Source organism: Pseudonocardia wallangbongensis (assembly GCF_054486945.1).
This window is the reverse complement of sequence record NZ_JBRERS010000001.1, coordinates 1,077,885-1,133,515: the sequence shown is the minus strand read 5'-3', so window position 1 is coordinate 1,133,515 and position 55,631 is coordinate 1,077,885. Positions and strand designations below refer to the sequence as shown.

Sequence of the window (55,631 nt, the reverse complement as noted above, 5' to 3'; positions counted from 1 at the left end):
CGCGAGCGAGGCGGCGACGCTCGCCGGGACGGCGTACCCCATCGCGCCCGAGATCGGCCCGACCTGGGTGCGGGGGTGGTTGAAACGCCAGTAGCGGTGGCCGAACACCGAGAAGTTGCCGGCGTCGTTCGCCACGATGGTGTCGCCGGGCAGGTGCGCGCGCAGCGTCGCCATGACCCTGGTCGGGTGCAGGCCGTCGCCGTCGACCGGGACGGCTTCCGGGTCCGGCGTGCTGAACCGCTCGTAGCCCGCGCGGGCGTGCTCCCACGGGAAGTGGGAACGGTGTCCGCGCTGGCGGGCCAGCCGCGTCAGCGCCGCGGCGAACAGGGCGGGGGAGGCGTGGACGGCGAGCCGCGGGGTGATGACCGCGCCCAGGTTCTCGGCGGCCGCGTCCACCTGGACGACCACGGAGCCGGCCCCGGGGAGCGTGTACGCCTGCGTGGTGACCTCGTCGAGCCTGTTCCCCAGGACGAGGACGACGTCGGCGTCGCGCAGCGGACCGGTGATGTCCGCCGGGCTGCCGAGCGCGAGGTGGCCCAGGTAGTGCCGGTGGTCGTTGGGGAAGGTGTCCTGGCGGCGGAAGGCCGCGTAGCCGCCGAGCCCGAAGGCCTCCGCCAGCTCGGTGAGCTCCCGGTGCGCGTCCTGCGCCCCCTCGCCGACGATCATGACGGGACGTTCGGCGGCGGCGAGCAGGTCGAAGGCCCGCTCCACGTCGGCGTCCGTGGCGGCCGGCCCGGCGGCCGGGACCGGCGGGGCGGCGGGAACGCCCGCACCGGCCAGCACGTCGGCGGGGAACGCGACGACGGCCGGGCCGGGGCGCGGTCCCGTGGACCGCAGCAAGGCCCTGGCGACGATCTCGGCCGCCCGGTCCGGGCGGTGGACGGTGGCCCCGAAGACGGTGATCTCGTCGTAGAAGCGGGGGAGGTCGACCTCCTGGAACGCCTCCTTGCCCAGGTGATCGGTCTCCACCTGGCCGAGCAGCGCGATCATGGGGGTCGAGTCCTGCCGAGCGGTGTGCACCCCGATGGCCAGGTTCGCCGCGCCCACGGCACGGGTGGCCATGGCGACGGCGGGGCGCCCGGTCACCTTGGCGTCGGCCTCGGCCATGAAGGCCGCGCCCGACTCGTGCCTGGTCGAGACGAGCGTCAGGCCGGGCCGCCGCCCGACCTCGTCCATGAGCTCCAGGAAGCTCTCGCCCGGGACCGTGTAGAAGCGCGTCACGCCGGCGCGTTCCAGCAGGTCGATGACGGTCGCCGCGGCGGTGCTCATGCCGTCGGCCCCTCGCCGGCGAGCCGGCGGCTCACCGTGTCGATGTGCTGGGACGCGGCGCCGACCAGGGCGTCCCGATCTCCGGCGGCGAGCGCGTCCAGGATCGCGTGGTGCTCGCTCTGGGCCTGCTGGGAGTCCGTGGCCGGGCGTCCCCGGTAGTACCGCGCGATCTGCAGGTGGACCCGGAGGTCGTCGTAGGAACCGACCAGGTAGGGGTTGCGGCACGGGGTGACCGTCATCCGGTGGAACTCCGCGTCGAGCTGGTTGAAGCTGACGATGTCGAACTCCGGCTCGGCCACGATCCCGTCGAGCTTCACCAGGACCTGCCGGAGCCCGTCGAGGTCCGAGCCCGTCGCGAGGACGACGCTGCGCTCCAGCGCACCGAGCTCGATGACCCGGCGGGCCTCGAGGAGCAGCCGCAGGCTCTCGATGTCGAGGAGCGGGGTGACGCTGAACCCCCTGTACGGGGCCAGGGTCACGAGCTTCTCGGAGGTGAGGCGGTTCAGGGCCTCGCGAACCGGCGTGTGGCTGACCCCGAGCTCCTTGCTGAGGCGGTCGATCCGGAGCCGCTCGGCGGGTGCGAGCCGGCCGTCGAGGATGCGGTCGCGAAGGGTCTCGTACGCGCGGTCGGTCAGACCGTCGCGAGGGATGCCCGAGCCTGTCATGGTTTATATATATTCCATAATCAGGGGTGAGACAAGCGGTCGCCGTGACGGCTACCGCAGCGCGGGGTTGTGCGGGGACGGCACGCTCCGGCCCGCGCGCAGCGGCACGGTGGCGCCGGGCGCCACCGCATGCGGATCGAACCGGACCCGGCGTCCGGTGTGCCCGTCGTCGCCCGGCGCTCCGACCTCGGTCCACTCGACGCGCGCGGTTCCGGAGAGCTGGACGGTGGCGCCGGTCCCGAAGTCGATGAACAGCAGCGCCGCCTCGGGGTTGGCGGCGATGTTCCCCATCGAGTTGAACAGGTTGTTGCCGGCGTAGTCCGGCCACCACAGGCCGTCGCCGTCGAGGCGGACGAAGCCGGGAGGGCCTCCTTTGTGGGACGCGTCAGCGCCGCGGGTGGGGTGTGCGGTGCCGAGGAAGAACGTGTTGCTGCTGCTGACGAGCGCCCGCTCCGCATCGCTCAACGCGCGCCGGCCGGGGCTCGGCGACGGCGGATCGCCGGGCCCCGCGACCGCGGAGGCCGGGGCCAGGTCGCGCTGCTGGATGTAGGACGGGCAGTTCCCGAACGCCTGCTCGGTGTCGATCGCGAACCCGCGTGGCGAGGTCCCGACGAGCCGGCCGTTGATCCGAAGGCGGCGACGGAGGGCGAACTCGATGGCGATGAGTCCCGCCGGTTGCCCGGGTGTGAGCAGGTGCAGCGGATCGGACGTCGCCGGCGTCGCGGCGACGTGGAGGACGTCGCCGTCGCCGCGGAGGAACCCGGCCGGTCCCACCAATGGGGAGATCCACAGCCGGCCGTCGTGGTCGCGCGCGGTGAGTGCGGCGAACCGCCGTGCGGCCAGGAACCGGCCCATCCCGCTGGACAGGTGGGCCGGGGCGAGCATGCCCTCCAGCCGGTCGGCCTCGGCGCGCACGCCGGCCCGTTGCTGCACTGCCAGCTCCCCGGCGTGGAAGCCGGTCTCGATGATCGGCTCGCTCATGGTTCTCGGCGTGCGCATCCAGGTCCTCCGGTGCTCGGTGGTGCCGCGGCCGCCTGGTCCGCCGACTGCTGTCGCGCGCTGCCGCAGGTAGAGCGAAGCACCCGCCGAACTAACCTGTCAAGACTATTTTGCCGGTTAGGAGGCTCTGGATCGTGCCGAGAACCGGCGCCGGCAGCCGGATCATGTACGCGGTGCGGAACGTCTTGCGGGAGGTGTGGGCATGGCCCTGCACCACAAGCTCTGCTCAGGACCTCGGTTCGTAGGTCAGCGGCGCGCCGCCCCAGTCCTCCCAGAGCTTGGCGATGGCGGCGTAGTCGGCCCGCCCGAGGCCGGCCGCGAGGGCCAGGTCGTAGACGGTCTGGGCGGCCTGGGTCGCGAACAGCGGCGTGCCCGACCGCTGCGCCATGGCGAGGGCCAGCGTGGAGTCCTTGCGCGCCGCCTCCAGCGGCATGCCGCCCTCGTAGTCGCCGCGCGCCATCCGCTCCATGACGCGGTGGGTCAGCGGGCGCACCAGGCCGCCGTCGGGCCGTTCGAGGACGGCGGCCACGTCCGCGAGGTCGATGCCCTCCGCCCGCGCCATGGCGAACGCCTCGACGAGGACGACCATGACGGCGTGGGCGACGCCGTTGTTGACGACCTTGGCCGCCATCCCGGCGCCGAGGTCGCCGAACCGGGACCAGCCGGCGCCGCCGAGGGCGTCGAGGACGCTGCGGGCGGCGTCGACGTCAGCCGCGTCCCCGCCGACGAGCAGCGTGGCGGTGCCGCTCGCCATCTGCCCGACGCCGGAGAGGATCGCCGCGTCGAGCACCCGCGCGCCGGCCGGGGCCAGCATCGTCGCCCACTCGCGCACGTCGTGCGGCAGGACGGTGCTCGTCTCGACGACGAGGGTGCCCCGGGCGATCGTGCCGGCCAGATCGCCGAGCACCGCCCGGGACACGGCCGGGTTGGGCAGGCACAGCACGACCGTGTCGCACGCGGCGAGGGCGTCGAGCCGGTCGGTGCCGGTGACCCGCTCGTGCGCGGCGGCCAGTGCGCGCCGCTCCTCGCTGATGTCGTACGCGAGGACCTCGTGCGCCGTGGCCAGGCGGGCCGCGACGGGCAGCCCCATCTGGCCGAGGCCGCAGAGGCCGATCCGGGCGCTGGTCATACCGGCCTCCGTCATGCCTTGATCGCGAACGGGTCCCGGACCTCGTCGGAGAGGTCGATGAGCACGTTCTTGGTCTGCAGGTACTCGTCGACGGCCTCGACGCCGCGCTCACGGCCGTACCCGGACCTCTTCACACCGCCGAAGGGGGCCTGCGCCGCGCTGTAGCGGTAGGTGTTCACCCACACCGTGCCCGCGGCGAGCTCGCGCGCCACCCGGTGCGCCCGGGAGACGTCCGAGGTCCAGATGCCGCTGGCGAGGCCGTACTCGGTCCCGTTCGCGATGGCGACGGCCTCCTCCTCGTCGGCGAACCGGTGGGTGGCGAGCACGGGCCCGAAGACCTCCTGCTGGGCGAGGTCCGACGCCGGGTCGACGTGCGCGAAGACCGTCGGCTCGACGAACGATCCGGACGCGAGAGCGGCGTCGTCGGGGACCCCGCCACCGGTCAGCAGCCGGGCCCCGTCGTTGCGGGCGCGGTCGATGCGGGCGAGGATCCTGCTCCGCTGCGCCTGGCTCGCCACCGGGCCCATCTGGGTGGCGGCGTCGGTGGGGTCGCCGAGCACGATGCGGCGGGCGGTCTCGGCGACCCGCTCGACGAGCCGGTCGTGGACGCGCTCGTGGACCAGCAGCCGGCTGCCGGCGATGCAGGTCTGGCCGCCGGCGCCGAAGATGCCGGCCACCGCGCCCGGCACCGCCCGCTCGAGGTCCGCGTCGTCGAACACGATGTTGGCGGACTTCCCGCCCAGCTCCAGCGTCACCGGGACGAGCGCCTCCGTCGCGGCGCGCTGGATCGCCCGGCCGGTCTCGACCGAGCCGGTGAAGCTGATCCGGCCCAGCCGCGCGTCGGTGGTGAGCGCGCCGCCGGCCTCCGCACCGCCCGTGACGACGTTGATCACGCCCTCCGGGAAGCCCGCCTCGGCCACCAGCCCGGGCAGCCGCAGCGTGGTCAGCGGGGCCAGCTCGCTCGGCTTGACCACGACGGTGCAGCCGGCGGCCAGTGCCGGCGCGAGCTTGTTGGCCAGCAGCTGCATCGGGGAGTTCCATGCGGTGATCAGCGCGGCGACGCCGACGGGCTCGCGGACCGTGTAGTCGAACGTGTCCCACGCGTCGAGCGGCACCGTGCGGCCGTGGATCTTGTCCGCGAGCCCGGCGAAGAAGCGGTAGTTGCGGGCCGCGAACCGGGCCTGCGTGCGGGTCTCCCGCAGGAGCTTGCCGTTGTCGGAGGTCTCCAGCCGTGCCAGGTCCTCGGCGTCGCGTTCGATGAGGTCGGCGAGGGCGTGCATGAGCCGGGCGCGCTCGGCGCCCGAGGTCCGGCGCCACGTCCGGAAGGCGTCCGCCGCCGCCGTGACGGCGTCGCGGACCTGGTCGGCCGTCGCGTCGGCGATGCGGCCGAGCTCCCGGCCGTCTACGGGGCTGGTCACCGTGATCGACCGCGCGGGGTCGACCTCGGGCTGGGTGCCGCCGATGAGCATCCGCGTCTCAGTCATGGGGTCCTCCGAGGTGCTGGAGCGCACGGTCGAGATGGGGTGCGAACGCCGCCGGGTTCTCGCAGATGGGGAAGTGCCCGAGCCCGGGCATCTCCCAGAACACCGCGCCGGGAATGCGCGCGGCGGTCTGCCCGGACATCTCCGGCGTGCACGAGTAGTCGTACTCCCCGGTCATCATGACCACCGGGCAGGTGCGGGTGTCGATGTGCGGAACCTTGGCGGTGCCGTCCCAGTCGCCGCTGTAGAAGTCGATGTCCCCGGCGAACGTGCCCGCGCCGCCCTGCGAGTAGGTCCAGAGGATGTCCTCCCGGCAGGACCTGGGGCTGCGCGGGCCGATCAGCCCGGCGATCCACTCGGGCACGAACGTCGCGGTGTCGACGCGCGGGTCCCGGGCCCACGGGGTGGTCCGGCCGGGCACCTTCTCGCTCGCCTCGCAGGCGATCACGCCGCGGAACACCTCCGGCGCCCGGTAGGCCAGCTCGAGGCAGACCTCGCCGGCCATCGAGGCGCCCAGCAGGATCGGGCGGTCGAGGCCGAGCGCCCGGACGACCGCGAGGACCGTGTCGCCGTACCGGCGCGTCGTCAGCGTCCACGACCCGATCGGGCCCGGGAGGCGGCCGGAGGAGCCGTGCCCGGGCAGGTCGAACGCGATCACCTCGTGCGCGGCGCGGGCGGCGTCCGACATCAGGGCGTGCGCCTGCCGCGAGTCGGCACCGGCGGTGTGCAGCACGAGCAGCGGGGTGCCGGTGCCGGCCCTGGCGACGTGGATGTCGACCTGCGTGCCCTCCACCTCGACCGTGACGTACCGCTCGCTGATCCCGGAGCGGTCGATCACCGGGTCGGGGTCGGGCGTGGGCGGGCCGTGCAGCTGCTCGCGGCCGAGCGCCAGCACCCGGTGGGCGATCCGGGCGTGCTGCGCATAGGCGCGCTCGTCCCCCTCGACGGCGGTGCCGGGGACGCGCATGCGCATCGCCAGGAAGTGGTGGTAGCAGGGCTCCGGTTCGGGTGCGAGGAACCGGGCCCACGCGTCGGGCGTCGCGACGAGCTCGAAGTCCGGCGCCGGCCCGCCGAGGGCGAACCGGCCACGGTCGCATGCGACCACGACCCGCGCCCCGCCGCACCGCACCGCGAACGTCACGGCGGCGTCGCGGCCGGCGACCCGGAGCTCGGGATCGGTGTCGCAGCGGCGGATCCAGGCGGGCGCGTCGTCGAAGGGCGCCGTCACGAGACGGCCTCGGTCGGGGCGGCGGCCCCGACCTCGTCGTCCTCGAAGCGGCGCCCCGGCCCGGTGGCGACCCAGACGGCGACGAAGGTGAGCAGCGACACGGCGATGATGTACGGCGGGATCGCGCGGGTCGCGCCGGCGCCGGTGGCGAGCAGCGCGGTGAGGATCAGGGGCGCGAACCCGCCGCCGAGGATGCCGCCGATCTGGTAGCCGAGCGACGCGCCGCTGTAGCGGACCTCGGGCGAGAAGAGCTCGGCGAACAGCGTGGCCAGCGGCCCGTACATGAGCGGGTGGATCAGCGAGAGACCCACGACGCAGGTGATGCCCAGGACGACGGGGGACCGGGCCGCCTCGTTGACCAGGAAGAACGGGTAGGCGTAGATCGCGAGGAGCACGGTGCCGGTGAGGAACACCGGGCGGCGACCGAACCGGTCGGACAGTGCCGCGGCGAGCGGGGTGGTGACGATCTCGACCGCGCCGGCGACCGCGACGATCGTCAGCGCGACGGCGCGCGCGATCCCCAGGTCGGTGGTGGCGTACGTGAGCATGAACGTCGCGAACAGGTAGAAGTTCACGAACGGCGCGAGACAGGTCGCGATGGCGAGCAGGATGTTGAGCGGGTGGCGGCGGAGCGCGTCGAGCAGCGGCATCGTGGACGTCCGTCCGGCCTTCTCCACGGCCGCGAAGGTGGGGCTCTCGACGACACGCAGCCGGATGAACAGGCCAACGACCACCAGGATCGCGCTGAACAGGAACGGCAGGCGCCAGCCCCACGACGTGAACTGGTCGTCCGGGAGGAGCGACACCAGACCGAACGCCACGGTGGACAGCACCAGGCCCGCCGGTGACCCCGTCTGCGTCCAGCTGCCGGCGAGGCCGCGCCGACCCTTCTCCGCGTGCTCGACCGACATGAGCACCGCGCCGCCCCACTCGCCACCGACGGCGAACCCCTGGAGCAGGCGCAGCACGACGAGCAGCGCCGGGGCGGCCATGCCGATCTGCCCGTAGGTGGGCAGGAGGCCGACGAGGAACGTCGCGACGCCCATGCCGACGAGGCTCCAGATGAGCATCCGCTTCCGGCCCAGGCGGTCGCCGAAGTGGCCGAAGACGACGCCGCCGATCGGGCGGGCGAGGAACCCGGCGGCGAAGGTGCCGAACGCGGCGATGGTGCCGACGGCGGGGTCGAAGGCGGGGAAGAACAGCCGGTTGAAGATCAGCGCCGAGGCGGTGCCGTAGAGGTAGAAGTCGTACCACTCGATCGCCGTGCCGATGAAGCTCGCGCGGACGACCCGCCGCCGCATCCGGGTCGCACCGTGCCCGTCCGTGTCGGCCGCCGAGTTCCGGGTCATCGCTGACCTTCCTGTGGTGAACGCAATGTGTACGACGGTATACATCGCGGTACACGACGACAACCCCGGTGGGGGCTCGCCGTGCGCGAGGAGTCAGCCGCGGCTTGCCCGCGACACCGACGGTGCGCCGACCCGGCGCTTGAGAAGAGCGAGAGCGATGTCCACCACGGCCAGGGCGGCGATGGGCGCGACGATCAGGGCGTCAGGCATGAGGTGGCCCTTTCGGCGGGGAGCGTATTGACCGCCGAGCACGCTACCCCCTGACGGGCCAATGGAGCCGTGGAGCGCGTTATGGAGCCATAACGCGATCTGCAGGCCGTTAAATCAGCACTACGGCTCCATAGTGCTGAGCCGGTCGGCCATCAGCTCGCCCGCCATGATCGCGGTCAGGTTCGTGTTGGCGCGGGGTACGGACGGGAAGATCGAGGCGTCGACGACGCGGAGACCCTCGACGCCGAGCACCCGGCAGTCCGGGTCGACGACCGTGGTGGGGTCGCCGGGGTTCCCCATCCGGCAGGTGCTGGTGGCGTGCTGGGTGTCGGCCGCGGTGGCGAGCAGGTGGTCGTCGAGCCGGGCGTCGTCGTCGAGCGCGGACAGCAGCGCGGTGTTGGCACGGTCGACCGGGCCGTCGGAGATCGCGGCGACGGCGTCGCCCCGGGCCATCTCGACGAGGGCCCGGATGCCCGCACGCAGCCGCGCCAGGTCGCGCTCGTCGGAGAGCATGGCCTCGCGCACCTCGGGCTGGGCTGCCGGGTCCGTCGAGGTCAGCGTGATCGATCCGCGTGACCAGGCCCGGTTGACCCACACCCCGAACGAGCCGGCGCCGAACCGGATGTCGGCGCTCCCCATGGCCAGCACGTTCTGGTTGAGCGACACGAGCATCATGTCGAGCGGACCCGCGTCGGCCTGCCCGCTGCTGTAGCGGACGCAGACGTTCGTGTGCCGATCGTCGGGGGTGCGGATGGCCGAGGCCTCGTCGAGCGGGATCGCCACGCCGGCCATCGGATGGTCCTGCAGCCCGTGCCCGACCGGCAGGTCCGCGACCACGTCGATGCCGAACGAGCGCAGATGGCCCGCCGGGCCGATCCCCGAGCGCATCAGCACCGCAGGGGAGTGCACGGCGCCGGCGCTGAGCACGACGAGATCCGCCCGCTCCTCGACCGGTGAGCCGCCCGACAGGTAGCGCACCCCCACGGCCCGGCCCCCGTCGATCAGGACCCGGTCGACCAGCGCGTCACCGCGGACCGTCAGGTTCGCGGACCCCCGCGCGGGCTCGAGGTAGCCGTCGTTGACGGTCACCCGCCGGCCGCCGCGGGAGTTGATCGGGTAGGGGGACACCCCCACCGCACCGGGTGCGTTGACGTCCTCCGCCCACCCGTGACCCGCCGAGAGGGCGGCGGCACGCAGCGCGGTGTCCACCGAACCCCACGCCTCCTGCGGCATCCGGTGGATCGGGGTCGGCCCGCCCCGGCCGTGGTACGGGGCGTCGCCGAACTGCTCGTCGTCCTCCGAGCGACGGAAGTGGGGCAGCACGTCGGCGGGCGACCAACCCGTGCATCCCCACCGGACCCAGTCCTCGAAGTCCTCCATCGGCGGCCGGATCGCGATCTGCCCGTTGATCGCGGAGCTGCCACCGGTGCCGCGACCCCGCCAGTACAGGGCCGCCTCCTGCTTGTCCGTCCTGGTCGAGAGCAGGCCGGACCAGACCAGGTCGCGGCCGGCATCCGGGTCGGTCAACGCCCGGATCGGGTTCGGCGAACGCCACACCTCGGGCATCTCGTCGGACCGGTAGTCCGGTCCCGCCTCCAGCAGCAGGACCCGTCGCCCCTCCGTCGCGAGCCGGACCGCCAGCGGAACACCGGACGATCCCGCGCCCACCACGATCACGTCCCAGGCATCACGGGTCATGCGGGCTACTGTCAGCCACCCGCCGACTCGCCGTCAATCACCGGCCGATCACGCCGCAGCGGGGTTCTCGTCCTCCGAAGCGAACCCGGCCTCCGGTGCCTCGTTCGGCATCAGGATCCACAGGATCGGGTAGAGCAGCAGCTGGCTCCCCGGCACGATCAGGAGGATCAGGACGAACAGCAGCCTCGCGGGCCACGGGTCGAGTCCGAGGCGGCGGCCCAACCCGGCGCACACCCCGGCCAGTACCCGGCCGTCCTCCGGCCGGACGAGGCCTGCCTGGCGGAAGGTCGAGTGGATGGAATCCATTGCTGATCGTTCCTCTCTGCGTTCTGCAGTGGGTCGTGAACCGGACACCACCAATCCTGCGATCAGCATCGCGCGAAACCATCAGGGACGCCCCTGGTCCGCCCCCGGAGGCCCGGACCCGACGGGTCAGGGGAGATCACCACCGGGCTCGGTGATGTCCAGGATGACCTTCGACAGCGGGCAGCCCACGCACGTCAGGACGTAGCCGTCGGCCCGCTGCTGCGGCGTCAGGCAGTTCGGCCCGTTCATCGCGACCTCCCCGCCGCGGAGCTTCACCATGCAGTCCCCGCAGTTGCCGACCGTGCACGAGTCCGGCATCGGCAGTCCCGCGGCGAGCCCGGCGTCGAGAAGCGTCCGGCCCGGCTCGACCACCACGGAGCCGAGGTCGTGCGCCCCGTCCTCGACGGTCATCAGCTGCGGCGCGGTGACCGTGGTGGTCGGGTCCGCCCCGCTGGTGTAGCGCTCGTGGTGCCCGCGGCCACCAGGACGACGTCGTGCGCCGCCGCCGGATCGGCGTGGAACGCCCCGGACGGACCGCGCAGGGACAGCCGGACCCCGGCGCGCAGGTTCCGGTGGACGTGGGTGGAGAACCGGCCGCCGTCGACGTGCTTGACCGTGACCTCCAACCGCGGTGCCCCGGGCGCCGGCGACGCGGAGTAGGCGCGCCGCACCGGTGTTTGCCACTCGCTTTGCCGCCCTCGAGGAGGACCGGGATGCCGTCGGCGGATCGCCGCTCGGAGCCACGTCGGAGCCTCGTCAGGTGCGCGCCGAGCTGACGCGTGAGCGCATCCTCACCGCTGCTGCTCACGTTCTCGCCGAGCGCGGCTACGCCGCCGGCACCACCAACCGCATCGCCGGGCGTGCCCCCATCTCCATCGGCTCCCTGTACCAGTACTTCCCGAACAAGGACGCGATCCTCGCCGAGCTCCTGATCCAGCAGATCGATCGCGGCACCTGGACCGATGTCGACGAGCTCGACCTCTCGCCCGGGACGCTGGAGGCGACGGTACGGGCGCTGGTCCGCGACACGATCGACCGCCACGGGAAGCCGCGTACGGCCCAGCTCCGCGACGTCATCGTCCGGCACCCCGACATCCGGGCCGGCGACCCCGACGTCGCCGCGGACATCATCCTGTTCACCGTGGAGGTGAACGTGCGCCCCGCGGGCCATCCCCGTCGAGAGGCTCGAGAACGAGCTGGTCGCCATGGTGACCAGCTGCCTGCGCGGGGATCGGTAGCCGCCCATCCGCCGCGTCAACGGCCGTGGAACACCGCGTCGCGCTTCTCCACGAAGCTCGCCACACCCTCCCGGGCGTCCTCGGTGGTGAACAGCCACGACAGCACCTGCTGCTCGCGGGTGAGCGCGGTGGTGAGACCGCTGTCCAAGCCGTCGTCGACCAGGCGCTTGCCCTCCCGGACGGCCAGCGGTGCCTGCCGGGCGATCTCGCCGGCCAGTTCGAGTGCCCGGGGGAGCAGCTCGTCCGGTTCGACGAGTGCGGTGAGCAAGCCGAGTTGCTGCGCCTCCGGCGGCTTCATCCGCCGCCCGGTCAGCACCAGCTCCTTGGTGACCCGCGCCCCGACGGCGCGGGCCAGCCGGACGGTGCCGCCGCCGCCGGGCAGCAGCCCGAGCGTGACCTCCGGCAGCCCGAACCGGGCGGCGCTGGAGGCGACGATGAAGTCGCAGCACAGGGCCACCTCGAACCCGCCGCCGAGGGCGTAGCCGTTGACGGCCGCGATCGTCGGTTGCGGCAGCTGCGCGAGCTGGTCGAACACCCCGCGGGACAGCTTCTGGTAGTCGTCGAACGCGGTGCGGCCGACGCCGTGGTACTCGCCGATGTCGGCGCCGGCGACGAACCCGCGGCCGGTTCCGGTGAGCACCAGGACCCGCACGGCCTCGTCCGAGCGCAGCGCCGCGAGGTAGTGGCCCAGGGCCTCCACCATGCCCCGGGACAGCGCGCCCAGCGCCTCGTCCCGGTCGACGCGCAGCACGGCGACGCCGTCGGCTCGCGTCTCGACGAGGTTCTGGTGGACACGGTGCTCGGCGGGGCCGGGAGCGGTCATCGGCCGAACCTCCATGTGGTAATTCGATTTAACGCGAGGTAGCGTGACAGCGTGCTCCATGCCTGTCAACCCGCGCCGGGGCGTTCCCCACGCGAACTTGACCGGGCGAGCGGCGGGCTGGTAATACGTTTGACCCGACCTGGCGCTAAATCGGTTCACCTGAGGAGTGTCCATGCCGCACCTGCGCGGAATGACCTGGAGCCACCCCCGTGGTGTCGCTTCGGTGCTCGCCGCGGCCGAGGAGTTCGGCCGCGCGCACCCCGAGGTGACGGTCGAGTGGGCGGCCCGGTCGTTGCAGGAGTTCGAGGACGTGCCGGTGGTCGAGCTGGCGGAGCGGTTCGACCTGATCGCGATCGACCACCCGTTCGTCGGCGAGGCCGCCGCGTCCGGGGCGTTGCTGCCCGTCGACGAGGTGCTGCCGCCCGAGGTGTTGCAGGCACAGGAGCAGAGCGTCGGTCCGAGCGCGGCGAGCTACCGGTGGGGCGGCCACCAGTGGGCGCTGGCCATGGACGCCGCGGCCCAGGTGAGCGCCTACCGCCCCGACCTGCTCCCCGGCCCGCCGCCGCGGACGTGGGAGGAGGTGTTCGCGCTGCTGGACGCGCTGCCGGCCGGAGTGGTGGCCGAGCTGCCGGCCAACCCCACGCACCTGTTCGCGAGCTTCGTCTCGCTGTGCCACCACCTGGCGCCCGCGGAGCTGACCGGTCCGGGCCCGCAGGGTCGGCCGGCCTGGTGGGCCGGCGGCGGCATCGACGTCGACGTCGCCACATCCGCGTTGGGCCTGCTCGCGACGTTGCTGGAGCGGGTCGACCCGATCTCGCTGAAGCGCGACCCGATCACCTCGCTCGATGCGATGGCCGCCGGGGCGCCGATCGCGTACGTGCCGCTGGTCTTCGGCTACTCCAACTACGCGCGCCCCGGCTACGCCCAGCAGCAGGTCCGGTTCGCCGACGCCCCGTCGCCGGGTCCCGAGCCGGCCGGGACGATGCTCGGCGGGGTCGGGCTGGCGCTCTCGGCGCGCTGCGCCGACGTCCCGGCCGCCGCCGCGCTCGCCGGCTGGATCGTCTCGCCGCGCTGCCAGACCGGGACCTTCCTGCGCTCGGGCGGCCAGCCGGCGCACCGCAGCGCCTGGACCGACCCCGGCGCCAACGAGCTCACCTCCGGGTTCTTCACCGACACCCTGCGCACCCTGGACGCCGCGTTCCTGCGCGGCCGCGCCCCCGGCTACCCGCTGTTCCAGCGCCGGGCGGGCGAGCTGCTGCACGAGCGGATGGTCCGCCGGGAGCCCGCCGCGGGGACGGCGACCGCGCTCGCCGAGCTGTGGCGAGAGCTGTGCGGACCGGCATCGTGAGCACGCTCGCGCACCTGGCCCGGCGTGCGCACGACCGGTACGCCGAGCACCCGGCGGTGTTCGACGGCGCCGCCTGGCAGACGTTCGCCCACCTGGGTGCGGCGGCGCGGCGGGTCGCCCACCGGCTGCTCGCGCTGGGCGCGCGTCCCGGTGACCGGGTCGTCGTCGCCCTGCGGAACCGGCCCGAGCTGCTCGCCGTGGAGCACGCGCTGTTCCTGACCGGCCTGGTGCGGGTGGCGGTGAGCAGCCGGCTGCACGGCCGCGAGATCGCCGGCATCGCCGCCGACTGCGCCGCGACCGTGGTGGTGTGCGAGCAGGCGCACCTCGGGCCGCTGGCCGCCGCGCGCTCCGGCCTGCCCCGCCTGCGCGCCGTGTGCGCCGCGGACGGCGCCGCGGGTCAGGCCGACCTCGCGCTGGCCGAGCTCGTCGCCCCCGGCGTCGCGGAGAGTGAACCGGATGTGCCCGCACCGGGTCCGGACGACGTGGCGGCGCTGATGTACACGTCCGGCACGACCGGCGAACCCAAGGGCGCGATCGTCACGCACCGGGCGTGGTCGGCCATGCTCGGCGCGATCTCGTCGGCCCTTCCCCGCGGCGGGCCGGGCGACGTCGTGCTGCACACCGCGCCGATGAGCCATTTCGGCGGGTCGATCGGCTCGGCCTACACGTTCGCCGGCGCCGCCGCCGTGCCGGTGGCGGCGTTCGCGCCGGAGCGGGTCCTCCGCCTGCTCGACGAGCACCGGGTCACCGTGCTGCCGCTGGTGCCCACGATGCTCAAGGACCTCACCGCAGCGGCGGAGGCGGATGGCACCCGGCCGACGGGTCTGTGCGCCGTCCCGTACGGCGGCGCGCCGATCTCGGTACCCGCGCTGGGCCGCGCGTACGAGGTCTTCGGCGACGTGCTGTACCAGTGCTACGGCCTCAGCGAGGCACTCGCCCCGCTGACGGTGCTACCGCCCTCGGACCACCGGCCCGTCGCCGGGGACCGGCGCGCGTCCGCCGGGCGCCCGGTCGCGGCCGCGGAGCTGGCGGTGCGCGACGGCGAGGTGTGGGTGCGTGGCGACGCCGTGATGCCCGGCTACTGGGGACGGCCGGAGCAGTCCGCAGAGGTACTGGTCGACGGCTGGTTCCGCACCGGCGACGTCGGGCACCTCGACGGCGACGGCTACCTGTACCTCGTCGACCGGCGCCGCGACGTGATCGTCAGCGGTGGGTTCAACGTGTACCCGGCGGAGGTGGAGCGCGCCATCGCGGAGCTGCCCGCCGTGCACGAGGTCGTGGTGTTCGCGGTGCCCCACGAACGCTGGGGCGAGGCCGTCGCGGCGGTCGTCGTGCCGCGGGCGGGCGCCGCGCTGACCGAGCAGGACGTCGTGAACGCCTGCCGGCAGCGGCTGGCGAGCTACAAGAAGCCGGTTCGGGTCGAGTTCGCCGACCGGCTGCCCGTCTCCAGCACCGGAAAGCTGTCCCGCCGCGAGATCCGGGATCGCCACCAGCAGGCCGTGACTTCCTGAGAGGACCCTGACATGTCCACCGAATCCCGCCCGGCCGCCACGGGGCGCGACCGTCGTGACGGCCTGCGCTACCGCTGGGGCGTCCTGAGCATGAACTTCCTGGTGCTCGGGTTGAACTACGCCGACCGTGCGGCGATCGGGGTGGCGGCGCCGCTCATCATCGCCGAGTACGGCTTCTCCAACAGCACCTGGGGCTGGATCTCGGCCGTCTTCTTCCTCGGCTACGCGCCGTTCTGCTTCGTCGGCGGCTGGACCTCCGACCGGTTCGGGCCGCGGAAGGTGATGGCCTGGGCGATCGGCTGGTGGTCGCTGTTCACCGCGCTGACGGCGACCGGGGTCGGTGTCGTCTCGTTCCTGGTGATCCGGTTCCTGTTCGGCTTCGGCGAGGGGCCGCAGGCCTCGGTCACCGCCAAGACGATGTCGAACTGGTTCCCGCAGCACCGGCTGGGCACCGCGCTGGGCCTGTCACAGGCGGCCACGCCCCTCGGAGGGGCCGTCGGCACGCCGATCGTCGTCGCGCTCATCGCCGCTTCCGGTGGCAACTGGCGCGCGCCGTTCATCATCCTCGGGCTGATCGGGGTGTTCTTCCTCGCCGGCTGGTGGTTCGTGGTGCGCGACAGCCCCGCGGTCCACCCCAGGGTCGGGCAGGCCGAGATCGCCGAGATGGCCGAGGAGGAGCGTCAGCACGCTGCGGCAACGGAGGCGGGGGAGTCGGAGCGCAGCCTGGGCAGCTACCTGCGGATCCCGCTGGTGCTCACCACCGCTGCCACGTACTTCGGGTACTCCTGGGTCCTCTACACGTTCCTGACCTGGTTCCCCGCGTTCCTGCACGACGTGTACGGCCTGGACCTCTCGGAGATCGCCTTCGCCGGGGCGGTGCCGTGGCTGTGCGGGTTCGTCGGGCTGGCGCTCGGCGGCGTCTTCACCGATGCGCTGGGCCGGCGCGTCGGCCTGTTCGCGGCGCGGAAGTGGACCACGGTCGTCGGGCTGCTGCTGGTGGCGCTCGCGTTCGGGCTGGTGGGTGCGGCGAGCTCGGCCGCAGCGGCCGTCACGTTGATGGCGGTGACGGTCTTCATCCTCTACGTCGTCGGCGCGCAGTTCTTCGCGCTCATCCGCCCGATCATCCCGTCGGCCCGGTTCGGGGCCGCCTCCGGGTTCGTGCACTTCATCGCGAACCTGGCCGGCATCTTCGCGCCCGTCGTGCTCGGCTACATCGTCGACGCCACCGGCTCGTGGGGCATGTCGTTCGTGATCTCCGCCGTCATCGTCGGCGGTACCGCGGTGCTGCTGGCGGTCTTCGGGCGCGCCTCCGGCAACCCGAAGAACGCCTGACGCCACCGCATCCCACGAAGGAGGAACCGTGCCGGCTGCACTGGAGGGTGTCCGCATCCTCGACTTCACCCAGATGATGCTCGGCCCGTACGGCACGCAGATGCTGGCCGACCTCGGCGCCGACGTCATCAAGATCGAGCGGCTGTCCGGTGAGTGGGAACGCGGCCTGGAGATGATGGGCGGCCTCGTCGCGGGCGACTCCGCGGCGTTCCTCGCGATGAACCGCAACAAGCGGTCCGTCGCGATCGATCTCAAGTCCGGGGCCGCCCGGGACGCGCTGCTCGAGCTCGGCGCCACGTGCGACGTCGTCGTCGAGAACTTCCGGCCCGGGGTGCTGGCGCGGATGGGCCTGGGCTACGACGACTTCGCGGCCGTCCGGCCCGACATCATCTACTGCTCCGGCTCCGGTTGGGGGCAGGACACCGCCTTCGCCCGCGAGAACCGGCCCGGCCAGGACCTGCTCATCCAGGCGATGTCCGGGCTCGCCGCGGCCGGCGGCCGCGCCGGCGACCCGCCCACTCCTGCGGGCACGGCCATCGTGGACGCGTCGACGGCGCTCACGCTGGCCAACGGGATCCTCGCCGCGCTGTTCGCCCGCGAACGCCACGGTGTGGGGCAGCGCGTCGAGGTCGACCTGTACTCCACGGCGATCGCCCTGCAGTGCCAGGAGATCTCCGCCATGGTCAACCAGCGCCAGGCGTGGCACCGCTCGGAGGAGGGGATCGGGCAGGCCTGGCTGTCGGCGCCGTTCGGCGTCTACCGCGCCGCCGACGGCTGGCTGGCGCTGGCGATGGCCCCGGTGGGCGAGGTGGCCGGGCTGCTCGACGTCCCCGACGTCGGTGCGCTCGACCCGTGGGCGGACCGTGACGAGATCAAGCGGCGGCTGGAGGAGGTGACCGCCACCCGCGCGGTCGACGACCTGCTGGCCCTGCTGCTGCCCGCAGGGGTGTGGTGCGCCAAGGTGCGCACCACCGTCGAGGCGGTCGACGAGCTGCGCGAGCAGGGTCACGACCTCGTCGTCGAGGTCGAGCACCCGACCGCCGGGCGGCTGGAACTGATCGGCTGCCCGATCCGGCTGTCGCGGACGCCGTGGCGGCTCCGGCACGCGCCGCCCCTCGTGGGCCAGCACACCCAGGAGGTGCTGGCCGAGGTGCTGGACGAGGAGCGGATCGCCGCGCTGCGTGCCGCCGGAGCCGTGAACGCGACGAGCCCGCAGCCGGAGTGATCGGTCGGTCCGAGACCACGGGATCCGCCCCGTTGCGGGCGATGAGCCGGATCTCGCGGCTATCCGGGTCGGGGGATGAAGTAGTGGCCCTCCTTCAGGTCGGCGATCAGCCCTGGTCGGGTGGGCTCCCACCCGACCAGGTCGCGGGTGATCCCGGCCGTGGCGGGGCCGTCGACGCTCCAGAAGTGGCCGAGCAGGCCGACGTACTCCCCGGCCTGCTCGGCGGTGACGGAGACGACCGGGGCGCGGAGGTGTTCGCCGAAGACCTCGGCGACCTCGCGAATCGGTACGCCCTCGTCGCCGACCGCGTGCAGTACCGACCCGGCCGGCGCGGATTCGAGCGCCAGGCGGAACAGGCGCGCGGCGTCGTCGCGGTGGACGGCGGGCCAGCGGTTGCCGCCGTCGCCGACGTGGGCGGCGGCGCCCTTCTCCCGGGCGAAGCGGATCGCGGTGGTCATGAACCCGTTGTCGCCATTGCCGTGGGTGGCCGGTGGGAGCCGCACGACGCAGGAGCGGACGCCGTGGTCCGCGAGCGCGAGCGCGTAGTGGGAGTTCGCGATCCGGCCGCCGCCGGCCGCCGCGAGACCGTCGCGTTCGGTGGCGACCTCTCCCGGCGCCAGGCCGAGCACGCCGAGGATGCCGGCGGCGATGACGAGCGGCTTGTCGCTGCCGCCGAGCGCGTCGCCGAGGGCCTCGATGACCGCGCGGTCGGCGGCGCTGGCGCCGGCGTAGTCGCCGGAGAACGCGATGTCGTGCTTGAACGCGAGGTGGATGACGCCGTCGGCGGAAGCGGCGGCGTCGCGCACGACGTCGAGGTCGTCGAGCGAACCGGCCCGGACCCCGGCGCCCGCGGCCCGCAGCGCATCGGCTGCGGCGTCGGAACGGGCGAGGCCGGTGACCCGGTGGCCGGCGGCGATCAGGTCGGGGACGAGCCCGCGCCCGACCCAGCCCGACGCCCCGGTGACGAAGACATGCATGGGGACCTCCATCGTCCTGCTATTCTTTGAACGTTCGTACCAGGAATTGTGCGTCGGTGCCAACAACCCGGAGGTGGCGATGGCGGGCCGGCCGGTCGACCACGAGCGGCGAGCCGAGCTGCTCGACGCGGTGGTCGACTACGCGGTGGAGCGGGGGTTCTCCGAGCTGTCGTGGCGGCCCGTCGCCGCGGCGCTCGGGGTGTCGACCAACACGTTGGTGCACCACTTCGGCACCAAGGAGCAGATGCTCGTGGCCATCCTCGGGCGGTTGCGGGAGCGCATCCTCGCGGCCACCAGGGACCTGCTCGGTGAGCAACACGACCTCGCGGCGGCGGCGCGAGTGGCCTGGGAGCGCACCTCGGACCCGCGACGTGCCCCCGAGTTCCGCCTGTTCTTCGCCGTCTACGGCCGGGCTCTCCAGGCGCCGGACCAGTTCAGCGGCTTCCTGGAGCGGGTCGTGTCCGACTGGATGGCCGCGCTGTGCGCGGCGCAGGGGCAGGGCGCCGACCTCGTGACGGCGAAGCGCAGGGCCACCCTGGTGATCGCGACGATCCGCGGGCTCCTGCTCGATCTCCTCACCACCGGCGAGCGGGACCGGGTCCAGGACGCGGCCGAGACCTTCCTCGCCGGTCTCGGCCCTCGCCCGTCAGGGTGAGCGCTGCCCGGCCGCGCGATCTAGCGTGCCTTGGCGTGAAGCTGTACGAGGCATTGGCGGAGGCCCTGTCCGAGCAGCCCGCGGCGCCGGTCTTCGGGCTGATGGGCGACGCGAACATGCTCTACATCACGGCGTTCCGGGACGGCGGCGGGCGCTTCGTCGCAGCCGCGCACGAGACGGGTGCGGTCGCGATGGCGGACGCGTGGTCGCGGGCCACCGGACGCGTCGGGCTGGCGACCGTCACCCACGGCCCGGGCGTCACGAACGCGCTCACCGGCCTGGTCGAGGCGTTGCGGAGCCGCAGCCACGTGCTGCTGCTCACCGGGGCCACTCCGGCGGAGCCGACGCACTTCCAGCGGCTCGACCTCGCCGCGGTGGCGGCGGCCGCGGGTGCCGGCTTCGAGCGCGTGTACCGACCGGAGTCCCTCCATCGGGACCTGAGCCGGGCGTTGCAGCGGATCGTCGCGGCGGACCGCCCGGTCCTGCTCGACGTGCCGCACGATTTCCTGCTCGCACCCGCCGCTCCGGACCCGGTGCGGTTGCGGGCACCGGCGCGGCGGGAGCGGTTCGCGGCCGGGGAGGCGCAGATCGACTCCGCACTGGGCCTGATCGCCTCGGCCGAGCGGCCGGTGATCCTGGCCGGACGGGGTGCGGTCCGGGCCGCCGCCGGGCGTTCGCTGACCGAGCTGGCCGAGCTCATCGGTGCCCCGCTCGCGACGTCGGTGCTGGCGAAGGACCTGTTCCTCGGGCATCCGGGCAACCTGGGCATCTGCGGGAACCTCGCGCACGGGCCGGCGTCGGCCGTGCTGGCCGAGGCCGACTGCGTCATCGCGTTCGGGGCGAGCCTGAACCTGCACACCACCCTGCGGGGTGAGATCACGGCCGGGAAGAAGATCGTCCAGATTGATCACGATCCGAGCCGGTTCGGCTGGTACGTGCCGCCCGACGAGGTCGTCGTGGGAGACGTCGACGACGTGGCGACGGACCTCGCCGCGCTGCTGCGCGAAGCCGGCCATCGGCCGAACCGCGGTTGGCTCGAACGGGCGCAGGGCCTGGTCGCCGGGTTCGACCCGCGCGCGGAGTTCCGGGACCGTTCCAACGGCGGGACGGTCGACATCCGCACCGCGGCGATCCGGCTCGACGAGGTCCTCCCGGTCCGTCGCAACCTCGTCACCGACATCGGGCGGTTCGTGAACGCCGCATGGCCGTACATCCACACCGCCGAGGCCTCCCGCTTCACGGCGATGGGCGGCTTCGGCGCGATCGGGCTGGGACTGGCCGGCTCGGTCGGGATGGCGGTGGCGCACCCGGACGTCCCGACGGTCTGCGCCATCGGCGACGGCGGTTTCATGATGAACCCGGCCGAGCTGGCCACCGCGGTCCGCGAGCGGCTCCCGCTCGTCGTGCTGGTGTTCGACGACGGCGCGTACGGCGCCGAGTACCGCAAGCTCGCGGGGCACGGGATCGATCCGAAGCACTCGTACATGTCCTGGCCGGACATCCGAGAGGTCGCCGAGGGCATGGGCGCCGATGCGATCTCGGTGACCAAGACCGCCGACATCGACGCCGCCGCGGGCCTTCTCGACGACCTCAGCCGTCCGCTGGTTCTCGACGTCCGGCTCGACCCGGCCGTCGAGATCGTGCACTGACCCACGTCAGATGAGTCAGCGCCAGCGCCACGGCCGACAGCGCGAGCAGGATCGCGGTCTCGATGAGCTGGAACGCCCAGTACCTGCTGTCCGGTTGGATGCGCACCTCGTAGCCGGTGACGCCGGCGTCGCGCAGGCACTCGCCGGCCGTCCGGCTCCCGTTGTCGCAGCCGGTGTAGGTGCGCGGGGCACCCTGCGCGTCGAGCCACCGGTGCCCGACCGCCCAGCCGGGGACGTCCCTGATGCCCACGTCGGGCCGGGAGAAGTCGACGGCCTGCCGCACGGTCTCCGCGGGCAGGTACTGCGGTCGCGCGAAGATCGCGAGCACGAACATGGCCGCGACGTAGCCGGCGACGGCGACCGGTGCGAGGTTGCCCCGCGCGACCAGCCCGGTGCCTGCGGCGAGCGTGAACGCCAGTATCGTCCCCCTCCGGAAGTGCGTGTCGCGGACGTCGGCGAACAGGGCGTCGACGTCCTCCCTGCCCAGCCCGGCCCGCGCGGCCCGTTCCACCCACTGCTCGAGCTCGACCCGCAGTCGCGCGTCGTCCTCGGACTCCGGCCGAGCCAGCGATCGCAGGACGAACGTGCCGAGCCCGGGCCGGGGCTCGACGAGGCCGGCTCGTTCGAGCTCGCGGTAGGCCTTGAGCACGGTGTTGACGTTGACCGCGGTCTGCGCGACCACCGCCTTCGCCGTCGGCAGGCGGTCCCCCGGCAGCAGCGCGCCGAGCCGCAGGGCCTGCTCGACCTGCCTGACGATCTGCAGGTACGTCGGCACACCGGCGTCGCGATCCGGAGGTCCGGACATTTCACCGGCCGTTCCCGCCATCTGGCCGCCGGGTTGTGGAGCCGGACCCCGGCCGACGACGATCGCTCCGTGATCTCGGCCAGGCCCACTCGATGAGTCGCATCCTGCTGAACGCCTTCGACATGGCCTGCGTCGGGCACCAGTCCGTCGGTCTGTGGCGCCACCCCGACGACCAGGGGCACCGCTACACCGACATCGACTACTGGACCGACCTCGCCCGGCTGCTCGAACGCGGCGGTTTCGACGCGCTCTTCCTCGCCGACGTCCTCGGTGTCTACGACGTGTACGGCGGCTCGCGGGACGTGGCGGTCCGCGAGGCGGTCCAGGTCCCGGTCAACGACCCGGTGCTGGCGGTCTCGGCGATGGCCGCGGTCACGGAGCGCCTCGGCTTCGGGGTCACGGTGTCGGTGGCCTACGAGCAGCCCTACGCGCTCGCCCGCCGGATGACGACCCTCGACCACCTGACGAAGGGGCGCGTCGCCTGGAACGTGGTGACGTCCTACCTGGACAGCGCCGCCCGCAACCTGGGCCGCGGCCAGCAGATCCCGCACGACGAGCGCTACGAGCTGGCCGAGGAGTACCTGGAGGTCTGCTACAAGCTCTGGGAGGGCAGCTGGGAACCGGGCGCCGTCGTCCGTGACGCCGAGCGCGGCGTGTTCGCCGACCCGGCCAAGGTGCACGACATCGCGCACAAGGGCCGCTACTTCGAGGTGCCGGGGCCGTTCCTGTGCGAGCCGTCACCGCAGCGCACCCCGGTGATCTTCCAGGCGGGCGCCTCGTCGCGGGGTAGCCGGTTCGCCGCCGCGCACGCGGAGGCGGTGTTCGTCAACGGTCCGACGCCCGCGGTCGTGCGGCGCTTCGTCGAGAGCATCCGCGAGCAGGCCGCCGCGGCGGGCCGGGACCCGCGGGCCATCAAGATCTTCGCGATGCTCACCGCGATCGCGGCCGAGACCGACGCGGCCGCGATCGCGAAGCGCGACTCCTACCTGGAGCACGCGAGCCACGAGGGTGCGCTCGCCCTGTTCGGGGGCTGGACCGGGGTCGACCTTGCCGACGCCGAGCCCGGGCAACGCCTGGAGTACGTCGAGACCGACGCGACCCGCACCGCGCTGGCCGCCTTCACGACGGCCGACCCCGACCGCGAGTGGACGGTCGCGGAGCTGGCCCGGTTCGTCGCGATCGGCGGGCGCGGGCCCGTCGTCGTGGGCTCGGGTGCGACCGTCGCCGACGAGCTCGAGCGCTGGGTGGACGAAGCGGGCGTCGACGGGTTCAACCTCGCCTACGCCGTCACGCCCGGCACGTTCGTCGACTTCGTCGAGCACGTGGTGCCGGAGCTGCGGCGCCGGGGCCGGGCACAGGACGGCTACGCCGCGGCGACACTGAGGGAGAACCTGGGCGCCGCGCCGGGACCGCACCTGGCGCCCGATCACCCCGGAGCGCGCTACCGGCGGGGTGCGCCGTGAGCGTGCGCGGCCTGAGCTTCTCCGGCGCGCGGCGGCGGCACATCGACCTGTGCCGCACCCACACCGCACTCTGTCGCTGAACCTTCCGTTCGCCCCAGTCCCGGTGCCCGGATGCACCGCGGAATCGATTGCATGAAACGGATGGGTCTGTCATGACCGCAGAAGCGGCACCGCTGCGCCCCGAGGGCCGGCGGGATGCGACGAGGGCGGTGGTCGCCGGCACGATCGGCACCGCGATCGAGTGGTACGACTTCTACATCTACGGCCTGGTGGCCGGGCTCGTCTTCAACAAGATCTTCTTTCCGGAGTTCGATCCGCTGGCGGGAACGTTGCTGGCCTTCTCGACGTTCTTCGTCGGGTTCCTGGCGCGCCCGTTGGGTGCCGTCATATTCGGGCACCTCGGAGACCGGATCGGGCGGAAGGCGACATTGGTCGCGACGCTCACCCTGATGGCGATCGGAACCGTTCTCGTCGGTGTCGTGCCCACCTACGAGACCGGCGGCATCTGGGGCGCGGTCATCCTGGTCGTCCTCCGGGTGATCCAGGGGATCGGCGTCGGCGGTGAATGGAGCGGCTCCGTCCTGCTGGCCACGGAGTGGACCTCGTTCCGCAATCGCCGGGGCTTCACCGGGAGCTGGGCGCAATGGGGATCGCCGGCCGGGTTGACCCTGGCCACCGCGACCCTGTCCCTGGTCAGCAGCCAGGGCGCGGACCAGCTCCTGGCCTGGGGATGGCGGGTTCCGTTCCTGGCGAGCATCGTGCTCTTCGGCGTGGGTCTGTGGATTCGCCTCGGAATCCTCGAGACGCCGTTCTTCGAGCGGATGGTGGCCGAAGAGAAGCGGTCGTCCCGGCCCGTTGTGGAGGCGATCCGCAACAACGGCCGCGAGATCGTGCTCACCTGCCTCGTCCGCATGGGGCAGCACGCGTCGTTCTACCTCTTCACGACGTTCGCACTGTCCTACGGCGTGGCGAGCCTCGGGTTGCCCCAGCAGTCGTTCCTCACCGTCATCCTGATCGCGGGAATCGTCTCGCTCTTCACGACGCCCCTGTTCGGTTGGCTCTCCGACGTCGTCGGCCGCCGGCGCATGTACCTCATCGGCGTGGTGACGATGCTCGTCTTCGCCGTCCCGTACTTCGCGGTACTGGAGTCCGGCAGCTTCGCGTGGATCGCCGTGTTCGTCGTCCTGTCCCTGGTGGTCCACGACATGCAGTACGGGCCGCAGGCCGCGCTCATCGCCGAGGCCTTCCCCGCACCGGTGCGCTACAGCGGTTCCGCGCTGGGCTACCAGCTGTCCTCGATCACCTCGGCCGGTCCGGCTCCGATCGTCGCCACGTTCCTCGCGGCCCGGTTCGGAAGCTCCCTCCCGGCGGGCTTCTACCTGGTCGCGCTCTGCCTGGTCGCCCTCGTCGCGACGCTGCTGCTGCGCCCACAGGGGCAGATGAGCGAGGAGTCGCCCGCGGCAGCCGCCAGCAGGGCGTAGCGATCGGCTAGACGGTTGATTCCCAGGTTCTCCGGGGTCGTAGGCGATCAAGGGGTGCTCGACGCAAGCGCCGGTGGCGCGGTTGTGCCGGTTCGCGGCCGCCGGGGCGTGGATATGCCGGGTGACTCGCGCCAGTACTCCGGCTGGGGTGGGCCCGCGGCGCCACCGGAGGCCGGTTTCGCTGGCATGATCGAGGCTTCGGCGCGAAAGCGGGCGAAATCGACACGCGAACGCGCCGAAACGCCGATCATGGGGAAATGGTCGCCGAATGATCTCTGGGAGCGACCATTCGCCCTTGACCGTCCCTGCCGGGCAGCCATTTGCCCTTGACCGCTGCGGCGGCCGGCCCGGCTCCGACCCCACCCCGGTGGGAGCGCCGCCGGGAGGCTCCGGGGAGGATCCCACGGTCTTGCGCGGTCATCCTCCTGTCCCTCACGCCACTCCCGGGGCCGGATCCAAGAGGGATAAACCGGCTAGTGGGCGAGCTGGGTCATCGCGTAGAGCGCGCGTCTGCGGGCTCGGCCGGCCGGCGCGTTGAGCCGCCCGATGGTGAGGTCGAGCTCGCGCACCTGGAAGTAGGGCGAGTCGCCGAGCTCCTCGATGAGTGCGCGCTGCTGTTCGTACAGGCGCTCGTCGCTGTGCGAGGTGATCGAGTTCCGGGCGATGCGGAAGGCGGCGAGTGTCTGGGGGAGCCCGAGGAAGTCGCCCACCTGCAGCAGCCGCAGCCACATGTCGAGGTCCATCACGTGGGACCGGTCGGCCCGCCAGCCGCCGACGGTGAAGAAGTCGGCGCGGCGGAAGAGCACGTTGTTGGCCTCGCCGATCGGGTTGGCGCCGTTGCGCACGACGCGGCGTGCCACCTCGACGCCGGTGTGGACGCCGATGAGGCCGCGCAGCCCGCGGCGGGGCGCGATCACGCGGCGGCGCTCGTCGATCATGTGGCGGCGCGAGGCGACGAGGGCGATGCCGGGGTCGGCGTCCAGCGGCGCGACCTGCAGCTCGACGCAGCGCGGGTGCAGCAGGTCGTCGGCGCAGACCACCTTCACGATCGGGCCGCGGGCGAGCTCGACGACGCGGTTCCAGTTCTCCCCCTGGGGCAGGGTGTCGAGGTTGCGCTCGATGCGGATGCGCGGGTCGTCGAACGAGGCGGCGATGTCGCCGCTCCGATCGGTGCTCGCGTTGTCGAGGATCACGAGCTCGAAGTCGCGGTAGGTCTGGTCGAGCACGCTACGGATGGTCTCGGCCAGGAACTGCTCGCCGTTGTAGACCGGAATGCACACGGACACGCTGGGATTCGGCAGCACGAGGCGGACGCTACCGCCCCGGTGATCGGCGATGGAGTCGGCCCGGATCGACACCGCATCCGGTAACCGCACGCGGTCGGATGTGCACGTCCTGTTAGTGCCGCAACGGAGCTCGTGACCGGTATGTAACGGTTGCGGCGGAACCCACGATCATGCCGACGTCAGCGGTGACCGGTCGATCGTGGTTGACGCTCCCGGGGGGGACGACGGAAATGATTGGCGATGCCACTTATCGAAGCTCGACGGGTAGCAGGTCTGCGGGAGAGGGAGCGCCGGCTCGGGGCCGGCTTCCGAGCGTGTCGGTGGTGATCTGCGCGTTCTCCGACGAACGGTGGGAGGACACGCTGGCGGCGGTCGCGTCGGCAAAGGCCCAGGAACCGGCCCCGCGCCAGGTGATACTGGTCGTCGACCACAATCCCGCATTGCAGGCGCGATTCGCCGCCACCCTCGACGTCACTGTTGTCGAGAACTCGGACGCCCGAGGCCTTTCCGGTGGGAAGAACACCGGGATCGCGCTCGCCGAAGGCGACGTCGTCGCTTTCCTGGACGACGACGCGGTCGCCGAGCCCGGATGGCTCGAAGCGCTCGCGCGTCGCTTCTCCGATCCCGACGTTCTCGGCGTGGGCGGCCTGACGCTCCCGGCGTGGGCAACCGGACGGCCGCGGTGGTGGCCGCCGGAGTTCGACTGGGTCATCGGCTGCACCCACGTCGGACGCAATCCCGGCATCGTCCGCAATCTGCATGGCGGCAATGCAGCCTTTCGGCGGGACCTGTTCGACGCCATCGGCGGGTTCCCGACCCACATCGGCCGGTCCTCGGCCGGCACCCGGCCGCTGGGTGGCGAGGAGACCGAGCTCTGCATCCGCGCGGGTCAGCGGTTCCCACGCGGGAAGTTCATCTTCACCCCGCAGGCGGTGATCCACCACCGCGTTCCGGCCACGCGCCAGCGGTTCGCCTACTACCGCACGCGCTGCTACGCCGAGGGACTGTCGAAGGCCCTCGTCACGGACAGCGTCGGCGTCGGAGACGGCCTCGCCGACGAGCGCGCCTACGCGACCCTCGCCCTGCGGCGTGGTGTCGCCAAGGGACTGGGCCAGAGCCTGGGCGGCGATGTCGGCGGGGTGCTGCGCGCCGGCGCCATCGTCGCCGGTTTCGCCTGGACGAGCGCGGGCTACGTCGTCGGACGGGCGCGCGGAGCCCGGACCCGCACGGGGGAGGTGCCGTGACGGATCGGGTGCCCATCCTCATGTACCACTCGGTCACCGACCACCCGCCGGCCGCGACCCGATCGCTCTCGGTGCGGCCGGCGGACCTCGAGTGGCAGCTGCGCCACCTGCGTGACAACGACTTCACCGGGCTCACGTTCACCGACCTGTGCGTGCGCACGCGGACCGGTGCGGCGCTGCCCGCGCGACCGGTCGTGCTGACCTTCGACGACGGCTACGCCGACACCCACGAGCAGGCGCTGCCGCTCCTGCGGGAGTACGGGTTCCCGGCGACGGTCTTCGTGACGACCGGGTGGCTGCAGGACGCCGGATCCTGGGCGGCGGGACATCCGCTCGACCGGACGATGGTCTGGAGCCAGGTGAAGGAGCTGCACGACTCGGGGATCGAGGTTGCCGCGCACAGCCACAGCCACGCCCAGCTCGACCAGCTCGAGGACCAGCCCTTGCACGACGAGCTGTCGCTGGGCAAGAAGCTCCTGGAGGAGCGGCTCGGCCGGGCCGTGCCCAGCATCGCCTACCCGTACGGCTACTGGAGCCGGCGCGTGTGCGACGCCGTGGAAGGAGCGGGCTACGACCAGGCCGCCGCGGTGGCCAACGCCGCGTCACGGCCGGGCCGCAACGTCTTCGCCATGCCACGGCTGACGGTGCGGCACTCGACCACGCCGAGCACCTTCGCCCGGATCGCCGCCTGCGAAGCCCTCCACCGGGTCTTCGCACTGGATCGGACGTTGACGAACGGATACTCGCTCGTGCGTCGGAGTCGCCGCGCACTTCGCAAAGCTTGATCTTGCGCCGCGCGATGCACAAGCGGGTGAATCGTTCGGTCGTCACCTCGAACCGGCCCTGGAGCGCGTGCTCCGTTGCTAAAGTTCCTCGCCTGCGGAACTGATGGCGGGAGGGTCGATGGATCCGACGTTCTGGGAAATCGTGATGGATCATTGGACGGTCACGATCTTCCTTCCGGCGGTTCTGCTGCTGATCGCCGCTCTTGCGATCATCACGCGGATGATGGATCTGGCGGACCAGCAGCGTCGGTCGGACGGCCGTGGCCGACCGCCGGGTCGCAGGTAGGTCGTCCGGTCCCGCCCCGGGCGTCGGCCGGTGCGCGGGGACGCCTATTTTGTCCCGGTGCGGGCGATTCCCAGGTGGCTCCTCCTCGCGGGGGTCGCGGCCTCCGCCTATCGCAGTCTCCGGTCCGTGCAACGCCTGCGCCGGGTCCTGGCGCTGAGCCCTCGCGGCCGGACCGGCGAGTCCGACGTACCGGTCGTCGCGGTCGTCCCGGCCCGGGATGAGGAAGCCGTTCTCGACGAGTGCGTACGAGGGCTGCGCAGCCAGGTCCACGCGGCGGGCGAGTTCGAGAACCTGCGGATCGTCGTCGTCGACGACGCGTCCGCCGACGCCACCGGCGAGATCGCGCGCCGCAATGCGGCCCGGGACCCGCGGGTCTCGGTGGTGCGCACGTGCGGGCCGCCTCGCGGGTGGAAGGGCAAGGTGCATGCGATGCATGCCGGGGTCGTGGCGGCGGGCGAGGTCCCCGCATCGGCCTGGTTGTTGTTCGTCGACGCGGACGTCGTGCTGGGCCCGCAGGCTCTCGACCGGCTGCTCGCAACGGCCCGCGGTGCGGGCGCCGACCTGGTGTCCAGTCCCGCCGGACCGCCGCCGAACCGCTCGCTGTCGTGGCCCGTGCTCATGCCGCCCGCCCTGCAGATGATCGGTGAGAACGCCGATCCGGACGGCCGCGGGCGCAAGGCCTTCGCGATCGGCCACTGCATCCTCGTCCGCCGCAGCACCTACGACGGCGTCGGCGGCTGGGCGGCGCTGCGGAACCTGCGCAACGAGGACATCGCACTCGCCACCGCGGTGCGCGACCAGGGCGGAACGACCCGGCTGGTCGACGGGCTCGACCACCTCACCACGAGCGGGATGGACCCGTTGGCCCAAGGCTGGATGTCGTTCCGCAAGAGCTTCGTGGCCGGGGCCCGCGGCTCCGTGCCGGTCCTGCTCGGTGGCGGGGTCGGCCAGATCCTCCTGTCGCTCGCGGCTCCGGCCGCCGTTCTCCTCGGCCGGCGGTACGTGCGGCTCGCCGGGGTCGGCGGCTGGGTCTCCCAAGCGGTCGCACACGCCTACGCCGCCCGGCTGGTGCGGGCCGGAACCTGGGCCACACCGCTCGCCCCGCTGACGAGCGCGCTGTTCGGCGGCGTGCTCCTCGACGGCGCGATCCGCGTCCTGCGCCGGACGTCGGGCTGGAAGGGCCGAGCAGACCGCTGGTCGTGATCACGTAGCCGCTACCGCAGCGGGTTGGCGGTGTTCCTCCAGCGGACGGTCGGGGCGAGCATGGCCCGGTCGACCCGGTCGCGGTGTCGTTCGACGACCGGGAACAACGAGGTGATCAGGGTGTCCGACAGCAGGTGGGGTCGGAGGCCGAGCGACTGCAGGCCGGTGAAGACCACGTTGTAGTGGTGCGAGTCCGCCTCGACGCGCGGGTTCTCCACGTTCTCCACCTGGGCGGCCCCGGGGAAGGCGGCCGCGACCGCCTTGGCCATCTCGTGCACCGACATCTGTTCCGTCAGCTGGTTGAACACCCGGAACTCGCCGGGCTCGGCCGGATGCGTGACGGCGAGCCGGATGCACTCCACGGTGTCGCGGATGTCGATGATCCCGCGCGTCTGTCCTCCGGAGCCGTAGACGGTGAGCGGCTCGCCCAGCACGGCCTGGATGACGAACCGGTTGAGGACCGTGCCGAAGACGCCGTCGTAGTCGAAGCGGGTGGCGAGCGCCGGATCGCGCTCCGTCAGCTCGGTCTGCTGGCCGTACACGACGCCCTGGTTGAGGTCGGTGGCGCGCAGCCCCCACACGCGGCAGGCGAACTCGATGTTGTGGCTGTCGTGCACCTTGCTCAGGTGGTAGAAGCTGCCCGGGCGCTTGGGGAACAGGACCCGGTCCGTGCGGCCCTTGTGCTCCACCTCCAGCCACCCCTCCTCGATGTCGAGGTTCGGGGTGCCGTACTCGCCCATCGTGCCCAGCTTGACCAGGTGGATGGCCGGGTCGACCTCGGCGATCGCGTAGAGCACGTTGAGCGTGCCCACGACGTTGTTGTGCTGCGTGTGCACCGCGTGCTCGCGGTCGATCATCGAGTACGGCGCGGAGCGCTGCTCGGCGAAGTGGACGATCGCGTCGGGCCGGAAGGTGCGGGTGACCTCGGTGACGAAGTCCCCGTCGCAGAGATCGCCGACGAACGTCTCGATCCGCTTCCCGGTCAGCGTGCGCCACACCTGCGTGCGGACGTCGAGCGGCTCGATCGGCACGAGGCTGCGAACGCCGAGCTCCTCGTCGTAGCGGCGTCGGAGGAAGTTGTCGACGACGGCGACGTCGTCGCCTGCCTCGGACAGATGCAGCGCCGTCGGCCACCCCAGGTAACCGTCCCCACCGAGAATCAGAACCCGCACGTCACGTCTCGCTTCCCGTCGCTGGCCAGGCGCCGTACGTCGTGCCCGTCACGAACGGCCCCGGCCGGCGCCGTGCTGGGACGTTCGAATGATCCATCCCCTTTCTACGGCATGCCCGGATTGACGGTCTCGTCCTGGTCGTCGTGGCGCTCGGGTGCGAGGGCTGTCAGATCCGTCAGATCGACTCGTCGACGCCGTGCAGGCGGGCGTGCAGGGCGCGGATCTCCGCGAGGAGGAGGGGATCGGGGCCGGAGACCGGGACACCTGGTGCGACGGCGCGGATCGGGAGCGGGGCGACCGGCCCGGGCTGGAGGCCCCAGGCGCGGCGCCACGCCGTCAGCTGCTCGGAGCCGGCGGCGTAGACGATGCGGCCCAGGCCGACCCAGGCGTGCGCCGCGCTGCACATCGGGCAGTGCTCACCCGAGGTGTACACGATGCAGCCGCCCCGCTCCCCGGGAGCGACGTTGGCGGCCGCCCACCGGGCGATCTCGAACTCCGGGTGCCGGGTGGCGTCGCCGTCCTTGACGCGGTTGCGGTCCTCGAAGAGGACCGTGCCCCGGGCGTCGACGAGAACGGAACCGAACGGCTCGTCCCCTTCGCTCAACGCCTCGGCTGCGAGCGCGACGCAGCGGCGGAGGTGCAGCCGGTCCTGGGCGGAAACGGGGTCGGCGGTGCTCGGTTCGTCCACCCCGTCACCTTGGCACCCGGTCGTTCGGTGTGGCTGCTCGAGCGGTCGGGCCCGATGCCTTTCGCGACGTGGAAGGGCTCGGGACGCCGAGGGGATCGGGGCGTGAGGGTGGGAGTGGTCTCGGGAGCGGTCTCCACGTGGCCGGGCCCTGCACGGGTTCACCTGCGTCGAGGAGGACGGATGACGGTCCGAGAAGCGGATCAGACCACTGCCACCCGCCTGTACGTCGACGGGGCGGGGGTGGCCGGCGAGGCGGGCGTGCTCGGTGTCGCCGACCCCGCCCGCGGGGGAGCGCAGGTCGGCACCGCCGCGGCGGCGTCGCGCGCGCAGGCCGTCGGCGCTGTGGCGGCGGCGAAGCGCGCCTTTCCCGCGTGGTCCGCCCTCGGCGCGCGGGAGCGGGCCGCCCGGATCGACGCGGCCGTGGCGGCGATCGCCCCGTTCGCCGACGAGCACGCGGAGATCCTCGCCCGGGAGACGGGCAAGGTGCTGGGCGAGGCGCACGGCGACGTGTTCGTCTTCTCCCACCGCTGCGGCCTTGCGACGGTGCTGGCCGACCGGGTCGACGACGAGGTGGTCCTGCCCGGGCCGCCCACCGAGACCGTGGTCCGCCACGTACCCCTCGGCGTCGTGACGATCATCGTCCCGTTCAACTGGCCGCTCGCGATCCTCGGTGCCTCGTTGCCGTACGCGCTGGTCGCCGGCAACACCGTCGTCGTCAAGCCGCCACCGACCGCGCCGCTGGCGACCACCCGGCTCGTGCAGCGGATGGCCGAGCAGCTGCCGCCGGGCGTGGTCAACGTCGTGACGGGCGCGGACGCCGAGATCGGCGAGGCCCTCGTGGCCGATGCCGACGTCGCCAAGGTCTGCTTCACGGGCAGCTCCCGCGGCGGGAAGACGATCATGGAGATGGCGTCGCGGACCCTGACCAGGGTGGCGCTCGAGCTGGGCGGCAACGACCCGGCGCTGATCCTGGCCGATGCGGTGCTGGACGGCGAGGCCCTGGACGCGCTGTTCCACGGGATCTTCGACACCACCGGCCAGATCTGCATGGCCGCGAAGCGGGTCTACGTGCACCGCTCGCGCTACCAGGAGGTGGTGGACGGGCTCGCCGCCCGGTTGGAGGGCATCGTCCTGGGTGACGGTCTCGCGGCAGGCACCACGATGGGCCCGCTGCACGCGGCGTCGCAGAAGGCGTTCGTCGAGGAGATCGTGGCGGAGGCCCGCGCCGCCGGAGCGCAGGTGCGGGAGTTCGGGAAGCCGCCGGCCGACCCCGCGCTCGCCGGTGGCAACTTCGTGCGCCCGTCCCTGGTGCTCGATCCCGACCCGGCCCTGCGCGTGGTGACCGAGGAACAGTTCGGGCCGACGATCCCGATCATCCCGTTCGACGACGAGGACGCGGCCGTCGCCGCGGCCAACGACACCTGGGCCGGGCTCTGCGCGTCGGTGTGGACCGCGGACCGGGCGAAGGCGGCGGAGATCGGGCTTCGCCTGCACGCGGGCTACGTGTTCGTCAACTGCCACAGTGCCGCGGTGCTCGACCAGCGCGCCCCGTTCGGCGGGGTGAAGAGCTCCGGCATGGGTCGCGAGATGGGCGTCGAGGGCCTCCGCGAGTTCATGGACACGCACAGCACCGCGCTGCCCGGCTGATCACGGCACCGCCCCGGACGGCGGGCGTGGGGTTCATGGGCTCGTCGGCAGGGTCACCTCGATGCAGTCCGACGCGCAGGCGGAGTTCCCGGCGGAGCTCTCGGCGCCGGCCTCCCGGGCGCGACGGTGCAGGACCGCCCGGGTCGGCAGCACCACGACGGTGTCCGCTTCGATCCGCCCGGTACCGTCGACGATCAGTGTGTGGTCGTCTTCCCGAACCGGCGGCCACACCAGGGTGAGCGACGGCTCGACGAGCAGGTTCGCGCGCGATGCCGAACCGACCTCCGCGAGCACGATCGCCCCGTCCGACAGCGTCGGACCGACGGCCACGACGTGCCCACGGACACCTCCGCCCACCGTCACCAGGTATGCGGACCGGTACCGGGCGAGGACGTCCGCCAGGTCGGGCAGTTCGACTTCGATGCTCATCCGTCGAGGATCTCCGATGTGGTGCGAGGCGGGACACCGGTTACCAGGTGCGGTAGGGGAGGAACTTCCCGTCGAGCGTGATCCCGACGCGGTGGCCCTTCGGGTCGGGGACGCGTTCGACGGAGAGTTCGAAGTCGATGGCGCTGACGATCCCGTCGCCGAACTCCTCGCGCACCAGTTCGTGGATGGTGCCGCCGGCCGGAGGGTGCCTCAGCCGCTCGTGCTGTACGAGTGTGCGCCCGCGCCGGCGAGCTTGCCGCCGTCGACGATCAGGTACTCGTCGCGGATCGGCGTGCCGGCGAAGTACGACTCCAGGATCTCCCGGGTCCCGGCCGCGTACCGGGCCTGAGCCGACAGCGACGAGCCGGAGATGTGCGTCGTCATCCCGTGGTGGGGCATGGTGCGCCACGGGTGGTCGGCCGGCGCGGGCTGCGGGTACCAGACATCACCGCCGTAGCCGGCGAGTTGACCGCTCTGCAGGGCCCGCGCGATCGCGTCCCGGTCGACGATGAGCGCGCGTGCGGTGTTGACGATGTATGCGCCGCGCTTCATGGTCGCCAGCAGTTGCTCGTCGAACAGGTTGCGCGTCTCCGGGTGCAGCGGCGCGTTGATCGTGACGATCGACTGGCGACAGTTTCGCCTTGATCACCGAAGGCCCGCGCCGTGAGCGGCTGAAGGGCCGGCCCCCGGCGGACACTGTCCGATCGGTCAGTGGGACCGCCGTCAGATCCGAGGTTGCGGGCCTAAACGGGTAGAACATCCGCGTCTGCGGTGATTTGATGGCCTTGTGAACCGCGTGTGCGTTGCGACACAGCGCTCCGTCCGGTCCGACCGAGGAGGTCGAGGATGACTCTGGCGTTCGATGCACCCCGCATCCAGGAGGTCGTGGGGTCCCTGAGCCGCAAGATGCTGATCAACGGGGAATGGGTGGATGCGGCGTCGGGGCAGACGTTCGACAGCATCAACCCGGCCACGGAGGAGGTGCTCGCCTCGGTGGCGCGGGGCGGTGCGGAGGACGCCGACCGGGCGGTCCGGGCCGCGCGCGCGGCGTTCGAGGACGGTGCGCCGTGGCGGTCGATGCCGCACGGGCAGCGGGGCCGGGTCCTGCACAAGCTGGGCGACCTGATCCTCGACCACCTCGAGGAGTTCGCGCTGCTGGAGTCGCTGGACAACGGCAAGCCGTACTCGGTGGCGAAGGCGGCCGACGTCCCGCTCACCGCGGACATGTTCCACTACATGTCGGGCTGGACCACCAAGATCGAGGGCAGCACGCTGCCGATCTCGGCGTGGAGCCCGGATGCCTATCTCGGGTTCACCCTGCGGGAGCCGGTCGGGGTGGCCGCGCAGATCATCCCGTGGAACTTCCCGCTGTTGATGGCCGCGTGGAAGGTCGCGCCCGCGCTGGCGGCTGGCTGCACGGTGGTGCTCAAGCCCGCCGAGCAGACCCCGCTGTCGGCGTTGCTGCTGGGCGAGCTGGCCATGCGGGCCGGGCTGCCGCCGGGCGTGTTCAACATCGTCACCGGGTACGGCGACGCCGGCGCGGCGCTCGCGGCGCACCCGGACGTGGACAAGGTCGCGTTCACCGGTTCCACCGAGGTCGGCAGGGAGATCGTGCACGCGGCGGCCGGGAACCTGAAGAAGGTCACCCTGGAGCTGGGTGGCAAGTCGCCGAACGTCGTCTACGCCGACGCGGACATCGACAAGGCGGTCGCCGGTTCGGCGCACGCCATCTTCTTCAACCAGGGCGAGTGTTGCGTCGCAGGCTCGCGGCTCTACGTCGAGGAGTCGGTGTACGACCAGGTCGTCGAGGGCGTCGCCGAGCAGGCCCGCAACATCAAGGTCGGCAACGGCCTCGACGAGTCGACCAACATGGGCCCGCTGGTCTCGGCCGAGCAGTTCGACCGGGTCACCGGCTACATCAGCTCGGGCCGCGACGACGGCGCGAACATCATCGGTGGTGACCGGGTGGGGGACCGGGGCTACTTCGTGGCGCCGACGATCCTCACCGGCACCCGTGAGGAGATGAAGGCGGTGCAGGAGGAGATCTTCGGCCCCGTGGTGGCCGCGGCCCCGTTCAACGCCGACCGCGACATCCTCCCGACGGCGAACAACACCAACTACGGGCTCGGCGCGGGCGTGTTCACCCGCGACATCGGCAAGGCCTACCGCACCGCGAAGCGGCTGCGCGCCGGCACGGTCTGGGTGAACACCTGGAACGTCTTCGACGCCACGCTGCCGTTCGGCGGCTACAAGGAGTCCGGTTGGGGCCGCGAGATGGGGCAGGCCGTGTTCAACAACTACATGGAGACCAAGACGGTCATCACCGACCTGAGCTGACCGGCCTCACCGGCCGGCGCGCCGTCGTATCCACGTGGCCGGTTGGCCGGACTCCGCGGCGATCGCCCGCCAGCTGAGTCCGGCCGCGCGCCGGTCGGCGAGGTAGCCGTCGAGGTCGGGGAAGCCGAACCGGGCGGCGATCGCGGCCTCGCGTGCGCCCAGTCGCGCGCGGGAGGTCGCGTGCGGGGTGAGCGCGATGCCGTGCCGGCGCAGCGCGCTGCGGACCGCGCCGCTCGTGACACCCACCTCGCGCGCGATCGCGGCTGCCGTGCGCCGGCGGACCAGGTGCCGGTCGGACAGGTACGAGGACACATCCGTGAACCCGAACCGGGCGACGACCTCCAGCCACCGCGCGTCCTCCGGCGTCGTGAGCCGGGTGGCGGCGACCGCAGCGGTGGCCGGGTCGACGGTGCGCAGGTGGCGGCAGAGCCAGTCCTTGTGCAGGCCGGCCTCGCGGCTGATCGCGGCGAGGCTGGCGCCACGCGCGATCCGGTCGCGGACCAGCGTGCCGATGTCGGGGAAGCCGAGCGCTCGGGCGGCGGCCTCGGCGGTGCGCCGCAGCCGGGCGTCGGCGTGCCGCCGGGCCCCCTGGGCTCGCGCCTGGGGTGGGATCGCGGCCAGGGTGGCCAGCGTCTTGCGCCGTCTCTGCTCGGGCTGGCGACGGCCACGAGCGGCGCGGCTCGCGGCCCGGGTGAGCTCGCCGCTGACGGCCCAGCGCCGCCCCACCGCGCATCCGGCCTGCACGGCCGGATCCCGGCGGCGCCGCCGGATGAACGCCTCCGCCCGCCGGCGGCGCGTGGCGGCGCCTTCAAGCGACTGTGCGCGCTCCAGCCCGAACGCGGCGCGGTAGCGGCCTTGGTCCCAGCCGTGCTGGCGGAGGTGGGCGAGTACGGACCGGTACCAGAACCCGCAGAGGTGGCAGAGCACGTGGTCACCATCGACGACCACGGCGCCGACCGGCGCGTAGTGCGCCGTACCGTCGCGCAGCCTGCCGACCACGGGCCGAAGTCGGCGGGCGCGTTCCGCCGGCGGTGTCCCGAGCGCGATCTTCTGTGCGCTGCTCACTGGCGACCCTCCAGCAACTAGTTACACTGAGACTACTGACTGATCGGTTGCCGCGGAAGGCGAGGAGCTGGACATGAGCCTGACCAACGAGACGCGGGCCCCGCTGAGCGCCCCGGACCGCTTCTACATCGGCGGTGAGTGGGTCGCTCCGTCGACGGACTCGGTCATCGAGGTCGTCGAGCCCGCAACCGAGGAGCTGTTCTTCCGGGTGGCCGAGGCACAGGCTCCGGACATCGACCGGGCGGTGACCGCGGCGCGCACGGCGTTCGACTCCGGGCCGTGGCCGATGCTCACCCACGCCGAGCGGGCGCGGTACCTGCGGGCGATCGCGGCCGGCCTGCGGGAGCGCGCCGGCGACGCCAGCCAGATCTGGCCCCGCGAGTCCGGCGTGCTGTTCCCGGTGGCCCAGGCCGGGATGTCGCGGATCCCGAACATCTACGAGTTCTACGCCGGGCTCGCCGACGACTACCCGTTCGAGGAGCGGGCCGAGCCGACGGGTGGCGGCGCCTTCGGCCTGATCGTGCGGGAACCGGTGGGCACGGTGGCGGCGATCATCCCGTGGAACGCGCCGATGTCGCTGATCGCCTACAAGGTTGCACCGGCGCTGCTGGCCGGGTGCACCGTCGTGCTCAAGGCGTCCCCGGAGGCGCCCGGTGCGGCGTACCTCGTGGCCGAGGTCGCCGCCGCGGTCGGCCTGCCACCGGGTGTGCTGAACGTCCTGACCGCCGATCGCGAGGTCTCCGAACTGCTGGTGCGCGACCCGCGCATCGACAAGGTCGCGTTCACCGGGTCCACCGCGGCCGGCCGGAAGATCGCCACGATCTGCGGCGACCGGATCGCCCGCTACACGCTGGAGCTGGGCGGCAAGTCCGCAGCGGTGATCCTCGACGACATGGACATCGGGCAGGCCGCGAGCACGCTGTCGCAGGCCGAGTGCTTCCTGTCCGGGCAGGTGTGCTCGTCGTTGACCCGGATCGTGGTGTCCCGGTCGCGCCACGACGAGCTCGTCGAGGCTCTGGCGTCCACGTTCTCCCAGGTCCGCGTGGGTGATCCGTTCGGCGACGGGGTGCAGATGGGACCGCTGGCGATGCGCCGCCAGCGCGACCGGGTGGAGGGCTACATCGCCAAGGGGGTCGAGGAGGGCGCCACCCTCGCCACCGGTGGCGGCCGGCCCAAGGACCTCGATCGCGGCTGGTTCGTCGAACCCACCGTGTTCGGCAACGTCAGCAACTCCTCCACGATCGCCCGCGAGGAGATCTTCGGTCCGGTGCTCTCGGTCATCCCGGCCGCGGACGAGGCGCAGGCCGTGGAGATCGCCAACGACACCGTCTACGGGCTGAACGCCTCGGTGTTCACAGGCGACGTCGACCGGGCCCGCCAGGTCGCGCGTAGGCTGCGCTCGGGCACCGTCGGGCACAACGCCATGCGGACCGACTTCGGGGTCGCCTTCGGCGGGTTCAAGCAGTCCGGGATCGGGCGCGAGGGTGGCCGGGAGGGCCTGCTGCCCTACCTGGAGACCAAGACCGTGATCCTCAACGAGGTCCCCGACGGGTACCGCTGATCGCGGAGGGGGCGATCCGGACGTGCAGGACGACATCCTGTTCTCCTACGGCACGCTGCGGCAGCCGGAGGTGCAGGAGGTGGTGTTCGGCCGGATCCTCGACGGGTGGGACGACACGATCTCGGGCTACTCCGCCGAGGTGCTCGTGATCACGGATCCGGTCGTGATCGCCACCAGCGGTAGTGATCGTCATCCGGTGCTCCGGCCGGCCGCGGAGCTGTCCGCGGCCGTGCCGGGCACCGCCTTCCGGGTGAGCGCGGCGGACATCGATGCGGCCGACCGGTACGAGGTCGACGACTACGTCCGCATCCGGGTTCCGCTCGCCTCGGGGGCCGAGGCGTGGGTCTACGTCTTCGACGAGTAGCGGGGCTCGAGGCCCTCGACGAACTCGAGGGCGGCACGGGTGGTGGAACGCCGCCAGTCGAGCATGATCGTGTCGAAGCCGGCCGCCGGCGCGACCTCCGCATCGAGCCCGGCCGCGATGGCGGTGAGGGTTTCGTGCTGCCGGGCGAGCAGCGGGGCGGGGTCGTCCTTTCGGCGTTGGAGGAGGGCGAGCTTGAGCAGGAACTGCGACCGCATCTCCCGGACGTGCCGTACCGGTGCGGACAGCCATTCCGCCGCCCGGGCCCGCCCTGCCGGGGTGGCGGCGTAGACGGTGCGCTGCGGGCCGGCCTCCGACTCGATCGCCTCGGGCCGGATCAGGCCTGCCTCGTGCAGCCGGTTCAGCGCGCGGTAGACGACCGGGCGGGGGAGCTGCCAGATCCTGCCCAGCTCGGCGTCGTCGGCGGTCAGCGCCGCGATGGCGAACCCGTGCGCCGGGCGCTCGTCGAGCACCGCCAGCACGACCCACTCGGCCAGCCCGAGATGCATCCGCCCAGCCTAGACACGGGGACCCGCGGCTAGGCGTCCCCTCGGCCGGAGGTGATGACGGTGCCGACGTGGTCCCCGGCCAGCGCCTTCGTCAGGGCGCCCGGTGCCAGGCCGTTGACGACCTGGATCTGGGTGACGTGCCGGGCGTTGGCCATCATCTGCAGTACGAGCCGGTCGATCGGGAGCCCGGGCAGGTCCAGGTCGAGGAGCTCGCGGGCGCCGATCTGCGGGACGAACGCGTCGCGGTCCCCCGGGGTGCCGCGGTAGACGCCGTCGACGTCCTTGACGTAGATCGTGCGGGCCGCGCCGTAGGCGTCGGAGAGCAGGAACGCGCCCACGTCGGAGCGGTGTGGGGGGATCTTCCCGACCGCGGGCGGGAACTCGTGCACCCCGTAGGGCGGGTAGCCGTTGGCGACCACGGCGCGGCTGGCCGCCAGGTGTGTCGCCAGCTGGTGGGCCACCGTGCCGTGGGGCAGGTAGGACACGCCGTCCGCGGCGAGGAGCGCGGCGAGCAGGTGCGCGTTCTGCTCGGCCTCGGTGGCGGCGAGCCCGCCGAGGGCGCCGGTGGGGAGCCCGAGGTCCAGGCCCACGCCGATCACGTGCCGGGCGCGGATCCCGGCGCCGGTGAGGATCAGCATCCGGTGTTCGGGGAGCGCGCCGCGCAGCTCGTCGACGAGCGGCAGGACCGCGTCGCGGCCCCGATCCATGATCGAACGCCCGCCGATGGCGACGACGTTCAGCCAGGGCAGCAGCCGGACCACCGACCGTTCGGCGGGCCTGGTCAGCTCGCGGTCGAGGAGGGTCTGGCGCATGAGCAGCGACGGCACGTCCTTGGAGGCCGTCTCACCGGGTGACGCTGCGGCGGGTTCGGTCATGTTCGCTCCTCAGGCAGCCGTGATGATCGTGCCGACGTGCTCGCCGTCCGCGGCCCGCCGGATCAGCTCCGGGCGCAGGCCGTTGACCACCTGGATCTCCCGGACGTGGCGCGCGGAGCGCATGAGCTCGAGTACGGGGCGTTCGATGATGACGTCGGGCAGGTCGAGCTCGACCAGCTCGTCCACGGTGATGCGCGGGATGAAGGTCGCATCCGGGTCGGTCTTGGGGTTGGCGGTGTAGAGGCCGTCCTCGTCCTTCACGAAGATCATGCGGCGGCAGCCGTAGGTCTCCGCGACGAGGTAGCAGCCCGCGTCGGTGCGGTAGGGCGGGATGACACCGGATTCGGGGAGGCGCTGCCACAGGTCGTAGGGCGGCATGCCGGGGAAGATCGCGGCGCCGGTCTCGGCGAGGTGCAGGGCGATCACCCCGAACGCGGACGGCCCGACGACCGGGACGCCGTGGCGCGCCATCAGGTAGCCGAGCATCTCCGCGTTCTGACCGGCTACCGCCGCACCGACGGAGCTCAGGACGCCGGCCGGCATGCCGAGCTCGGCGGCCAGCGAGTAGACGTGCCGCGCCCGGGTGCCGCCGCCGGTGCCGATCAGCAGCCGGTGGGCGGCCTTGAGCTCGACCAGCGCGTCGACCACCGGGAACACCGCGGACCGGCCCCGGTCCATCAGGCTCTGGCCGCCGATCTTGAGGACGGTCACATCGGGCAGCACCGGGGTGTCCGGTGCGCGGTCGGTGGCCGCCAACAGCTCCGGGTCGTCGAACTGGCGTTCCATCAACAGCGCCGCCGCCGAGAGCGCATCCGTCACGTGGTCCTCCTGATGCCGGTCGGGCGCGGGTCGGCAGCGACCCTAACCCCGGTTCCGGCCCGCTCACGGGATATCACCCTGGAGGTCTACCCGACGACCCGCGCGCTCCCGCCGGGTCCGGGAACATGCGGGTCATCGGGTCCTCGTCGCCCCCGGGCACCCGGTCGATGCCGACCATCCTGTCGATGACCATGTTCTGGAAGCGGTGCAGCGGCTCCTCGAACCGGAAGCACATCCGTCCTCCGCGGTAGGCGGGGTTCTCGATGCCTTCCTGGACCCGCTCCACGATCTCCAGGTCCTGCCGGTTGACCAGGTCCCAGAAGGCCTCCAGCTGGTCGAGGCCGCCCTCGGCGGCGGGGTCGTCGAGGGCCTCGGGATGGGTCAGCAGCACGGCGGACTCCACCGTGCGGTTCGGGCCGACGGGCCGGTTGAGCAGCACGAAGGCGTGGTTGGGCAGCACGACCAGCGCGGTGCTGGGGAACAGCCAGACGAACCGGCCGCTGTCGGCGTCCCGCTCCCCGAGCGAGCTCAGCGGGGCCAGGCCGTCCCAGCCGCCCGCCTGGGTGTTGCGCGACACCGGGGTCGTGCACATCCCGGTGTACATGCCGGGCCCCTGCCAGCGGTAGTGGTCGGAGAACCGGGAGACCTGGTTGAGCTCACGATGGACCCAGGGCAGGTGGTAGTACTCCATGAAGTTCTCGCCGACGAGCTTGTAGTTCGCGGCGACGTCGTAGCTGCGGCGACGCCGCGGGGTCCACGTCTCGAGCCGGTGGCCGGCGAAGCGCGCCGGCAGGTCGCCGAGATGGCTCTCGAGCGGTGCCGGGTCGGTGGCCAGGTTGACGAACAGGAAGAAGCCCCAGCTGTCGACGGCGACCTCGAGCAGGCCGTAGTCGGCCCGGTCGAAGCCCTTGGCCACCGAGGTGTCGAAGATGGCCTCCTGCCCGGCGGGGACGTCGGAGCCCTCGAACAGCGGTGTCCCCAGGCACGTGCCGTCCGTGTCGTAGGTCCAGCTGTGGTACGGGCAGCGGATGCGGCCGCGGTGGCCGACCTCGCGGGCGTCCGGGTCGAGCAGCTTCGTGGCGCGGTGCCGGCAGACGTTGTGGAAGCCCCGCAGCCGCCCGTACCGGTTGCGGGTGATGATGATCGACCGGCCGGCGACGTCGGCGACGATGCAGGCGCCGGGACGGTCCACGTCGCTCACGAACCCGACCGCCACCCAGCCGGTCGTGAACACCTTCTCCCGTTCGAGGGCGAAGAACTCGGGGGAGCTGTAGGCATCGGGGATCAGGGTCGACGCCAGCTCCACCGGCAGCCGGGTGTGGCGGTAGGTGGCTTCCTCGGTGAACCGCGCCGGGTCGACGGGGCGGGCCGGGAGCGCCGCACGGGGGTCGGCGGGTGCGCCCACCGTGGTCCCGGCAGCCGTGTCGGCAGTCATCTCGGGTGCTCTCCCTTCGAGACGGGGCGCGTGCTGCCGGAAGTGTCGGCGCGACCCACCGTTCGCGTCCATCGAAGAATCGAACCGGCAACCTTGTACCGTTCGTACATGATTGATCGGCGGCTGAAGGTGCTCCGGGCGATCGAGCGCCACGGCACGGTGACCGCCGCCGCGGAGGTGTGCCGGCTGACCCCGTCCGCCGCCTCGCACCAGATCCAGGCGCTTGCCCGCGAGCTGGACGTCGCCCTGCTCGAACCGGTCGGGCGCGGGGTGCGCCTCACCGCGGCCGCACGCACGCTGCTCGCCCACGGACGGACCCTCGCCGGCCAGTGGGAGCGGGCCCAGGCCGATCTCGCCGCCCACCGCGCCGGTGACGTGGGTGGGTGGCTGCGCTTCTGCGCGTTCTCCACCGCGGCCGCGGCCATCGTGCCCCCGGCCCTCGACCGCCTACGCCGCGACCACCCCGCGCTGCGCCTGCGGCTGCGCGAGACCGAACCGGCTCGCGCGTTCGACCTGCTCGCCGCCGACGACGCGGACATCGCCGTGGTCGTCGCGACGCCGGACATCCCGCCGGTGACCGACACGGCGTTCCACCAGCGCGTCCTCTACGACGAGCCGCTCGACGTCCTCGTCGGGCCCGAGCACCCGCTCGTCGGTCGCGACGACGTCGCCCTCAGCGACCTGGCCGCCGATCCCTGGATCTGCGCCAACCCCGGACGCGCCTACCACCAGCTCGTCACGCTCGCCTGCGTCGGTGCCGGGTTCGCGCCCGAGATCGCCCACCACGCCGACGAGTGGGACACCGGTGCGGCCCTCGTCGCCCGGGGCTTCGGCGTCGCACTGGTGCCGCGCCTGGCCGAGCTCCCCACGCGGCACGACATCCGGCGCATCGTCGTCGGGACCCCGCCCGTGCCGATCCGGCGCGTGGTCGTCGCCGTCCGCGCGGGCTCGCAGGACAAACCCGCCGTCGCCGCCGGCCTCGAAGCTCTGCGACACGTCTGCGCGTCGTTGTCCACGACCACGATCCGACCCGCGAGCGGGGAGGACCTCGACGACCTGCAGGCGCTCGCGCGGCGCACGATCGACACGTGCTACCGCGCCTTCCTCGGGGACGACGGGGTGGACGGGTTCATCGGCGGCGGTGCCTCGGATGCCCACGTGGCGAACCACCTGGAGCAGGGCGGAGTGCACTGCCTCGTCGACGGGGGAGGCCGGATCATCGGCTTCTCCATCGTCGACGGCCCCACGATCGACCTGATGATGATCGACCCGGATCACCACCGTCGAGGGCTGGGCCGCCTGCTGCTGCAGCACGCGGAAGCGGCACTCCTCGCCCACCACGTGACCATCCGACTCGAGAGCTTCGCGGACAACGGCGCGGCCAACTCGTTCTACGAGGCGTGCGGTTGGCGGCCCGGGCACCGGCTGGTGGGCGAGCGGCCCGCCAAGATCGAGTATGTCAAGAACGGCCCGGGCGGCTGAGGGGTCCTGGTGGCGGGCCGGTGGAGGCGCGCACGACGAGCTCCGGCGGGGGAGTGGCGACGGTCTCGTGCCGGGCGGGCTCGCCGCGCAGCTGCGCCAGCAGGGCCGCCACCGAGCGCCTGCCCAGCTCGTGCAGCGGCAGGCGGACCACCGTCAGGGGCGGCACGAGGTGCTCGGCGAAGAACACGTCGTGCACGGCGACGATCGACAGGTCCTCGGGGACGCGCAGGCCGAGCTCGCGGGCCGCGCTCACCGCGCCGACGGCCGCGAGCACGTTGCTCACGACCACGGCCGTCGACGCGCCGCGGGCCAGCCGGAGGAGTGCCCGATGCCCCTCGGTCGTCGTGTGCCCGCCCTTGCGCTGCTCGCCCCGGGGCAGCCCGGCTTCCCGCAGGGCCCGCGACCAGCCCCTCGTGCGCGCCCCGGACCGCTCACGGGGCACGCCGAGGTGCAGGTGTGCGACGGCCGTGTGCCCGAGCTCGACGAGGTGGCGCGTCGCCAGGTACGTCGCCGCCTCGTCGTCGAGGGCCACGCTGCCGGTGGAGCCCGATGCGCGGTCGTTGATCAGCACGAGCGGCAGCTCGGTGGAGGTGATCCGGGCGAGCACCGCGTCGGCCGGCCCCTCGCCCCGCTGGAGCAGCAGCCCGTCGATGCGGTTGCCGTGCACCAGCTGCTCGAACGTGCGGTCGTTGCGGGCCAGCTCGTCGGCGTCGGCGAGCAGCAACGCGAAGCCGGAGGCGCTGGCCTCGGCCTGGGCACCGGCCAGGATCTCGCTGTACACGGGGTTGCTGGTGTCGTGCACCGCCATCCCGATGATCCCGACCTCGGAGCGGCGCAGGGCGCGGGCAACCTCGTTGGGCGTGTAGTGCATCTCGGCGGCCACGGCGAGCACGCGCTCGCGCGTCTCCGTACGCACCCGGAGCGTCTCGTCCCCGCGCAGGAGGCGGGAGACGATCGCGGGGCTCACGCCGGCTGCGCGGGCGACATCGCTGATCTTCGCCCGGCGGGCGCGGGCGTTGCCTGCGGGTTGACAGCTCTCGGGCACGCTGCAACGCTACCGGTCGTTAAATCGAATTACCAACCGCCTCCTGGCGATCACCACGCCCGCACACCCGAGACTCCGAGGTCGCCGGCTCCGGGGCCTCGGCCCGGCCTCCACGCGCTCGACGTAGACCTGAGCGGGCTCTCGGCAAGATCAAAAACCGCTGGTGTCTACGTCGTCCGTGTGGACGCTTCAGGGTTACGCCCCACGTCGAGCGTCACCGCGCGAAAGGATCCACGCCGGTGAGATCGACGCTCGCCGTCCACAGGCGAGCGGCGAGCGCGGTGTCGGCCAGCACCCCCCGCACCGGCTCCTGCCGGGGTGCACCACGAAGTCCGAGGACCCTGGGCCCCCACAGCTGCCCGCCCTGCACCGCGGGGTCGAGGACCGCGCGGACCGCGGGCCACGCGGCGGCGTGCTTGCCCTGGAGGAGGACGCCTGCGGGCAGGCCGCGCAGGCGTTGGCCCGTGGTCCGGCGGTGGACCGGTGGGCGGGACGGGGTCAGTGGATCCAGCGCGCCGCCGGGGTGGTTCACCACGCTGAGCGTCGTGCTCCCCGCAGCGCGCAGGCGGCGGTCGAGTTCGAAGCCGAACAGCATCTGTGCCAGCTTGGACCGGGCGTAGGCGTCCTTCGGCCGGTATCCCCGGGTGACCTGGAGGTCATCGAGGTCCAGCCGTGCGGATTTCGCCACGAAGCTGCCGGTGGTGACGACCCGGCCGGCCGGCGCCGCCGACAGCAGGGGCGCCAGCCGGCCGGCCAACGCGAAGTGCCCCAGGTGGTTGGTGGCGAACGTCCACTCGTGGCCGTCCCGGGTTTCGCGCCGTCGCGGGTGGTCGAACAACACGCCGGCGTTGCACACGATCGCGTCGAGGCGATCCAGCTCCAGCGAGTCCACCGAGAGCCGGAGCGCGGCCGGGTCGGACAGGTCCAGCGGAAGGTGACGCACCCGGGCGTCGGGGACACGGGACCGGATCGCGGTCATGGCGGCGGTGGCCTTGGCGGTGTGCCGGCTGCCCAGGACGACGGTGGCCCCGGTGCCGGCGAGCTGTTCGGCGACGAAGTACCCGATGCCCGCGTTCCCGCCGGTCACCAGGAAGGTCTTGCCCTCGGCCGGGGGGACCCGGTGGACGTCCCAGTGCTGCCCGGTGGCGAGGAACGGCATGTCGGCTCCCGTGCGTCGAGGATCGAACTGGATCCGATTATGCACGCGCTAAATTTTCGGAGTAACTACGAGTACTGTGACGGCGTGACGGAGACACAGGCACCGGGTCGGCGGGAGCGGAAGAAGGCCGCCACCCGCCGGGCCCTGGCCGCCGCGGCCCGGCAGCTCTTCCTCGAGCGGGGGTTCGACGAGGTCACCGTCGCCGAGGTCGCCGAAGCCGCGGACACGGCGGTCTCCACGCTGTTCGCGCACTTCCCCGGCGGGAAGGAGGCGTTGGTCCTCGGCGACGGGGACGAACGTGAGCGGGCCCTGACGGCCGCGGTCCGGCAGCGCCCGGCCGGGGTCTCCGTCCTGCAGGCCCTGCGGGACTTCCTCGCCACCCGGGGCCCGTTCGACCCCGATCCCGAGCCGGAAGCACGCCGGATCGCGGCACTGGTGGTCGCCACACCGGGTCTCCGGGCCCACGCCAGGTCACTGTGGACCGGCTGCGAAGCCACGCTCGCCCGGGTCGTCGCCGAGCAGGCCGGCCGGGACGCCGACGACTTGTCCCTTCGCCTGCTGGCCCGTTACGTCCTGGAGATCCCCGATCTCGCCGGAACGGAACGGGACCCGACCGCCGCCCTGGACGCCGCCTTCTCCCACCTCCGGCTCGGCTGGCCGGACCTGTGACTCCACCTGGACGTCGCCGTCGACGGGATTCAAGATGGGTGAGTGGGGGATGCGCTGACTGCGCGGCGTTCCGGGGATGATCAGCAAGGGAGCTGAGCATGGCATTGAGGTTCGGTACGTTCATGGCCCCGTTCCACTGCCCGGTGGGCCAGGACCCCACCTACGCGATCGAGCGTGACCTCGCGGTGATCCGGCACATGGACATGCTCGGCTTCGACGAGGCGTGGATCGGCGAGCACCACTCGTGCGGCCACGAGCTCATCCCCGACCCGTTCATCTTCATCGCCTACGCGGCGCCGCAGACCCGGCACATCAAGCTCGGCACGGGTGTCGTGTCGCTGCCGTACCACAACCCGCTGTGGGTCGCGGACCGCGCGCTGTTCACCGACCGGCTGCTGCGCGGGCGGTTCATGCTCGGGCTCGGCCCGGGCGCGCTCCCCGTCGACGCGACGATGATCGGCATCTCGCTGGAGGAGCAGCGCGGCGCGTTCGAGGAGGACGTCGACGTCCTCATGGCGATCCTGCGGGGCGAGGCGGTCACCCACGAGACGCCGCGCTACCGCCTGCACGACGCGCGGACCCAGTACGCGCCCTACAGCGACTTCGACATCGCCGTCGCCGCCATCGCCAGCCCGACCGGTCCGCGGGTGGCGTCGAAGAACGGCTTGCACCTGCTGTCGGTCGGCGCCACCGCGCCGGCGGGTGGCTTCGACGCCCTCGCCCTGCACTGGGACGTGATGGCGGAGCGGGCGCCGCAGTTCGGGCACACGCCCGACCGCACCGGTTGGCGCCTCTGCGGCCCCATGCACCTGGCCGAGACGAAGGAGCAGGCGATCGAGGACGTGCGCCACGGCCTCGACGCGTGGTGCGACTACACGCAGAAGGTCCTCGCCGCGCCGCACTTCCGCGCTGCGGGCGCGACGTTCGAGGAGCGGGTCGCCTGGGTCAACGAGACCGGACTCGGGGTGATCGGCACGCCGGACGAGGCCGTCGCACAGGTCGAGCGGCTGGAGAAGCAGTCCGGTGGCTTCGGCTCCTACCTGCTGATCCACCACGAGTGGGCGCGGCACGCGGCCACCCTGAAGAGCTACGAGCTGTTCGCCGACCACGTGAAGCCGCGCTTCCAGGGGAGCGCCGCGCGCCTGCAGCAGGCCTCCGACTACGCCGTCTCCCGCTGGGCCGAGCTCGACCAGCGCCAGGGCGCCGCCATCCAGGCCGCGACCGACCGGCATGCCAAGGAGCGCGCCGAGGCCGGCAACGCCTGATCCTGGGCGCCCCTACGAGCGGGCCGCACCCGAACCGGGCAGGAACCGCCCCTCGCGGTCGCCGACGGGCGATCCGTCGGCCGCGACGAGCCGGCCCCGCAGGTAGGTGCGCACCACGCGCCCGGTCACCGGGCGCCCGTCGTACGGTGTCCAGCCCGCCGCGGGCTACGTGGCCGTCTCCCTGGACGCGCGCCCCCAGCAGGTCGAGGAAGCCAACACGGAGCACCAGGGGATGCTCGAGATCTACCGCAGGCGGGACGGGGACGCGGCCGTCGAGCTGACCGTGCAGCACCTGCGCTCGACCCTGGCGGTGATCGAGCAGGCCCACACCAAGGGGCTGCTCTGAGCAGGCATTAGGCCGTGCGGCGGAAGCGGTCTTCGTCTCAACGTATCAGGACCGCGGGCCTCGCCATCGTCACTTCCACAGCCATCACGGAAGGACGCGTCGATGTCACAGCCAGTGTCCACCGAGCAGATCGCCCGGCTGCGGGGCGAGGGCCGCCGCGTCGAGCCGGCCGTCACCGGTGACCCGGCCCTCGGACCGTTCGCACTGCTGCCCGGCACCTGGAGGAACGAGCCGGACCTGGAAGGTCGCGGCTGGAACATGATCGCGCTGCCGTTCGCGCAGCCCAGCGGGAGCCCGTTCCGGCCGAACTACCGGCTGCTGGTCAACCGGTACAACGAGGCCCTCAACTTCTTCCTCGTGGACAAGGCGGTCCCCAACCGCGGCATCACGAACGTGGACGGGGTGACGTCGAACACCGACCAGACCGTCGTGACCCTGGACTACGAGCAGGGCATCAAGCAGACGGTGGCCGACGACTTCCCGCGGAGTGGACTGGCCGGTGCCCCGGATCTCGCCATCCACCACGAGCCGGGCCTGTTCCTCAACATGCTCGACCGGACCGAGGGCGGCCCGAACATCGCCCGCCTGGCCACCATCCCGCACGGCGACGCCGCACTGGCCCTCGGCAACTCCGCGGTGGCCGACGGCCCGCCGAGCATCCCGGCCGTCAACGCCCTCCCCATCGGCGTCGACCAGGACATCGAGACCAACGGCTACCTCGCCCCCTACAAGCACTTCCACGACAACCCCTTCGAGGGGCTGTTCGACCCGACCGACCCGACGGCGCTCCTCGCCGCCGCCAACCAGGGCGTCGACATCGTCCGGACGACGAAGCTCGAGTTCGACACCACCGTGGCGTCGGGCGGGATCAACAACATCCCCTTCGTCGTCGCGCAGGCCAACGCGTCCGAGATGAAGGCGACGTTCTGGATCCAGGAGCTCGCGGAGACCGATCCCGCAGGCAACCCACGCCTGCGGCTGCAGTACGCGCAGGTCGTCCAGCTCGACTTCCTGCCCCGCGCCGACGGCGGCCCCGGGCGCGTCAAGTGGCCGCACGTCAGCATCAACACGCTGGAGAAGCAGGCCGACACCGTTCCGGAGAGGTCCTACCCGGTGATGCCGTAGGCAGCAGGCGCGCTACGGCTTCCGCGCGACCCCGCCGTACTGGTCGACCGGCGACGTGATCGGCTGCACGTTGCTGCCCGGGCCCTCGGCGGGGGTGGCGGCCCGCCACAACGAGACCGAGGTGAACCCCGGCTCGACCCACTCGAGCCCGTCGAAGAACGAGGCGATGGCCTCGGGGTCGCGGGCGTGGTAGTGCACGCCGTCGGTCTCGGCGTACGTCTGCTCGGCCTTCCGCCTCGCCTCGGTCAGGATCGCGTCGCAGATCACGACGTAGCTGCCCGGGGGCACCCGGGTGAGGATCTGCGTGACGAGCGAGCGGGCCTGGTCGGTGTCGTGCACGTGCCCGAGCACGCCCAGCATGAGCACGGCGACCGGTTCGCGGAAGTCGAGGATCTCCGCCGCGCCCCCCATCAGGCGCTCGACGTCGCGGATGTCGGCGTGCAGGTACTTGGTGACGCCCTCCGGCGTGCCGACGAGCAGCGCGCGGGCGTGCGCGAGCACCAGCGGGTCGTTGTCGACGTAGACGACCCGGGCGTCCGGGGCGACGCGTTGTGCGACCTCGTGGGTGTTGTCCGCGGTCGGTAGGCCGGTGCCGATGTCGAGGAACTGCCGGATCCCGGCGTCGCCGGCCAGGAACCGCACCACCCGCCCCAGGAACGCCCGTGACTCCCGCGCGTTCACCCTGATCTGCGGATAGACCTCGATCACGGCGTCGCCGGTATCCCGGTCGACGGCGTAGTTGTCCTTGCCGCCCAACCAGTAGTTCCAGACCCGCGCCGAGTGCGGGACGGTCGTGTCGATCCCGGTACCGGCGTCGGAGGTCGGCTTCTCGTCGGTCACGGACCCATCTTCGCGCCTCGTGCGGTTCGCCTCCACACGGGCATCTCGATCAGCCCGATGAGCCGGCGTTCACGCGATCGGTACATTCAGGAACTCTCTGTCGCCGATCCTCCAGGAGCGCTCCCACATGAGACGGACGATCGGCCTGCGGACCGCGGCTCTCGCCACCTGCCTCGCCGCCGCGCTCGTGCTCACTGCGTGTGCGGGCGGCGAGACGGCCCCGGCTCCCGCCCCATCTCCCGCCGACGCGGCCGCGCCGGCCGGTGGTCCGCTCGACCTCGGCGGGGCGTGCCCCGCGACCGTCGTGATGCAGCAGGACTGGTACCCCGAGGCCGAGTACGGCGGGATGTACAGCCTGGTCGGGCCGGACCGCACGATCGACGCCGACGCGAAGCGGGTGCGTGGTTCGCTGGTGGCGCAGGGCGTCGACACGGGTGTGGACATCGAGGTGCGCCCAGGCGGTTCGGCCATCGGTTTCCAGCCGGTGCCCGCCGTCATGCGGCTCGACGACAGCATCGTGCTCGGCGCCGTGTACTCGGACGTGGGGATCGCCGCGTCGGACGACCAACCGACCGTGGCGGTCGTCTCGCAGCTGACGACCAGCCCCGTGATGCTCATGTGGGACCCGGCGTCGCACCCGGGCGCGCAGACCCTGCGCGACGTGGCGGCGAGCGGCGTGCCCGTGGTGACGTCCGAGCCGGTCCTGTTCGCGCTGCTGCAGAAGCAGGGGATCATCGGGCCGGACCAGGTGGACAGCAGCTACGAGGGCACGCCGGCGCGGTTCGTGTCGGACCCGCGGATCATGCAGCAGGGCTACGTCACGAACGAGCCCTACGTCTACGGGCAGGAGATCGCCGAGTGGGGGCGGCCGGTGGGGTATCAGAAGCTGGCCGACTACGGCTACTCGGTGTACCCGTCGGCGTTGTCCGTGCGCGCGGACCGGCTGGAGCAGCTGCGGCCGTGCCTCACGAAGCTGGTGCCGATCATGCAGCGGGCGCAGTTGGACTATCTGGCCGATCCGGGTCCGACGAACGCGCTGATCGTCGAGCTCGCCGAGGCCTACCAGACGGGGTGGGCGTACTCGCCGGGTGTTGCCGACTACGCGGTGCAGGCGATGCGGGATCAGGGACTGGTGACCGATGACCCGGCCTCGGGGGTGTTCGGGCGGTTCGACCCGGCCCGCATGCAGCAGATCGTGTCGACTTTCGGCCCGATCCTGCAGGAGCAGGGGACGATCACGCAGATCCCGGACCCGGCATCCCTCTACACCAACGAGTTCATCGACCCGAGCATCAGCATGGGCTGACTCGCTGACGCGTCGCGTTTGTTGCGCACCCGTCCGGCAACCCTGCCCCGTGCCCACGCTCTGATCCCAAGGAGGCAGCGGTGATCGGCAACGAGCAGATCGACGTACGTGCGGGCGACGGGTTCTCACGGGGTGCGCGCGGTGCGTACCGGAACTTCCTGGGTCCCCGGCGCCCCTCGGAGATCTTCGCTACCGAGCGTGGGTGCCCGGACGCATCGGTCTGCGCGGACGATCTCGAACCACGGGCCGCCGAGCGCGACGGCGAACCGGTGTAGTGGGAACGGGCCCGTGGGAGATGTCGCCGTCGCCCTGTTCACCCGTGATCTACGGGTGCACGACAACCCGGTGCTGGTCGCGGCCGCCGCAGCGGCTGAGCGCGTCGTGCCGCTGTTCGTCGTCGACGACGGTGTGATCGGGAGCGGGTACGTCTGCCCGAACCGGGCGACGTTCCTCGCGCAGTGCCTGGAACAGCTGGATGCCGGGTTGCGGGATCGCGGCGGGCGGCTCGTGGTGCGCCGGGGAGCCGTCGTGGCGGAGGCGCGCCGGGTGGCGGCCGAGGTGGGTGCCCGGCAGGTGCACGTCGCGTCGGACGTCAGCGGCTTCGCCCAGCGCAGGCAGGACCTGCTCGAGGCCGGCCTCGCCGCCGACGGCCGGGAGCTCGTGGTGCACGAGGAGGTCACCACTGCGGTGGCCCCGGGCGCGCTGGTACCGGCCGGCCGCGACCACTTCGCGGTGTTCACCCCGTACTTCCGGCGGTGGTCACAGCGGTCGCTGCGGGAGCCGCTGCCCCCGCCGCGGCGGCTGCGGCAGCCGCGGATCCGGGGCGGCTCGCTACCGGCACCCGAGGAGCTCGCCGCCGGCGAGCGATCGCCGAACCTGCTGCCCGGTGGGGAACGGGAGGCCCGCGGGCGGCTGGAGGCCTGGACCGGCGAGGTGGACCGGTACGCCGACGACAACGACGCCCTCGCCACCGACGCGACGTCGCGGTTGTCGCCGTACCTGCACTTCGGATGCCTGTCCCCGGTCGAGGTCGTCCGGCGGGTCGGCCGCGGCTCGCCGGGCGCCGAGGCATTCGTGCGGCAGGTGGCGTGGCGCGACTTCCACCACCAGGTGCTCGCCGCCAACCCGCGGGCGTCCCGGGAGGACTACCGCGATCGCGGCGACCGGTGGCGGCACGACGAGCGCGAGCTCACGGCCTGGAAGGCCGGCCGGACCGGCTATCCGATCGTGGACGCCGGGATGCGGCAGCTGGCCGCCGAGGGGTGGATGCACAACCGCGCCCGGTTGGTCGTGGCCAGCTTCCTGACCAAGACGCTGTACCTGGACTGGCGGCTCGGTGCACGCCACTTCCTCGACCTGCTGATCGACGGCGACGTCGCGAACAACCAGCTGAACTGGCAGTGGGTGGCCGGTACGGGTACGGACACGCGGCCCAACCGGGTGCACAACCCGCTCGCGCAGGCGCGGCGCCACGACCCGCACGGCGACTACGTGCGCCGCTACGTGCCGGAGCTGGGCGACGTCGCAGGCTCCGCGGTGCACGAGCCCTGGAAGCTCCCGGACGACACCCGCCGGACGCTGGACTACCCGCCCCCGCTGGTCGATCTCGGTGCGGGCCTGCACAGGTTCCGGGCCGCCCGCGGCAAGGAATGACCTTCAGACGGGGTTCACCTCGACCCGCAGGATCCGGTCGTCGCCCGTGCGCGGCGCGGTGCCACCCCAGGTGGCGCGGTCGGTGTTCGACGTGACGACCCAGAGCGCTCCGTCGGGGGCGATCTCTACGGTGCGGATCCGGCCGAGCTCGCCGACGAGGTGGGCGATCGGCTCGGCGGTCGCGGCGCCGCCCTCGACGGGGAGCTGCCAGAGCCGCCGGCCGCCCAGCGCGCCGATCCACAGCGACCCCGCGGCGTAGGCGACGCCGGACGGGCTGGCCTCGTCGGGGTGGATGACGGCGATCGGGGCCTCGCCCGTCGAACCGGCGATGCCCTCGGTCTCGGGCCAGCCGTAGTCGGCGCCCGCGCGCAGCACGTTGACCTCGTCCCAGGTGCGGTGCCCGAGCTCGGACGCGTAGGGCGTGCCGTCGGGCCCGAACGCGATCCCCTGGACGTTGCGGTGGCCGCTCGAGTAGATCGGTGACGGCCCGGGGTTGTCCGCGGGCACGGAGCCGTCGACGGCGATGCGGAGGATCTTGCCGTTGAGCGAGTCGTCGGTGGCGGCGTTGTCGGGTTCGAAGGCGTCGCCCGTCCCGATCCAGAGGTGCCCGTCCGGCCCGATGACGATGCGACCGCCGTGGTGCCGGTCGGCGGTCCGGATGCCGTCGAGCAGCACCCGTGAGACGGCGAGGGAACCGTGGTCGTCGGAGATGGTGAGCGCGACGACGCGGTTGCGGTCCTCGCCGGAGACGGCGGCGTACACGGTGCGGTCGGTCGCGAAGCCGGGGGAGGCCACGATGCCGAGCAGCCCTCCCTCCGAGCTCACGTGCACCCCGGGGACGACACCGACCGTGCGCGGGGGGCCGCCCTCCGGCGGGATGCGCACGATCTCGCCGCTGATGCGCTCGGACACGAGCGCCGATCCGTCGGGGAGGAAGGTGAGCCCCCAGGGCGCCTCGAGGGCCGTCGCCATCTCGAGCGGCTCGCCGAGGGTCGCGACCGCCCCCGCCGGGCCGGAGCGCGACGGCGTCGCCGCGTCCGGTGCGCCGGAGCATCCGCCCAGCACGACGACGGCGACCGCGGCGACCGCTGTACGCAGGCCGATGGAGGTCCGCGGCCCGGTCATCACGCTGCCGCACCGTTGACGTGGAGAACCTGGCCGTTGACCCAGCGGGCGGGCCCCGCGAGGAACGCGACGATCTCGGCGATGTCCTCCGGGGTGCCGAGGCGTTCCATCGGGTTCATCGCCGCGATCCGGTCGATCACGTCCTGGGTCTTGCCCTCGAAGAACAGGGGTGTGGCGGTGGGGCCGGGCGCGATGGCGTTCACCGTGATGTCGCGGCCGCGCAGCTCGCGCGCGAGGATCAGCGTCAGGGCCTCGACCGCCCCCTTGGACGCGGCGTAGGCGCCGTAGCCCGGAATCTGCAGCCGGGTGACCGACGTGGAGAAGTTGATGATCGCGCCGCCGCTGCGCACCCGCCGGGCGGCGAGCTGGTCGACGACGAACGTCCCGCGGACGTTGGTGCGCTGGACGCGGTCGAAGGTGTCGAGGTCCATCTGCGCGACCGGTGCCAGCGGCATGATGCCCGCGGTGTGGACGACGACGTCGACGCCGCCGAGCTCGCGTTCCGCGACGTCGAAGACGGCGGCCATCTCGGTCTCGTCCGCGATGTCCCCGCCCGCGACGACCGCTCGGCCCCCGGCGCGGGTCACGGCGTCCGCGGTCTTCTCGGCGCGGTCCTTGCCGCCCGCGTAGTGCACGACGACGGCGAAGCCGCCGGCGCCCAGGCGCTCCGTGGCGGCCCTCCCGATGCCGCCCGATCCGCCGGTGACGAGCGCGACGCGCTCCGTGGTGGTCGTCATGGTGCGAACCCTCCCGCAAGATATGGACAGATCGTTCATATGTAAGACTACGCAGAAATGAACGGATCGTCCACAAGTGGGGGTGGCGTGTCAGAGGCCACAGCGGCGCGGCGGGGCAGGGGTCGCCGGCCCGCCGCGGAGGTACGCGCAGCCGTGCTCACGGCGGCCGGGGGCATCCTGCTGCGCGACGGGATGCAGGCGGTCACGTTCGATCGGGTGGCGGCGGAGGCGGGGGCCAGCAAGACGACGCTCTACAAGTGGTGGCCCTCGCCGGGCGCGCTGGCGGCCGAGGCGTACTTCGCCCAGAGCCGGCGGGTGCTGGACTTCCCCGACACC

53 protein-coding genes and 2 pseudogenes (2 of these 55 cut by a window edge) are annotated in these 55,631 nt (G+C 72.5%); 25 read left to right on the top strand and 30 right to left on the bottom strand.

Translation table 11 applies throughout. The features are described 5' to 3' along the window. From ACU436_RS05330 to ACU436_RS05280, 11 genes are all read right to left on the bottom strand, one after another. Positions 1-1,269, bottom strand: partial view of a thiamine pyrophosphate-dependent enzyme gene (locus ACU436_RS05330; RefSeq protein ID WP_459022176.1) — the 5' portion only. It extends 378 nt beyond the left edge of the window; the window shows 1,269 of its 1,647 coding nt (coding positions 1-1,269); its start codon is at positions 1,267-1,269; its stop codon lies beyond the left edge, outside the window. Next, positions 1,266-1,934, bottom strand: a complete 669-nt coding sequence (locus ACU436_RS05325) for a GntR family transcriptional regulator (RefSeq protein WP_459022174.1) — start codon at positions 1,932-1,934, stop codon at positions 1,266-1,268. The genes ACU436_RS05330 and ACU436_RS05325 overlap by 4 nt, the downstream gene beginning before the upstream one ends. Before the next feature lie 51 nt (positions 1,935-1,985). After that, a complete protein-coding gene (locus ACU436_RS05320) occupies positions 1,986-2,915 on the bottom strand; it encodes a pyridoxamine 5'-phosphate oxidase family protein (RefSeq protein ID WP_459022172.1) in 930 nt (309 codons plus the stop codon). A gap of 244 nt (positions 2,916-3,159) precedes the next feature. Then, entirely contained in the window at positions 3,160-4,062 is a 903-nt protein-coding gene (locus tag ACU436_RS05315) for an NAD(P)-dependent oxidoreductase (RefSeq protein ID WP_459022170.1), read from the bottom strand. 11 nt (positions 4,063-4,073) lie between these two features. Then, positions 4,074-5,546, bottom strand: a complete 1,473-nt coding sequence (locus tag ACU436_RS05310; RefSeq protein ID WP_459022168.1) for an aldehyde dehydrogenase — start codon at positions 5,544-5,546, stop codon at positions 4,074-4,076. Further along, on the bottom strand, positions 5,539-6,771 hold the full coding sequence (locus ACU436_RS05305; protein WP_459022166.1) for an alpha/beta fold hydrolase: 1,233 nt from the start codon (positions 6,769-6,771) through the stop codon (positions 5,539-5,541). The genes ACU436_RS05310 and ACU436_RS05305 overlap by 8 nt, the downstream gene beginning before the upstream one ends. After that, positions 6,768-8,120 carry an MFS transporter gene (locus ACU436_RS05300; protein WP_459022164.1) on the bottom strand — a complete coding sequence of 451 codons (1,353 nt, stop codon included), beginning with the start codon at positions 8,118-8,120 and terminating at the stop codon, positions 6,768-6,770. Before ACU436_RS05300 ends, ACU436_RS05305 begins: the two co-directional genes overlap by 4 nt. A gap of 330 nt (positions 8,121-8,450) precedes the next feature. Beyond that, positions 8,451-10,028, bottom strand: a complete 1,578-nt coding sequence (locus ACU436_RS05295; protein ID WP_459022162.1) for a GMC family oxidoreductase — start codon at positions 10,026-10,028, stop codon at positions 8,451-8,453. Between the two features lie 48 nt (positions 10,029-10,076). Continuing rightward, on the bottom strand, positions 10,077-10,334 hold the full coding sequence (locus tag ACU436_RS05290) for a PspC domain-containing protein (protein WP_459022160.1): 258 nt from the start codon (positions 10,332-10,334) through the stop codon (positions 10,077-10,079). A 126-nt stretch (positions 10,335-10,460) separates the two neighbouring features. Continuing rightward, positions 10,461-10,745 (bottom strand): 2Fe-2S iron-sulfur cluster-binding protein, encoded by a 285-nt coding sequence (locus ACU436_RS05285; protein ID WP_459022158.1) that lies wholly within the window; start codon positions 10,743-10,745, stop codon positions 10,461-10,463. After that, positions 10,745-11,005, bottom strand: a complete 261-nt coding sequence (locus ACU436_RS05280; RefSeq protein WP_459022156.1) for an FAD-binding oxidoreductase — start codon at positions 11,003-11,005, stop codon at positions 10,745-10,747. The genes ACU436_RS05285 and ACU436_RS05280 overlap by 1 nt, the downstream gene beginning before the upstream one ends. On the opposite strand from ACU436_RS05280, the pseudogene ACU436_RS05275 reads away from it, so the two are divergent. After that, positions 10,966-11,202: pseudogene (locus ACU436_RS05275) on the top strand (hypothetical protein); the annotation flags it as partial. The gene ACU436_RS05280 and the pseudogene ACU436_RS05275 overlap by 40 nt on opposite strands. 386 nt (positions 11,203-11,588) lie before the next feature. On the opposite strand, the gene ACU436_RS05270 reads toward ACU436_RS05275, so the two are convergent. Then, the gene (locus ACU436_RS05270; RefSeq protein WP_459022154.1) at positions 11,589-12,395 is read right to left on the bottom strand and encodes an enoyl-CoA hydratase/isomerase family protein; all 807 of its coding nucleotides are present in this window, start codon (positions 12,393-12,395) and stop codon (positions 11,589-11,591) included. A 172-nt stretch (positions 12,396-12,567) separates the two neighbouring features. On the opposite strand from ACU436_RS05270, the gene ACU436_RS05265 reads away from it, so the two are divergent. The 4 genes from ACU436_RS05265 to ACU436_RS05250 are packed head-to-tail and all read left to right on the top strand — an operon-like array spanning position 12,568 to position 17,811. Next, positions 12,568-13,743 (top strand): extracellular solute-binding protein, encoded by a 1,176-nt coding sequence (locus ACU436_RS05265; protein ID WP_459022152.1) that lies wholly within the window; start codon positions 12,568-12,570, stop codon positions 13,741-13,743. Further along, positions 13,740-15,254, top strand: a complete 1,515-nt coding sequence (locus ACU436_RS05260) for a class I adenylate-forming enzyme family protein (protein ID WP_459022151.1) — start codon at positions 13,740-13,742, stop codon at positions 15,252-15,254. Before ACU436_RS05265 ends, ACU436_RS05260 begins: the two co-directional genes overlap by 4 nt. A 12-nt stretch (positions 15,255-15,266) precedes the next feature. Beyond that, complete coding sequence (locus tag ACU436_RS05255; RefSeq protein ID WP_459022149.1) at positions 15,267-16,586, top strand: MFS transporter; 1,320 nt, start codon at positions 15,267-15,269, stop codon at positions 16,584-16,586. A gap of 28 nt (positions 16,587-16,614) precedes the next feature. Further along, the gene (locus ACU436_RS05250; RefSeq protein ID WP_459022147.1) at positions 16,615-17,811 is read left to right on the top strand and encodes a CaiB/BaiF CoA transferase family protein; all 1,197 of its coding nucleotides are present in this window, start codon (positions 16,615-16,617) and stop codon (positions 17,809-17,811) included. Positions 17,812-17,870: 59 nt separating this feature from the next. Here ACU436_RS05250 and ACU436_RS05245 read toward each other — a convergent pair whose 3' ends face one another. Further along, a complete protein-coding gene (locus ACU436_RS05245; RefSeq protein ID WP_459022145.1) occupies positions 17,871-18,788 on the bottom strand; it encodes an SDR family oxidoreductase in 918 nt (305 codons plus the stop codon). A gap of 79 nt (positions 18,789-18,867) precedes the next feature. On the opposite strand from ACU436_RS05245, the gene ACU436_RS05240 reads away from it, so the two are divergent. Next, positions 18,868-19,443: a TetR/AcrR family transcriptional regulator gene (locus tag ACU436_RS05240; protein ID WP_459022143.1), complete on the top strand. Its 576-nt coding sequence runs from the start codon at positions 18,868-18,870 to the stop codon at positions 19,441-19,443. Between the two features lie 35 nt (positions 19,444-19,478). After that, positions 19,479-21,092, top strand: coding sequence for a thiamine pyrophosphate-binding protein (locus tag ACU436_RS05235; RefSeq protein WP_459022142.1), 1,614 nt, complete (start codon positions 19,479-19,481; stop codon positions 21,090-21,092). 430 nt (positions 21,093-21,522) lie between these two features. Here the strand turns inward: ACU436_RS05235 and ACU436_RS05230 are convergent. Then, positions 21,523-21,897: pseudogene (locus ACU436_RS05230) on the bottom strand (GntR family transcriptional regulator); the annotation flags it as partial. 92 nt (positions 21,898-21,989) lie between these two features. Here ACU436_RS05230 and ACU436_RS05225 point away from each other — a divergent pair. Both ACU436_RS05225 and ACU436_RS05220 read left to right on the top strand, forming a co-directional pair. Beyond that, positions 21,990-23,360 carry an LLM class flavin-dependent oxidoreductase gene (locus tag ACU436_RS05225; protein WP_459022141.1) on the top strand — a complete coding sequence of 457 codons (1,371 nt, stop codon included), beginning with the start codon at positions 21,990-21,992 and terminating at the stop codon, positions 23,358-23,360. Between the two features lie 152 nt (positions 23,361-23,512). Then, on the top strand, positions 23,513-24,841 hold the full coding sequence (locus tag ACU436_RS05220; RefSeq protein WP_459022139.1) for an MFS transporter: 1,329 nt from the start codon (positions 23,513-23,515) through the stop codon (positions 24,839-24,841). Positions 24,842-25,314: 473 nt separating this feature from the next. Here ACU436_RS05220 and ACU436_RS05215 read toward each other — a convergent pair whose 3' ends face one another. Continuing rightward, the gene (locus ACU436_RS05215; RefSeq protein ID WP_459022137.1) at positions 25,315-26,145 is read right to left on the bottom strand and encodes a glycosyltransferase family 2 protein; all 831 of its coding nucleotides are present in this window, start codon (positions 26,143-26,145) and stop codon (positions 25,315-25,317) included. 152 nt (positions 26,146-26,297) lie between these two features. On the opposite strand from ACU436_RS05215, the gene ACU436_RS05210 reads away from it, so the two are divergent. The 4 genes from ACU436_RS05210 (at position 26,298) to ACU436_RS05195 (ending at position 29,645) form a co-directional block, all read left to right on the top strand. After that, complete coding sequence (locus tag ACU436_RS05210; RefSeq protein ID WP_459022135.1) at positions 26,298-27,371, top strand: glycosyltransferase family 2 protein; 1,074 nt, start codon at positions 26,298-26,300, stop codon at positions 27,369-27,371. Further along, positions 27,368-28,156: a polysaccharide deacetylase family protein gene (locus ACU436_RS05205; protein WP_459022133.1), complete on the top strand. Its 789-nt coding sequence runs from the start codon at positions 27,368-27,370 to the stop codon at positions 28,154-28,156. The genes ACU436_RS05210 and ACU436_RS05205 overlap by 4 nt, the downstream gene beginning before the upstream one ends. Before the next feature lie 118 nt (positions 28,157-28,274). Further along, positions 28,275-28,442 carry a hypothetical protein gene (locus ACU436_RS05200; RefSeq protein ID WP_459022132.1) on the top strand — a complete coding sequence of 56 codons (168 nt, stop codon included), beginning with the start codon at positions 28,275-28,277 and terminating at the stop codon, positions 28,440-28,442. Positions 28,443-28,568: 126 nt separating this feature from the next. Further along, entirely contained in the window at positions 28,569-29,645 is a 1,077-nt protein-coding gene (locus ACU436_RS05195; protein WP_459022131.1) for a glycosyltransferase family 2 protein, read from the top strand. Positions 29,646-29,656: 11 nt separating this feature from the next. On the opposite strand, the gene ACU436_RS05190 is transcribed toward ACU436_RS05195, so the two are convergent. Beyond that, on the bottom strand, positions 29,657-30,817 hold the full coding sequence (locus ACU436_RS05190; RefSeq protein WP_459022129.1) for an NAD-dependent epimerase/dehydratase family protein: 1,161 nt from the start codon (positions 30,815-30,817) through the stop codon (positions 29,657-29,659). Between the two features lie 175 nt (positions 30,818-30,992). Continuing rightward, positions 30,993-31,505, bottom strand: coding sequence for a nucleoside deaminase (locus tag ACU436_RS05185; protein ID WP_459022127.1), 513 nt, complete (start codon positions 31,503-31,505; stop codon positions 30,993-30,995). Between the two features lie 180 nt (positions 31,506-31,685). On the opposite strand from ACU436_RS05185, the gene ACU436_RS05180 reads away from it, so the two are divergent. Then, positions 31,686-33,152: an aldehyde dehydrogenase family protein gene (locus tag ACU436_RS05180; protein WP_459022125.1), complete on the top strand. Its 1,467-nt coding sequence runs from the start codon at positions 31,686-31,688 to the stop codon at positions 33,150-33,152. A gap of 33 nt (positions 33,153-33,185) precedes the next feature. Here ACU436_RS05180 and ACU436_RS05175 read toward each other — a convergent pair whose 3' ends face one another. From ACU436_RS05175 to ACU436_RS05165, 3 genes are read right to left on the bottom strand one after another with little or no spacing between them, the layout of a single operon-like run. Further along, positions 33,186-33,581 carry a hypothetical protein gene (locus tag ACU436_RS05175; RefSeq protein ID WP_459022124.1) on the bottom strand — a complete coding sequence of 132 codons (396 nt, stop codon included), beginning with the start codon at positions 33,579-33,581 and terminating at the stop codon, positions 33,186-33,188. Between the two features lie 40 nt (positions 33,582-33,621). After that, complete coding sequence (locus ACU436_RS05170; RefSeq protein WP_459022626.1) at positions 33,622-33,768, bottom strand: cyanase; 147 nt, start codon at positions 33,766-33,768, stop codon at positions 33,622-33,624. 23 nt (positions 33,769-33,791) lie between these two features. Next, complete coding sequence (locus ACU436_RS05165) at positions 33,792-34,193, bottom strand: NAD(P)-dependent oxidoreductase (protein WP_459022624.1); 402 nt, start codon at positions 34,191-34,193, stop codon at positions 33,792-33,794. Between the two features lie 234 nt (positions 34,194-34,427). On the opposite strand from ACU436_RS05165, the gene ACU436_RS05160 reads away from it, so the two are divergent. Further along, on the top strand, positions 34,428-35,918 hold the full coding sequence (locus tag ACU436_RS05160; protein ID WP_459022123.1) for an aldehyde dehydrogenase family protein: 1,491 nt from the start codon (positions 34,428-34,430) through the stop codon (positions 35,916-35,918). Positions 35,919-35,924: 6 nt separating this feature from the next. Here the strand turns inward: ACU436_RS05160 and ACU436_RS05155 are convergent, their stop codons facing one another. After that, entirely contained in the window at positions 35,925-36,983 is a 1,059-nt protein-coding gene (locus tag ACU436_RS05155) for a MucR family transcriptional regulator (protein ID WP_459022121.1), read from the bottom strand. A 73-nt stretch (positions 36,984-37,056) separates the two neighbouring features. Between ACU436_RS05155 and ACU436_RS05150 the strand changes: the two genes are divergently transcribed. Together ACU436_RS05150 and ACU436_RS05145 are read left to right on the top strand one after the other, a co-directional pair. After that, positions 37,057-38,544, top strand: a complete 1,488-nt coding sequence (locus ACU436_RS05150; protein WP_459022120.1) for an aldehyde dehydrogenase — start codon at positions 37,057-37,059, stop codon at positions 38,542-38,544. A gap of 22 nt (positions 38,545-38,566) precedes the next feature. Next, entirely contained in the window at positions 38,567-38,908 is a 342-nt protein-coding gene (locus ACU436_RS05145) for a gamma-glutamylcyclotransferase family protein (protein WP_459022118.1), read from the top strand. Here ACU436_RS05145 and ACU436_RS05140 read toward each other — a convergent pair. From ACU436_RS05140 to ACU436_RS05125, 4 genes are all read right to left on the bottom strand, one after another. Continuing rightward, positions 38,890-39,414, bottom strand: coding sequence for a PadR family transcriptional regulator (locus tag ACU436_RS05140; protein WP_459022117.1), 525 nt, complete (start codon positions 39,412-39,414; stop codon positions 38,890-38,892). The two genes, ACU436_RS05145 and ACU436_RS05140, sit on opposite strands and share 19 nt — an antisense overlap. 29 nt (positions 39,415-39,443) lie before the next feature. Continuing rightward, positions 39,444-40,289: an amino acid kinase family protein gene (locus ACU436_RS05135; RefSeq protein ID WP_459022115.1), complete on the bottom strand. Its 846-nt coding sequence runs from the start codon at positions 40,287-40,289 to the stop codon at positions 39,444-39,446. A gap of 9 nt (positions 40,290-40,298) precedes the next feature. Continuing rightward, entirely contained in the window at positions 40,299-41,108 is an 810-nt protein-coding gene (locus tag ACU436_RS05130) for an amino acid kinase family protein (protein WP_459022114.1), read from the bottom strand. 73 nt (positions 41,109-41,181) lie between these two features. Further along, positions 41,182-42,543 (bottom strand): aromatic ring-hydroxylating oxygenase subunit alpha, encoded by a 1,362-nt coding sequence (locus ACU436_RS05125; protein ID WP_459022112.1) that lies wholly within the window; start codon positions 42,541-42,543, stop codon positions 41,182-41,184. Between the two features lie 108 nt (positions 42,544-42,651). Here ACU436_RS05125 and ACU436_RS05120 point away from each other — a divergent pair, with 108 nt between their 5' ends. Further along, on the top strand, positions 42,652-44,025 hold the full coding sequence (locus ACU436_RS05120) for a GNAT family N-acetyltransferase (RefSeq protein WP_459022111.1): 1,374 nt from the start codon (positions 42,652-42,654) through the stop codon (positions 44,023-44,025). Here ACU436_RS05120 and ACU436_RS05115 read toward each other — a convergent pair. Both ACU436_RS05115 and ACU436_RS05110 read right to left on the bottom strand, forming a co-directional pair. Beyond that, entirely contained in the window at positions 44,003-45,070 is a 1,068-nt protein-coding gene (locus ACU436_RS05115; RefSeq protein ID WP_459022109.1) for a LacI family DNA-binding transcriptional regulator, read from the bottom strand. The genes ACU436_RS05120 and ACU436_RS05115 overlap by 23 nt on opposite strands. Before the next feature lie 214 nt (positions 45,071-45,284). After that, complete coding sequence (locus ACU436_RS05110) at positions 45,285-46,229, bottom strand: SDR family NAD(P)-dependent oxidoreductase (protein WP_459022107.1); 945 nt, start codon at positions 46,227-46,229, stop codon at positions 45,285-45,287. A gap of 84 nt (positions 46,230-46,313) precedes the next feature. Between ACU436_RS05110 and ACU436_RS05105 the strand changes: the two genes are divergently transcribed. The 4 genes from ACU436_RS05105 to ACU436_RS05090 all read left to right on the top strand — a co-directional run bounded on the left by ACU436_RS05105 (position 46,314) and on the right by ACU436_RS05090 (position 49,634). Continuing rightward, positions 46,314-46,898, top strand: a complete 585-nt coding sequence (locus ACU436_RS05105) for a TetR/AcrR family transcriptional regulator (protein WP_459022105.1) — start codon at positions 46,314-46,316, stop codon at positions 46,896-46,898. Positions 46,899-46,996: 98 nt separating this feature from the next. Next, positions 46,997-48,163 carry an LLM class flavin-dependent oxidoreductase gene (locus ACU436_RS05100; RefSeq protein WP_459022104.1) on the top strand — a complete coding sequence of 389 codons (1,167 nt, stop codon included), beginning with the start codon at positions 46,997-46,999 and terminating at the stop codon, positions 48,161-48,163. Positions 48,164-48,332: 169 nt separating this feature from the next. Beyond that, positions 48,333-48,509 (top strand): FCD domain-containing protein, encoded by a 177-nt coding sequence (locus tag ACU436_RS05095; protein ID WP_459022102.1) that lies wholly within the window; start codon positions 48,333-48,335, stop codon positions 48,507-48,509. 102 nt (positions 48,510-48,611) lie between these two features. Further along, positions 48,612-49,634 (top strand): heme-binding protein, encoded by a 1,023-nt coding sequence (locus ACU436_RS05090; protein WP_459022100.1) that lies wholly within the window; start codon positions 48,612-48,614, stop codon positions 49,632-49,634. 12 nt (positions 49,635-49,646) lie between these two features. Here ACU436_RS05090 and ACU436_RS05085 read toward each other — a convergent pair whose 3' ends face one another. Then, positions 49,647-50,474, bottom strand: coding sequence for an SAM-dependent methyltransferase (locus ACU436_RS05085; RefSeq protein ID WP_459022099.1), 828 nt, complete (start codon positions 50,472-50,474; stop codon positions 49,647-49,649). Positions 50,475-50,601: 127 nt separating this feature from the next. Here ACU436_RS05085 and ACU436_RS05080 point away from each other — a divergent pair, with 127 nt between their 5' ends. Both ACU436_RS05080 and ACU436_RS05075 read left to right on the top strand, forming a co-directional pair. Then, a complete protein-coding gene (locus ACU436_RS05080) occupies positions 50,602-51,780 on the top strand; it encodes a substrate-binding domain-containing protein (RefSeq protein ID WP_459022098.1) in 1,179 nt (392 codons plus the stop codon). 288 nt (positions 51,781-52,068) lie between these two features. Beyond that, positions 52,069-53,433, top strand: coding sequence for a cryptochrome/photolyase family protein (locus tag ACU436_RS05075; protein ID WP_459022097.1), 1,365 nt, complete (start codon positions 52,069-52,071; stop codon positions 53,431-53,433). A 3-nt stretch (positions 53,434-53,436) separates the two neighbouring features. On the opposite strand, the gene ACU436_RS05070 is transcribed toward ACU436_RS05075, so the two are convergent. Beyond that, on the bottom strand, positions 53,437-54,558 hold the full coding sequence (locus ACU436_RS05070; protein WP_459022096.1) for a PQQ-dependent sugar dehydrogenase: 1,122 nt from the start codon (positions 54,556-54,558) through the stop codon (positions 53,437-53,439). Then, the gene (locus tag ACU436_RS05065) at positions 54,558-55,295 is read right to left on the bottom strand and encodes an SDR family oxidoreductase (protein WP_459022095.1); all 738 of its coding nucleotides are present in this window, start codon (positions 55,293-55,295) and stop codon (positions 54,558-54,560) included. The genes ACU436_RS05070 and ACU436_RS05065 overlap by 1 nt, the downstream gene beginning before the upstream one ends. 87 nt (positions 55,296-55,382) lie before the next feature. Between ACU436_RS05065 and ACU436_RS05060 the strand changes: the two genes are divergently transcribed. Continuing rightward, a protein-coding gene (locus ACU436_RS05060) for a TetR-like C-terminal domain-containing protein (protein WP_459022093.1) crosses the window boundary here: on the top strand, positions 55,383-55,631 show its start. It continues 357 nt past the right edge of the window; 249 of the gene's 606 nt are visible here — the first part of the coding sequence; its start codon is at positions 55,383-55,385; its stop codon lies beyond the right edge, outside the window.

What these genes read in the sequence shown, in the direction of transcription:
- ACU436_RS05200 (WP_459022132.1), top strand. Translation starts at nt 28,275, where the DNA reads ATGGATCCGACGTTCTGGGAAATCGTGATGGATCATTGGACGGTCACG.
- ACU436_RS05120 (WP_459022111.1), top strand. Translation starts at nt 42,652, where the DNA reads ATGATTGATCGGCGGCTGAAGGTGCTCCGGGCGATCGAGCGCCACGGC.
- ACU436_RS05125 (WP_459022112.1), bottom strand. Translation starts at nt 42,543, where the DNA reads ATGACTGCCGACACGGCTGCCGGGACCACGGTGGGCGCACCCGCCGAC.
- ACU436_RS05255 (WP_459022149.1), top strand. Translation starts at nt 15,267, where the DNA reads ATGTCCACCGAATCCCGCCCGGCCGCCACGGGGCGCGACCGTCGTGAC.
- ACU436_RS05245 (WP_459022145.1), bottom strand. Translation starts at nt 18,788, where the DNA reads ATGCATGTCTTCGTCACCGGGGCGTCGGGCTGGGTCGGGCGCGGGCTC.
- ACU436_RS05160 (WP_459022123.1), top strand. Translation starts at nt 34,428, where the DNA reads ATGACTCTGGCGTTCGATGCACCCCGCATCCAGGAGGTCGTGGGGTCC.
- ACU436_RS05295 (WP_459022162.1), bottom strand. Translation starts at nt 10,028, where the DNA reads ATGACCCGTGATGCCTGGGACGTGATCGTGGTGGGCGCGGGATCGTCC.
- ACU436_RS05090 (WP_459022100.1), top strand. Translation starts at nt 48,612, where the DNA reads ATGTCACAGCCAGTGTCCACCGAGCAGATCGCCCGGCTGCGGGGCGAG.
- ACU436_RS05290 (WP_459022160.1), bottom strand. Translation starts at nt 10,334, where the DNA reads ATGGATTCCATCCACTCGACCTTCCGCCAGGCAGGCCTCGTCCGGCCG.
- ACU436_RS05310 (WP_459022168.1), bottom strand. Translation starts at nt 5,546, where the DNA reads ATGACTGAGACGCGGATGCTCATCGGCGGCACCCAGCCCGAGGTCGAC.
- ACU436_RS05150 (WP_459022120.1), top strand. Translation starts at nt 37,057, where the DNA reads ATGAGCCTGACCAACGAGACGCGGGCCCCGCTGAGCGCCCCGGACCGC.
- ACU436_RS05065 (WP_459022095.1), bottom strand. Translation starts at nt 55,295, where the DNA reads ATGACGACCACCACGGAGCGCGTCGCGCTCGTCACCGGCGGATCGGGC.
- ACU436_RS05175 (WP_459022124.1), bottom strand. Translation starts at nt 33,581, where the DNA reads ATGAGCATCGAAGTCGAACTGCCCGACCTGGCGGACGTCCTCGCCCGG.
- ACU436_RS05270 (WP_459022154.1), bottom strand. Translation starts at nt 12,395, where the DNA reads ATGACCGCTCCCGGCCCCGCCGAGCACCGTGTCCACCAGAACCTCGTC.
- ACU436_RS05180 (WP_459022125.1), top strand. Translation starts at nt 31,686, where the DNA reads ATGACGGTCCGAGAAGCGGATCAGACCACTGCCACCCGCCTGTACGTC.
- ACU436_RS05265 (WP_459022152.1), top strand. Translation starts at nt 12,568, where the DNA reads ATGCCGCACCTGCGCGGAATGACCTGGAGCCACCCCCGTGGTGTCGCT.
- ACU436_RS05110 (WP_459022107.1), bottom strand. Translation starts at nt 46,229, where the DNA reads ATGCCGTTCCTCGCCACCGGGCAGCACTGGGACGTCCACCGGGTCCCC.
- ACU436_RS05220 (WP_459022139.1), top strand. Translation starts at nt 23,513, where the DNA reads ATGACCGCAGAAGCGGCACCGCTGCGCCCCGAGGGCCGGCGGGATGCG.
- ACU436_RS05080 (WP_459022098.1), top strand. Translation starts at nt 50,602, where the DNA reads ATGAGACGGACGATCGGCCTGCGGACCGCGGCTCTCGCCACCTGCCTC.
- ACU436_RS05210 (WP_459022135.1), top strand. Translation starts at nt 26,298, where the DNA reads ATGCCGACGTCAGCGGTGACCGGTCGATCGTGGTTGACGCTCCCGGGG.
- ACU436_RS05225 (WP_459022141.1), top strand. Translation starts at nt 21,990, where the DNA reads ATGAGTCGCATCCTGCTGAACGCCTTCGACATGGCCTGCGTCGGGCAC.
- ACU436_RS05100 (WP_459022104.1), top strand. Translation starts at nt 46,997, where the DNA reads ATGGCATTGAGGTTCGGTACGTTCATGGCCCCGTTCCACTGCCCGGTG.
- ACU436_RS05140 (WP_459022117.1), bottom strand. Translation starts at nt 39,414, where the DNA reads ATGCATCTCGGGCTGGCCGAGTGGGTCGTGCTGGCGGTGCTCGACGAG.
- ACU436_RS05135 (WP_459022115.1), bottom strand. Translation starts at nt 40,289, where the DNA reads ATGACCGAACCCGCCGCAGCGTCACCCGGTGAGACGGCCTCCAAGGAC.
- ACU436_RS05300 (WP_459022164.1), bottom strand. Translation starts at nt 8,120, where the DNA reads ATGACCCGGAACTCGGCGGCCGACACGGACGGGCACGGTGCGACCCGG.
- ACU436_RS05325 (WP_459022174.1), bottom strand. Translation starts at nt 1,934, where the DNA reads ATGACAGGCTCGGGCATCCCTCGCGACGGTCTGACCGACCGCGCGTAC.
- ACU436_RS05320 (WP_459022172.1), bottom strand. Translation starts at nt 2,915, where the DNA reads ATGAGCGAGCCGATCATCGAGACCGGCTTCCACGCCGGGGAGCTGGCA.
- ACU436_RS05315 (WP_459022170.1), bottom strand. Translation starts at nt 4,062, where the DNA reads ATGACCAGCGCCCGGATCGGCCTCTGCGGCCTCGGCCAGATGGGGCTG.
- ACU436_RS05240 (WP_459022143.1), top strand. Translation starts at nt 18,868, where the DNA reads ATGGCGGGCCGGCCGGTCGACCACGAGCGGCGAGCCGAGCTGCTCGAC.
- ACU436_RS05285 (WP_459022158.1), bottom strand. Translation starts at nt 10,745, where the DNA reads ATGACCGTCGAGGACGGGGCGCACGACCTCGGCTCCGTGGTGGTCGAG.
- ACU436_RS05070 (WP_459022096.1), bottom strand. Translation starts at nt 54,558, where the DNA reads ATGACCGGGCCGCGGACCTCCATCGGCCTGCGTACAGCGGTCGCCGCG.